The organism is Mesorhizobium sp. 1B3, from assembly GCF_050958605.1.
Classification (GTDB): Bacteria; Pseudomonadota; Alphaproteobacteria; order Rhizobiales; family Rhizobiaceae.
In genome coordinates this window covers 963,026-1,019,649 of record NZ_JBJHDO010000001.1, presented here as the reverse complement: position 1 = coordinate 1,019,649, position 56,624 = coordinate 963,026, and the positions used below count along the sequence as shown (strand labels likewise).

Here is a 56,624-nt window from a genome sequence, read left to right as displayed (position 1 = left end):
GCTGAGCGTGCCCGGAAATTCCATGTGATGTTCGGAGCAGCACACCTTGACTTGCGGCAGGATCAGGACCCTGTCGCCCATGCGCTCATCGAGCCTCTCCAGGAAATGGGCGCCGATCGTGGCGTCTGTATCGATGGTCAGATGCGGGCCGTGCTGCTCAATAGCGGCGACGTTGACGACCACGGGAATCGAGCGGTCGAGCCCGGCGAACTCGTTGGTGGTGAGCTTCTCCCAGCGCATAGGATACCTCAGCCGATCGTGCGCTCGGAAGTGCGGAACCGGGTGACGGCAGCCTCATCTAGCCTGACGCCCAGCCCTGGACCGTCACCAGGGATGCGCACATAGGGCGGTTCGAATGTGAGCGGATTTGCCAGAAGATCGTGCGAGCGGATCATGCGGCCGAAGATGTCGCCGGGCCATACGCAGCTCTTCGCTGCCGCCGATTGATGCACATACATCGCCTCCAGAATGCCGAGGTCGACTTCCGACCCATGCCAGCAATAGACCCCAGCGGTGGAGGCGATGTGATCGAGTGCCTGGAACTTGGCGAAGCCCCCGTTGAAATTGAACCCATCGATGGCGTTGTGGGCGATAGCGTTGATGGCATCATGCGGCCGCTGCCCCTGGTAGACGTACGGCAGGGAGACGTGCAGGACGATGGGGATGGAAGAGAAGCGGCGAAGCTCGGCGAAGTCCAGCAGCATCCAACGCGGCAGCGGATCCTCGAGAAGGAGCACGTTGCCGACGGCTTCCAACTCGCGAATGATGCGTCGGGCGTTGCCGGAATTTTCCCAGCGCTGGTTCGGGTCGAAGATCACCTTCATTCCCGGAGCGTGCCGCTTGATCTCCTCGCACCACCCCGCTACGTCGTCCTCGAGATCGCATTTGAACTTGATCACCTTGTAGCCCTGGTCGTGGTAGCGTTTCACCCAGAGGCCGACTTCGTCCATGGTGCGGTGGCTGGACCAGGCGCTGACGGGGACGCGATCGCGAATAGCGCCGCCGAGAAGCCGATGCAGGGGAATGCCGAGGGACTTTGCGGCAGCATCCCAGATCGCGCATTCGAAACCGTCATATTCACGGCAGAGCGGTAACGGCAGCTCCTGCAGCGGCAGCTCCATGATTGATCGGCCGAGCAGATTGGCGCAGATCGCCTCGATGCGCGGCCATTCATGGTCACGGTAGAACTCGCCCAGTCCCACCGTTCCGTCGGCCAGCGTCATGCGCAGGACGAGTTTCGGGAGCTCGTCGAACTGGGTGCTCCACGCCGCCTTTCCGCCGACCGGAAGCATATGGAGGGGCTTGGCCAGGCTGTCCGAATTGATGACACCCTTATGCGCCGGCACGATCACTTCGTCGAAGCGAAAGGAAACGATGGTCTTGTCGGCTATCGGCATGATCCCCCCGGAGCAAGGCTAATAGGAAGGATGTAGTTTTATTACCTTAATGTCAATTATCGGCGGAGTAAAATTCCGACCGAGGTCGACCACCATCGAGCCGGCGCACCGAACGAGCCAAGGAGCGGCAACAAGCGCTCCGCTCCCGCCGAGAAACGTCCCAAATGTCGGGGTTCAGTCGCCCACTGGCTGGCTGTCGGTGCTGCCATGCAGGGCGACGAGTGTCGAGCGTGCACGCCAGAGCTTCTTCCCGACCGTTTTGCGGCGTCGCGCCCCGATCAGGGTGGAAATGCAATCGAGCACGAAAAGCTGCCCGTAGCGCCCCCGATTGGGCATGTAGAAGAATTTCTCCTCATCGAAGGCGACGAGCGGCACGTTGACGGTCGCCTCCGATGCAAGGGGGCTGCCCGGATGCGTGACCGTAATCACCTTCGCGCCCTGCGCCAGAGCCAGCTTCGCGCTGTCGACGAGCGAGCGAGGCTTGCCGGTCACGGAAAAGATGAACAGCACGTCATCCGTCTCCACCGTGGAGGCGATGATGCGTTGCTTGTAGGGGTCGGCCGTCGCCGAAACGGCAAGGTCCAGGCGGAAGAGACGATTCTCGGCTTCGCGTGCAACGTTGGCCGAACTTCCGCCGACGCCAAAGCAGAAGATGCGTCGCCCCCCGTCAATGAGTTCCGCCGCCGTTTCCATCGCGGCGGGGTCACGTTGGGCAAAAGCGTTGGCGAGCGCCTGGGCGGTCGCCTCGTAGACATGCTCCGCGACATCGGGTCCTGTTTCGGCCGGGGAGCTGCGCTCCGCGGCGATATACATTCGCCCTATCGCGTAATCCTGGGCCAGGCGTATCTTGAAATCGGTGAAGCCGTCGCACCCGATGCGGCGGGTGAAACGGACGATGGTCGGCTCGCTGACCTCAGCCTTTGCAGCGAGTTCCTTGATCGGCAAGCGAGTGGCCGCCTCGATGTCACGCAAAATGACGTCGGCGATCGCCCGATCGGCCCGATTCATCTCGCCGTTCTCGATCCGAAGCCGGTCGATCAGACTGGTTTGATTTCCCATATGGCCTTCGCTGCAAGTCGATCGTTGGCTGATCCTACTGCTTCACTATTCCAACAGGTCAAGAAAATCTCGACCCGTTTCCGATCGGCTTCCGAAATCGGACCCGAAACAGCCCCGCGCTTGCGGGACGAGCAGATGCTTTGCTATGCCCTGCGGGCAATTCTCCCAACAGTGTGCCATGCTCCAGCGCATATTCCTCACCCTGTTCGTCTTTGCAGCCTCCGTTGGCGGGGGCGCGGCGAGCGTATGGTATATCCTCGGCACGCAGGAGGGAATCGGAGCGCTTACCATTGGCGGCTGGACGGCCTTTCCCAAGATCGGGACGCCTGGGGCGGACCCCTATTCGAAGGCGCGAATCGCCCGCGAAGGGGTGCTTTCGCTGGGCCGGGCGGAGGGCCTGACTTTCATCGCGGAACGTGATTCCGACGGACGCCCGCTACGGCGCGATTGCAGCTATAGCGTGAAGGGGTCGACGCCGCCGGCACGGTTCTGGACATTATTCGCGGCAGACAAGTCGCTCGTCGTTCTGGACGACGGCGGCGCCCGCTTTCCCGCCACGCATTCCCAGGAGATCCTGCGCCGGGCCGATAATTCCTTCATCATCGCCTTTGGCCCCCACCCTGTCGCCGGCAATTGGATTCCGATCAAGGGCACGGGACCGATGACGTTCCTGCTCACGCTTTACGACACGCCCATCGAAACCAACACGGGCATCGATGGCATCGAGCTCCCGCAGGTGACGAGGACCGTCTGCGATGGGTAGGATCCTGCATGCCTTGGTTCTAGGGCTCCTCGGCGCCGCCATCGTGCACATTACGGTGCTTCTGCTTTTGCCTGCGATCTCAGAGAAAGACGCGTGGTCGCGCCTCGCCGATGCCGGCGGCCTCTTCACGGTCGTCCCGATCTCGGGCCCAGGCAGCGACCAGCGCCTCCTGCGATTGACCGACCCCTACTTCGAAGCCGCGGCCTGCCGCTTCGATCTCACCGAGGGCCTCGCCCGCGTGCACGCAAGCGGCCGGATCCCCTATTGGTCGATCTCCGTCTACGATCGCAGCGGCCAGAACATCTACAGCTTCAACGACCACAGTACAGCCGTCGGCGATCTCGATCTTCTCGTGCTCTCCCCGGTGCAGATGATGGAGCTGCGCAAGGACTTGCCCCAGCAATTCGCGCAATCTGTCTTCGTCGAGACACCGATCGAGGAAGGCATGGTCGTGGTGCGCGGCTTCGCGCCCGACCCGAGCTGGAAGCCTGCGGTCTCCGCCTACATTAAGGGCGTCACCTGCACCGCGGAATGAATGCGGCACACACAAGGGATGCACCTTGAATGCGCGAAGGTGGAGTAGCCGATCGTTTCAATGACGAGCCGGGCCGGGCCTGGGACGCTCGGGACGCAAGGCGTCTCTTCCGCTGGCCGATCCGCCGTTGGAGATCCGCTCGTAACGCACACCTGGAAATATGATGATCGCAGCCGCTTCACGTCGCGGCCTGATAGACTTGGCCGCTACGCGCGGCACAAAGGGCAATATCGCTGCCATGACTCGCGCTTCCTCTCGGTTGAACCGGAGCAACAACGCAACGCCTCCGTCGCCATTAACACCGGACAGTGTTAACGAGCAGTTACCGGCAGACCATTGATCCGCTGCTCGCATCGTGAACGACAACTCCGATAAGGACCGGTCCAATGTCGTTCGGGTCCGGATATTGCCCCTCGACCCGGATAAGCGCGTGAGATCATCGTGAAAGCGACCCGAATGCCCATCCACGCGGCCGGTCACGAGAGTAAACAGGCTGTTAACGGGTTCCCTCTAATTTGAGCCTGTTCGGCGACCTGCCAAGGGATTTCCTGCAGGCTGGCCGATCGGATCGGTATGTGTCAGGCGTGTCCCTTCGTGTCTTCTTCTGACTTCAGACAGATTGCCAATGGAGCGGAATCCGGGAGGGCCGATCGCCTGTTCCGTGCCGCCGTGTCGGCATTCTGCGCGCTCACCCGTCCATCCCGCCGCGAAATAGCCCAGCTCGAAGATTTGACGCTGCCGCTTTTCGACGCCGTCTCGGTAGAAGCGCGCCGATACGTGGCTGCCATACTTTCGGAAATCGATCATGCCCCGCCGGAGCTCGTTCGGCGCTTGAGCGACGAGCCCGTGGCCATCGCCGCCCCGCTGCTCATACGATCGAAGTTACTCTGTGATATCGATCTTATCAGACTCATCGCCCGTCATGGGCTGCCTCACGCTCGAGCAATCGCTCGCCGGCCGGACCTCAACCCGACCATCGCGGATCTCGTGAAGGCGCTCGAGCGCCCCGCCGTCGTTCGAACGGGCTCGGACGATCCGCCACGCGATCCGGCTGGAGAAGCTGGAAAAACCGACATCGAGGGCATCCGACAGAGGCTGCGAGGCATGATGTTGTCGCCGCAGGAAACGGCAGGCCATGGCCGGCCCGTCCCCCTCGACCGCGCAGCCATGTTCGACAAGCTGCGCTCCACGGCGTTGACCGGCCGTGCCGCCTATTTCCAGACGGCGCTCGCAGACGTGCTCGGCATTGGCTTCGGCAAGGCGCGCTCAATCGTCGAAACGGCGGGTTTCGACGAATTGATCCCGGCCTTCCGTGCTCTCGACCTCGAAGCCGAGCAGGCCTTCCTGCTGACGGCAGCGATCCGGCCAGGGACCTTTGCCGAGATAGGCGACATCAAGCGCTTTCTCGATCAATACCGGCTTTGCCGTTCAGAAATGGCGCGCGAAAGGCTGCGATCCTGGAAGGAGGCGACATCAGCCCCGACCAGGCCGGACCGGCCGCCACAGGCTGGTTCGCAGGCTCTCAAGGCTTCGTAAGCGCAAGCAAGTCGGCAAGCGGCGTCGATCCCGGCTCGATCTCGACCACCCATATGTCGGGGTCGAATCGCATCTCCTTGGCGAGCCGCGCGTCGATTGCTTCACTGTCCGCTCCGCCTGCAAGCTCGGAAAATTGACGCTCGTCCGGACGGCTGCTGTCATAAGCGGTCTGCGGCGCCGGTCCGAACAGCGCCGTCTCGCCGAACCGGTTGCGGGCGACCAGGAATACCGCGCCCGCCTCGGTTGCCCCGCGTCGCACGATCGCTCCGAAACCTCCTTCAGCGAAAACGCGCCGAAGGAGCGCCGATACCCAAATGTCGCTGGTTACGCGCATGCACCCAATACGGCGGACCGTCCTTCCATTGCATTCCCGAACGGGAATGACGCTACAGGCCGTCAGCTCGTCAAGCCAATTTCGCGCATCTTCTTGTACAGCGCTTCGTCGGGTTCTCCGGTAACTGGGAGACCGAACAGCGACTGGAACTCGCGTATCGCCGATTTCGTTCGCGTACCGACAACACCATCGATCTCGATCCCGTCATTGCCGAACGCCTTCAGCCCGGCCTGGATCTTGAGGATGCGCGGATCGCCCGCATCCGACGTTGGACGGGGTTCCGGCACGATGGACTGCGCCGCCGAACGCGGCGTCGGTATGGGCTGGCGCGGAATGCCGGCAGTCGCCGTCGCGGCTCCGAGATGTTCGACCAGCTGCTGGTCGATGTCACCATTGACGGGCAACCCCACCGTCTTGCGGTAGCTTTCGATCGCCTTGCGCGTGTTGGGGCCCGTCAGGCCATCGACGGCACCGTCATAGAAATTGAGGTCGTGCAAAACGGACTGCACCTGCTTCACCACCGGATCACCCACCGGCGGCGGTGTCGCGGTGTGCGCATCGCGCTCGATACGAATAGTCGTCTCGGCCGGCTCGTCGTCGAGCTCCTCGGGAGGAGGCGGCCCGACATAGCCGGTGTCACGCGTCGAGAAGAATGCGCCGGCGTGGAAATGCGGCTGATACCATAGGGCATTGGCCGAAACGTAGGAAAGCGCGACCAGGAACGCCGTCGTCCCGCCCACAAGAACCGGATTGCGAGCGATGGCGGCGCCGAGCATCGACGCGCCTTGCCGAAGCGGGCTGGCCGGCTCTTCCTCCACCACCTTACGCGATCTTGCGGAGCGTCCCATCGATCTCCTCGTTGTTGGACGGCGACTTCATCGAAAGCACCTCGCCCCGCGAGGGCAGAACGGCCTCGGGGCCATCGACCGGCAGGCTGATGGCCACCGTGGTGCCCTCACCCGGCGCGCTCTCGATCGTCATCGTGCCACGGTGCAGGCCGACCAGCCCACGAACGACGGAGAGGCCCAGGCCCGTGCCTTCGAACTGGCGCGTATAGTCGTTCTGGATCTGCGTGAACGGCTCGCCAAGACGCGCCAGATCTGTCGCGGCGATTCCTATTCCGGTGTCGGTGACGGAGAAATGAAGCCGTGAGCCGAGCCGCGTCGCGCTGAGTGACACCTTTCCGCCTTCCGGCGTGAACTTGATGGCATTGGAAAGGAGATTGATCAGCATCTGCTTGACCGAGCGCCGGTCGGCGACGATCTCTCCAACGCCCGCCCCCATGCGCACGGTCAGGAGGATGTTCTTGGTCTCGGCCTGCAGGGCCATCATGGAGCGGCACATCTCCGCCGCCTCGCCGAAACGGAACGGTTCGGGATGGATCTCGTAAGTCCCCGATTCGATCTTCGACACATCGAGAATCGCGTTCACCACGGTAAGCAGATGATTGCCGGACTCGCGGATCAGCCGAACGTACTCCTCCTGCCTGGGGGAACCAAGAGGTCCACACATGCCGTGGGCAAGCATATCCGAAAAGCCGATGATGGCGTTGAGCGGCGTGCGCAGCTCATGGCTGACAGCCGCCAGAAACCGGTTCTTGGCGACATCGCTGGTGTCGGCGGCATCGCGAGCTTCGGCCAATGCGGCACGCAACGCCGCCATCTCGCCATTGTGCCGCAGCAGACCTACGATCTCACGACCTTCCGAGGGCCTCGCCAGCTCGACCATGAAGGAGCGATAGTTGTCGCCCAGCGGCTGGCCCGCCTCGCGCGGCAGCCTCAGACGCACGTCGCAGCGGCGCAAATCCGCGCCCTCACGCAGATCGGCAATTGCGCTGAGATAGGCGATGCGATCCGCGACATGGACGCGGTCGAGCAGTCCGCTCGCCAGCAGCAGTTCCGGCTGCAGGCTGAGCAGATCCCGTGCCTTCCCGGAGGCATCGATCACGTCGCCATTGGCAGCCATGCGCAGCACCACGGCGTCGATGACTTGCTCCAGCGCTGTGCCCGCGTTCTCCTGCCCCTGGGGCGTCCGCGCCCCGAGGAACTCACGCATGCGAGGCGCGAATGACGCCAGATAGGCAACCGGCACAAGCCAATGCCAACCGCTCGAGACAGGCTGCACGTCGATCATCCAGAGCAAGGCCACGGTTTGGATGATGAGCGCCGCAAAGGCAGCAGCCGCTCCGGCCCAGGCCGCGCGCGTCGATCTTCCGACCCAATAAGCTTCCGCGACCAGACAAGGAGCAAGAAGCGTGAGCGGCGAGGCCATCCCGCCCGCGCCAGCGATGATCAACCCGACGAAAGGCGTACAGCCACCCAGCAGCGCACCGGCCGCAAGCCCTCCCCGCCCGGTGGCCGCGACCATCACGATGGAGAGCCAGGCAATGGCCAGCAGGACGCAGACTGCAGCAAGCGTCGCAACCACCCCAAGGGCGGGAACAAGCACTTGAACGGCGGCGGCCGCCAGCACGAAAGGGCCGGCAAGCAGAACGCGGACAAGCCGACCTTGCGCTGCGCGCCGGTCATCATCGGCGACCGACGGATGGACCAGCCGGTCGCAACCGGCGGCCAGCCCGGCCAGCCATTCCGACAATCTGGTTGCCAAAGCACTCAACGCCACGCACTCGCACCCTGCCCGCTTTTGCGGATCGCTCTTCCTTGTGCCCGACCCTCGCACTCACCCTTTAAGGAAAGGATAAGGGCGACGACCTGGGGATGAGATCCCTGTCGTTCGCCGTGTTCGGCCGACGAAAAATGAGCCCGAATTCACGCCATAGTAAACAGCGGGTTATCGGTCCTGGAGAGCCGGAAGTGATGTCGCACGAGAGTTCGGAAGTCTGCCCTTCGCCTGAAAAGACAAGGGATTACAGGCCTCTGCTCGGCTTACAGAAGATAAAGAAAAATGATAAAATGAACTGGAAGTCTGCATCGAGCCGCAATGCCTTCGATTTGATTCAAATTTTCGTCAAAAGCGAGTGGCTTGGACAAGCGCTCTTTCGCGTAAAGATGCCATGGATGACGGAGAAGGGACGAGCCGCGCTATCCGAGGCGGCGCGCAAGGAGATAAGGGAACGATATGATGGGCTTCCTCATCCGCCTGGGTTTCTGGTTCTTGTTGGTGCTGCTGATTCTCCCGTTCGGCACCTTCGGAGATGGCGAGGACGGACAGAGCGTTGGTCCCTTGCAGGCGTTCTTCGCGGCGCGCGACGCCGTCGGTGACGTTGCTGGCATTTGCGAACGCAAGCCGGAGGTTTGCGAGGTCGGAAAGGCCGCGCTCCAAACGATCGGCGCTCGCGCCCGCGTAGCCTATCAATTCATCGATGAGCAATTCGCCGAGCCCGACCACTCCGTCTCCACCGGCAGCATCGCTGATCCGGCAAGTCCGAATGCGGCGGCCGAGGAAAGCGTCGCGCCTGAACAGCAAGCGGGGTCGGCCGTTCCGATCCCGTCCCGACGTCCCGTGAATTAGCCAAAGCTGCGTGCTTAAAAATAAATCCGGCGTTCCGGCAGGAGCCGCTGCGAAAGATTGGAACCGGGCCGCTCGAGAGGGTTGGCGCTTTGTTTGCGGCTAGGCGACATTGCTCGCCGCACAAGACACGCCCGCAGTATACGAACCATGGGTCCGAATGACGCTCGGACGCTTTCGATCTTGCGTCGCCGCGCCATTTTCCGTGACCTGAGCACGGTCAGTCACTATATGAGCGATGAACATGAGCACTGCAATCGAAACCATCAAAGACGATTTCGCCCTCCTCGACGACTGGGAGGACCGCTATCGTTACATCATTGAACTCGGTCAGGGGCTGCCGCCCTTCCCCGAAGAGGCGCGCGACGACGCGCACAAGGTGCAGGGATGCGTCAGCCAGGTCTGGCTCGATACCAAGCGCAGCGCAGGTACCGACCCCATCTTGAGCTTCCAGGGTGATTCCGACGCTCACATCGTCCGCGGCCTCGTCGCCATCATGATCGCGCTTTTCTCGGAGCGCCGCGCGAGCGACATCATCAGGATCGAGGCGGAAGAGACGATGCGCAATCTCGGCCTCGACGAACACTTGACACCACAACGGGCTAACGGCCTGCGATCAATGGTTCGGCGCATCAAGAAGGAAGCCGAACGCTCGCTTGATATTGCGGCCGCGCAGTAAACCTGTCCGTCCTCGCTGGTGGGCGCCCGCTTGCCCAAGAAAAACGGCGCCCCGCGGCGCCGTTTTCTTATCGGTCAATGAGGTCTCAGCGGCCCTTGCGCTTGCGCCCCAGCCCCATCTTCTTGGCGAGCTGCGAGCGTGCCTGCGCGTAGTTCGGGGCGACCATCGGATAGCTGGCGTCAAGGCCCCATTTCTCACGGTACTGGTCCGGCGTCAGACCGTAGTGGGTCATCAGGTGCCGCTTCAGCGACTTGAATTTCTTACCGTCCTCAAGACAGATGATGTAGTCGTCATGAACGGATTTCTTCGGATTCACGGCAGGCTTCTGCTTGTCGACGACCGGCTGGTCGCCGCTGCCCCCGACCCGACCAAGCGCCGCATGAACATCGGCGATGAGATTGGGCAATTCCCCGACGGGAACGGGATTGTTGCTGACATAAGCCGCGACTACATCGGCAGTCAACTCGATCAGCATTTCGCTGTTTTTTGCAGGTGCGTCTACAATTTCCATCGTGCTCCAGGCCCCAATGTTAGCTTCTGGTCTCTCCCCGTTTTTTCTGTTTTTCGGGGCGACACGCGGTCACTCGTGAGGCCTTCAGCCGTCCGATTCGCGCATTGACTTATTTAATTGATGCGCACAGTAAATCAAGTCTAGCGGATGGTTTATTTTGACGAAATCCACACGACATCACGATTGTATTAAGCATTTGTTTTCTACTGGCCGATCTTCAGGAAGAGAAGATACGACGCCATTCCTCTTGGCTGTACTACGCGGCGAAATTCAGGCTGAATGCTGTCGACAGGATGGCAAATCCTTTCAATTCTGCGGAGTCGGGCAGGAACGCAAGAGCAAGCCACAATAACGATGAGCGGCGCTTTTCCCCTTCCTGGTTAGCGCAGCTGCCCCTATCTTTGCACCGGGTCACATGGACGCATGTTTGCTAGCGAAATCGAAGAGCATCGGGAGTGGAACGATTCATGGGCAAGCTGAAGATCGTTAAGACCGAGGCCGAGTGGCGCGCGCAACTGACATCCGAACAATATCGCGTGACCAGAGAGAGAGGAACGGAGCGCGCCTTCTCCAGCCTCGACTGGGATCGGAGGCAACCTGGCCTCTATAGATGCGTCTGCTGCGGCCGGATCCTCTTTTCTTCGGAGGCTAAATTCGATTCGGGCGTCGGCTGGCCGAATTTCACGGGTCCGGTCGACGAAGAGGCGCTAACCGAGCACCCCGATCGTTCGTTCTTCATTCCACGCGTGGAAGTGCGGTGCGCGGATTGCGATGCACATGTCGGGCATGTGTTCAATGACGGACCTTTTCCAACCGGTCGACGTTATTGCGCGAACGGCTTTGCACTCGAGTTCCAAAAGGGCCCGCCCATTCCTGCCACGCCTTCAGGCAACCCGGCCGGCTGACCTCCCCTTCGCCGGCCACCCGATCATGCGATGGCACAAGTGTTGCCGGCAGGCCTTGAATCGATAGCGATCGACGTGTTCATTCGCGATTGAAACTCTCTCAGACGGTAGGCAATGACCAAGACAAGTGCATTCCAGAAAGCCACGCCCCCCGAAAGCGGGAAGCGGCCGGTATCCGACACGCAGCACGGCATCACGCGAATCGATGACTATGCCTGGCTGCGCGCCGAGAACTGGCAGGAAGTCTTCAAGGATCCGAGCCTGCTCGACCCCACGATTCGCAAGCATCTTGAAGAAGAAAACGTCTATCAGGCGGATCTGATGGCGGATACGGAAGAACTCCGCAAGATACTTTTCGCTGAAATGAAGGGGCGAATCAAGGAGGATGATTCCTCCGTGCCGATGAAGGACGGCCCGTTCGCTTACGGATCATCCTTCAAGAAAGGCGGCGAGCAGCCACGTTACTTTCGCACACCGCGGGGCGGCGGGGACCACGACATCATCCTGGACGGCGACAAGGAAGCCGAGGGCAAGATCTATTTCCGGTTGGGAGACGTCGATCATTCCCCTGACCACCGTCGCCTGCTGTGGACCTATGACGATAAGGGGTCGGAGTTCTATACGATCCGCGTTCGGAACCTCGAAACGCGCGCCGATCTTGCAGACATCGTCGGCGACACTGCCGGATCCGGTGCATGGAGCGCGGATTGCGATGGCTTCTTTTACACGCGCCTCGATGCCAATCATCGCCCGTCCAAAGTCTATTTCCATAGGATCGGCACAGACGGCGCTGCGGACCAACTCGTCTATGAGGAGACCGATCCCGGCTTCTTCATGAGTGTCGGCGGCAGCCGCAACGATGAATGGATCTTCATCGCCATCAACGATCACGAAACGTCCGAATATCGCGTGATCCCCGCCAACGACCCTCTGGCCGTCCCGCGTATCGTCGCGCCACGTGAGACCGGGCTGCAATACGACATCGAGGACGGAGGCGACATATTCTTCATCCTGACCAATGCCGATGGCGCCAAGGACTTCAAGATCATGACCGCGCCGGCGAACGATCCCGGCCGGCACAACTGGACCGAACTGGTCCCGCACGAGCCTGGCCGATTGATCCTGTCGATCCTCAGCTTCAAGGATTACCTGGTCCGCCTGGAGCGCAAGGAAGGGCTGCCACGGATCGTCGTGCGCGCCCTGGCGACGGGCGAGGAGCATACGATAGCCTTCGATGAGGAGGCCTTCTCGCTCGGTCTGGGAGGATCCTATGAGTATGACACCGAAGTGATGCGGTTCTCATATTCCTCGATGACGACGCCGTCGCAGCTCTTCGACTACAATATGCAGAGCCGCCAGCGCGTTCTTCTCAAGACGCAGGAAGTCCCATCCGGCCACGATCCGCAGGACTACGTCACCCGCCGGCTTATGGCCCCTTCCCACGATGGCGAGATGGTGCCGATCTCACTCATCCATCGCCGAGAGACGGCGCTCGACGGCACCGCGCCCTGCCTGCTTTACGGCTATGGCTCCTACGGGATCACCGTGCCCGCCGCCTTCAATACCAATTGTCTGTCGCTGGTCGATCGCGGTTTCGTATACGCCATCGCCCATATCCGTGGCGGCAAGGACAAGGGCTACTCCTGGTACGAGGACGGCAAACGGGCCAAGAAGGCCAACACCTTCCACGATTTCATCGCGGCCGCTCGCCATCTCGTAGCACGAGGCTATACCGCTCATGACCGCATTATCGCCCAGGGCGGCTCGGCCGGCGGCATGCTGATGGGAGCGGTGGCGAATATGGCGCCGGAGGCTTTCGGAGGCATTGTCGCCGAGGTCCCCTTCGTGGATGTTCTGACCACCATGCTCGACGAGACGCTCCCGCTCACGCCGCCTGAATGGCCGGAATGGGGGAACCCGATCGCTTCGGAGGAGGATTACAGGACTATCGCCGCCTACTCGCCATACGACAATGTCGGCGCAAAGGACTATCCGCCTATCCTGGCTGTCGCAGGCCTTACGGATCCGCGCGTCACCTACTGGGAACCGGCCAAATGGGTCGCCCGCCTGCGCGAGCGCAAGACCGGATCGAATCCCGTGCTCTTCAAGATCAATATGGACGCCGGTCATGCGGGCGCTTCGGGACGCTTCTCGCGGCTGGAGGAGATCGCCTTCACTTATGCATTCGCCCTGAAAGTGGTCGGGCGAATGAAAAGCTGACCCTCAGCAGGACGTGCGCATGAAAGTCCCCGCTTCCGCTGCAGAGGCTTACCCACGCAGGTGGGCGGCTCTCGGCATTCTGCTGCTGGCCGCTTTCATGAACCTCGTCGATCTTTCGATCGTCAATGTCGCGCTTCCGAGTATGCAGCGCGACATGGGTGCCACGAGCGCCCAGATAGAATGGGTCGCAGCAATCTACGTGCTGGCCTTCGCGCTCGGCCTGCTCCCCTTCGGCAGGCTGGGCGATCGCGTCGGACGCAAGCGCATGTTCTTGCTGGGCGTTACGATGTTCACCCTGTTCTCGCTGGCTTGCGGCTTGGCGCCGACAATAGGCTCGCTGATCGCGGCACGTCTGCTCCAGGGCATAGGCGGGGCGATGATGATCCCGCAGGTGCTGGCGCTCGCCCAGGTCATGTTCCCGCCCAAGGAGAGGGCGGTCGCCTTCTCCCTCTTCGGTCTTTCCGCCGGACTCGCTTCCGTCGCGGGCCCGCTCGCCGGCGGTCTTCTAATCAACGCCGATCTTCTCGGTCTGGACTGGCGACCGATCTTCCTGGTCAACCTGCCCATCGGCTTCGCCGCGATCGTCGCGGCGGGCCTCGTCGTACCGGCGACGGAAGCCAACCCCGAGCTGCGGAACGATTGGGGCGGCATGCTTATTGCCGGCATTTCAATCTTTCTTCTCGTTTTTCCGCTCATCGAGGGGCATGCCTATGGCTGGCCCGGTTGGGCTTTCCTGATGATCGGCTTCGCGACCATCGGCTTCGCGATCTTCTTCTTCTATGAACGCGCGCGAGCTCGCAAGCGCGCGAGCGAACTGCTGCCGATCGCCCTGCTCGCCAACAAGAATTTTCTTCTCGGCTCTGTGATGACCGTCGTCTTTTTCAGCGGGGTGTCGGGCTTCTTCATGGTGCTGGCGCTCTTCCTGCAGAACGGTTTCGACTTCACGCCGCTCCAGTCCGGATTGACGACCACGCCTTTTCCGATCGGCGTGCTCTTCGCCTCCGCCGTGTCCGGCCGTCTCGGCCTTCGGTGGTCACGCCAGCGGATCGCGATCGGAGCGATTTGCCTGATGGCTGGCATGATTTTCCTGCGTTCCGTGATCGGCCGCACAGGCGATGCCGTGGACCACTGGGATCTCGTCCTTCCCCTGCTTATCTGCGGCTTTGGCCTCGGTGTCGGAATCTCGCCCATGTTCCAGACAGTGCTCTCGGGCGTGCCTTCCCGCGACGCTGGCTCCGGAGCCGGAGCGCTTCAATCTTTCCAGCAGATCGGCAGCGCGATCGGAATAGCGATAGTCGGCCAGATCTTCTTCTCCGCACTCGCCCACCGGCTTGCCGGGGAGACGGATAGACACGCGGCCTACGTGGACAGCCTGGAGGCCGCGCTGCTCTACGAGGTGCTTGCATTTCTCATCGTGGCCAGTCTTGTTCTGTTCCTGAAGGCGCCGCCCGCAGGAGCTCTCCCCGGCGGCCCACAGGCTCCTCGCCCGCTGAAAACGGTGGTTGCGGAAATCTGAGGATCGGAATGCTTCTCGTAGACGTCTATCTGGACAAGTCCCCTATCGAAGGCATCGGGGTCTTCTCGAAAGTCCCGATCGCCAGGGGAACGCTCATCTGGAAGCTCGACAAGCGCTTCGATCGTCTCATTCCGGTCGACGTTTATGAGACTCAAACAGGATCGATGAAATCCTATCTCGACCGCTATGCCTATCCGCGCCGCGGCGACCCCGCCTACATCGTGTTCGAGGCCGACGACGCCCGCTACATGAACCATGCCGACGACCCGAACTGCGATTTCTCCGACGGGGATGTCGCCCATGCAATTCGCGATATCGCGGCGGGAGAGGAACTCACTTGCGACTACAATGTCTTTTTCGAAGAAGGGTTCGAGTTCCTCGGCGATCGGTGAACTATTCGTCGGAGGGCCGTCTCGCGGGATAGCCGTTGGGATGGGAAGGCACAGCCTTGAGATAGGCGGCGATCGCCGCACGATCCTCCGGAGTGAGCTTCGCCATGTTTTGCTGTACGGCCACCATTGAGCCGCCGACCGTATCGAAGTCTGGGGTGAAGCCGGTTTCGAGGAAACTCTCTATATCCCCGGCCGACCATGAGCTGATCCCACCTTGTCCCGACGTGATGTTGGGTATCACGCCGGTTCCTTCGGCCGCGACCGCGCCGGCCAGCCACTGCCCCTTGTCGGAACCGCCCGCGAAATCACGGGGCGTGTGGCATTCGCCGCAATGTCCCGGCCCTTCGACAAGATAGCGTCCGCGAAGAACGGGTTCGGGCGCGCTGCCGTCAAGCGCAACCACAGGTGCGCCATCGAGATAAAGCTGTTTCCAGAGCCCGATGCCCCGCCGGATGCCGTAGGGAAAAGCGAGCGAATGGCTCGGTGCCCGCCCCGCAACGGCCGGTAGCGTTTTCATATAGGCATAGAGATCGGCGATGTCGGCCGGGTGCATGCGCGTATAGGAAGCATAGGGGAAGGCGGGGTAATAGTGCCTGCCATCAGGCGAGACGCCGCGCAGCATGGCATTGGCGAAATCCTCCAATGACCAGTTGCCGATGCCGTCATTGGCATCTTGCGAAATATTGGGAGCGACGAAGGTGCCGAACGCCGTGTTGAGCGCGAGCCCTCCGGCCAGTTCGAGCCTGGCATCTCCCTCGGCTTTCGGACGGGCGTGACAGGATGTACACCCGCCTGCCCAGAAGATACGTTCGCCTCGTCCCGCGTCTCCGCTCCCGAGCGCCGTCACCTCCGCCGCGCTAAGGCGGGTCGGAGTCGTCAGGAACCAGAAACCGGCTGCCGCCACGCCGCCGAAAAGAACAGCGGCGAGGCCAAGCTTTCCAAGCAGTCTCGTCAATCCGGGATCAGCCCTTCTTGATGCGGAAGCTCTCGTGGCAGCCGCCGCAACTGGCCCCGATCATCCCGAACTGGGTCTTCAGTTCCGATACGTCCTTGGGAGCGGCGGCGAGTGCGGCCGCAGTGTCGGCCTTGAACTTTTCGACCTTGGCCTGGAAGTCCGCGGTAGCCTCCCAGATCTTGGGCGAAGCGGTCGTATCGCCTCCCTTGTCGCTGCCAGCCGGGAACAGCTTCGCGACGTCAAGCTTATCGGCATTCTCCTCGAGCGTCTTCAGTGCCGCCATGACGGCCTCGGCATCGAAAGGCTTCTCGCCCTTCACGATCGGCGCGAGCACGCCTGCCGCCTTGCCGTTTGCCTTCATCAACGCCTGGCGGTCGGCGATAGGATCGGCCATCGCGGCCGTGCCCGCCAATGCGATTGCTGAGATGGCAATTATAAGCTTTCTCATGAAGTCCTCCGGTTGCGAAAAGCTGCCCTCGACTCGCGAACGCCGAGATTGGACGAAAACTTCCGTCGGGGCGCTTCACGCTTCCGTGAACGTGCTCTCCATCAAAAGAAAACCCCCGGTTGCAGTTGGGGGTTTTCAACGCCTATTCGATGATCTCCAAGCAGGCCTGCGTGGCTTCGCCCACCCTGCACCTGCTTAGCTCTTCACGTGCCGCGGTTTCAAAAAACCGCGGCAAAGGTTCCGAAACCTGTCTAGGCCTTCTCGTACAATTCCAGGACGTAGTCCCAGTTGATGAGATTGTCGACGAACGCTTCGAGATATTTGGGACGGGCGTTGCGATAGTCGATGTAATAGGAGTGCTCCCACACGTCGACCCCAAGGATCGGCGTTGCGCCGTGCACCAGCGGGTTTTCGCCGTTAGGGGTCTTCGAGATGGCGAGCTTGCCGTCCTTCACCGAAAGCCAGGCCCAGCCCGACCCGAACTGCGTCGTGCCGGCGGCAATGAAGTCGGCCTTGAACTTGTCGTATCCGCCGAGATCGCTGTCGATCGCTTTCTGCAGGGCACCAGGAAGCTTGGTGCCGCCGCCGCCCTTCTTCATCCATTTCCAGAAGTGGACATGGTTGTAGTGCTGGCCGGCATTGTTGAAGAGGCCGGGATTCTTGCCGAAGGACTGTTTGACGATCTCCTCGAGCGACAGCTTGTCGAGCCCGGCCTCGGCCGCGAGTTTGTTGCCGTTGTCGACATAGGCCTTGTGGTGCTTGTCGTGATGGTACTCCAACGTTTCCCTCGACATGAAGGGTTGCAGGGCTTCATAATCGTAGGGCAATTCGGGCAGTTCGAAAGCCATGGTCATACTCCTTCTCTGGCAAATGTCAGGGCGGGTTCAGCCCTGGAAAATAGGCGGCTTTCGCCGTTGCACAACGGCCGCCCGGACATGTTCCGCAGGTTTCCGGATCACTTTCCAGGCGTCGAGTGGGCCCACTCCCAATAAAGCTCCCGCGCCTTCTTGGCCACGGGGCCGGGCTGCAGGGTGTGCTCCCCGATGCGTATTACGGGGACCACCTTCGAATGGTTCCCCGTCGAAAAGATTTCGTCGGCCTCCATGAACTCCCGGACGGAGAGCACCTTTTCTATCGTCGGAATACCTGCATCGGCCAGCAAGGAAATCGTGCGGGCTCGGGTGATGCCGGAAAGGAATGTTCCGTTCGCGGCCGGAGTGAAGACCTGGCCGTCCTTGACCATGAAGACATTGGACGATCCCGTCTCGGCGACATTGCCGAGCATGTCGAGCACCAGGGCATTGTCGAAGCCGCGCATCTTTGCCTCCAGGATGGCCCGGCCGTTGTTCGGGTAGAGGCAGCCGGCCTTGGCATCTGTCGGCATGGTCTCCAGCGAGGGCCGCCTGAACGGCGATACCGCCACGGAAAATCCGGTCGGCGGCAACATCGGCGCTTCGTAGAGGCACAGGCAGAACCGGGTGGAGGACGGGTCGGCGGGCACGCCCATGTAGCCGCCGTGCTCAGCCCAATACATGGGCCGGATATAGACAGCCGACTGGCCGTCGAATTTCTTGAGGCCGTCCCAGGTCAAGCCGGTAATCGTTTCGGCCGTTTCAGTGGGCTTGAGTCCGAGCGCTATGGCCGAATTGTTGGTTCGCCGGGCGTGAAGCTCGAGATCCGGCGCCACCCCTTCGAACCACCTGGCGCCGTCGAACACGCTGCTGCCGAGCCACATGGCGTGCGAACGCGGACCAAGAATAGCGACATTGCCTTCATGCCAGTCGCCGTCCACATAAGTCCATGTCTTGGACTGGGCTGGGGTCGCCAGAGTCATCGGCATGCTCCTCGCTGGATTCGCATCCTATGGAAGAATACTTTTGCGAAGCGGCCGTCAACCGGTTTGGAGCAGAAACAATGGGGCCAATGGCGCTCCTCCGCGCTTGACGTCACCGGCTATAGGGAGGACGCTGATGAAAGAGGAAGCGATGCGTCATTCCGCTTATGTTTTCGATGCCTACGGAACGCTTTTCGACGTCCATGCGGCCGTGCGCAAGATGGCCGGGAGAATTGGCCCGGACGGACAATTGCTTTCAGAGATCTGGCGCGCCAAGCAGCTCGAATATTCCTGGACCCGATCCCTCATGGGCGCTTACGCGGATTTCTGGCAATTGACCGAGCAGGCTCTCGACTTCGCCTTCCGCAAGGTGCCGTCCGCAGATCCCGGATACCGCGCCGAGCTTCTCGAAGCCTATTGGCGGCTGGACTGCTATCCGGAGGTTCCATCCGTCCTCAAGGCACTCAAGGCCGATGGCGCGCGGCTCGCCATTCTCTCCAATGGATCACCGGCGATGCTCGATGCCGCGGTGCGATCGGCTGCCCTCGACCAGATCCTGGATGACGTATTCTCGGTCGACGCCCTGCGCCGTTTCAAGTCGGACCCTGCGGTTTACGACATGGTGACGACGGCTTGGCGACTCTACCCGAGTGCAGTCTCGTTCCAGTCCGCGAATCGCTGGGACGTGGCAGGCGCGACGAAGTTCGGCTTCCACACCGTCTGGATCAATCGCACCGACCAGCCGGACGAATATTTCGACCTTCAGCCCAAAGCCATTCTGCCGTCCTTGGAGGGCCTTCTGACGACGGCATGACTAGTCGTGGCAGAAATGCCACAACCACAGGTCTTTCACATATTCGCCTTGCTTTCTTCACCCTCAGGCCGGATTTGCCCCTCCTATCGCCCGAAGTGATCGGGAGGAACGCGCGGTCCGTGAGGCCGCGTTTACTCATTTTTGTGAAGTGCAAGAACAATAGGTCCTCATGTCCTCAAATTCCTCTCCTCCCATCACCCGCCGCAGCCTGCTAACAGCTTCCGCCGTCGGTTTCGCATCCATCGCTCTCTCGGCTTGCACGACCATACGGTCGGGACCGAATCTTGCCGAAACCAAGGAAATCGTACCGCCGGTGAGCGTCGATCCGGCCTTCGGCAGCTATGCGATGATGTACGCCGCCGTGGAGGACGAGGGATATCAGCTCCCGGCCATCCCGATCGAGAAAATGAACAAGAAGTACCTGCGCCAGATCGTCCGGGATCCGACCGGGGAGCGTCCAGGTACCGTCGTCGTCGATACGTCGAGCCATTTCCTTTATCTTGTGCGGGAGGGCGGGGAGGCTATCCGCTACGGCGTTGGGCTTGGCCGCGCCGGTTTCGAATGGTCGGGCCGCGCCGTCATTCAATGGAAAAAGAAGTGGCCGAAATGGACGCCGCCGGACGACATGATCCGCCGCCAGCCGGAACTCGAGAAATACAGCGTCAGGAACGGCGGCATGGCGCCCGGCCTTACCAACCCGCTCGGTGCGCGTGCGCTCTACATTTTCCAGAATAACGAGGATACGCTCTACCGCGTGCACGGCTCGCCCGAGTGGTGGACCATCGGCAAATCGGTCTCTTCGGGTTGCGTGCGCATGCTCAACCAGGACGTGATGGACCTTTACGAGCGCGTCCCCGGTAAGACGCCGATCGTCGTCACAAGCGGAATTGGCGTGGTGTAAAAGAAATGGGCAGCTCCGCGCTCGCGGAGTTGCCCACTTAAGTTGATGCCTGTCTGCTCTCGCTCCAGTGCTGGCTCGATCAGAAGCCTTTCTTCTTCAAGCTTCCCAATATCCCGCGCACCAGCGCTCGTCCGACTTGCGAGCCGACCGAGCGCACCACGGACTTGATCGCTGCTTCTGCGACGGTCTGGCGATTGGATGACCGCGGCTGGCGGTACGTGGTGGTGCGCGGCCGTCCCGACGGCGCGGGTCGGCCTTGGCCATTACCGAAATCCGGCAAGGTCCAGCGCGAACCGTCGCCCTGACCGGGATCGCCCTGCTGCGCTTGCTCTTCAGCCTGGGCGCGCTCCCCGGTCCGTTTCTGCAACATCTCAAACGCCGATTCGCGGTCGATAACCTGGTCGTATTGTCCGGCAACGGGGCTTTGGGTCATGATCTCCTTTCGCTCCTCCGGCGTGATCGGTCCGATCCGCGATGCCGGCGGTCGGATCAACGTGCGCTGGACCATCGACGGGATGCCCTTGGCCTCGAGCGTCGAGACCAACGCTTCGCCGGTACCGAGCTGGGTAATGGCGGCCGCGCAGTCGAAGTCGGGATTGGGCCGGAAGGTCTCAGCCGCCGTACGCACCGCTTTCTGTTCGCGCGGCGTATAGGCGCGCAGGGCATGCTGGATACGATTTCCGAGCTGTGCCAGCACCGTCTCCGGAACGTCGAGCGGATTCTGGGTGACGAAATAGACGCCGACTCCCTTCGAGCGAATGAGCCTGACCACCTGCTCCACCCGATCGACGAGAATCTTTGGCGCACCGTCGAAAAGAAGGTGGGCTTCATCGAAGAAGAAGACCAGCCGCGGCTTGTCGGGGTCGCCGACCTCCGGCAGTTCCTCGAACAGCTCCGACAGCAGCCACAGGAGGAAGGTCGCGTAGAGCCGGGGATTCATCATCAGCTTGTCGGCGGCCAGCACATTGATTGCGCCGCGTCCGTCGCGCGTGGTGCGCATGAGGTCCGATATCTTCAGCGCCGGCTCGCCGAAGAAGTTCGAGGCGCCCTGCTGCTCGAGGATCAGGAGCGAACGCTGAATCGCTCCGACCGACGGCTTCGTCACATTGCCGTATCGGGCGCCGATTTCGTCGGCGCGTTCGGCTATGTTGGCGAGCAGAGCTTGCAGGTCCTTCAGATCCAGGAGCAGCAAACCCTCTTCGTCAGCGATGCGGAAGGCTATGTTGATGATGCCTTCCTGCGCGTCCGTAAGGTTCATCAGCCGCGACAAAAGCAAGGGCCCCATCTCCGAGATTGTGGCCCGGATAGGATGGCCCTGCACGCCGAACAGATCCCAGAAGATGACCGGGAACTCCTGGAACTCATAGGGGTCGAGTTTCACCGCCTCGGCCCGTTTGGCCAGGAAATCCTGGGGCGTGCCCATGGCGGCGATACCGGACAGATCGCCCTTCACATCGGCAGCGAAGACGGGAACGCCGGCATTGGAGAAACCTTCCGCCAGGATTTGCAGCGTGATCGTCTTGCCTGTTCCCGTCGCGCCGGTCACCAACCCATGGCGGTTGCCGTATCTCAGCAGCAATTGCTCGGGTTTCTGATAACTGTCGTCCGGCTTTCGGCTGGCGCCGATGAAAATGCTGCTTTCGTCAGCCATGGCGTCGATCTCCAGGTCAGGACCAAATGCAATATGAACCGGCCCGCGCGCATTGGTATAATAAGGCATGGGTTGTCTCACAATGGCGTTACGTGAAAATGCATCGCCGGGGCCGGCTGAGATGCCGCAGGTCGCGCTGTTGCGTTGCGGCGAGGAGCCGCTATCCCTAAGGTTGGATGTTCCTGCTCGGCGAGGCCGGTCAAACAGGAGGAATGATGAACGGCGCAAAGCTGCTCAAGCAAACAGAATTCGGCGCTTTTGACCGCGCCGCGTGGCAAGCTCTCGCGGAAAAATCCTTGGCCGGCGCGGCCTTCGACAAAGCGCTCGTTTCGCGTACGGACGACGGCATGGCCGTCCAACCGCTCTACGATCGTGCCCGAGACGCGAGTCTGCTCCCCCGCGTGAAGCCCGAGGCACGCTGGATGATCACGCAACGTATCGACGATGTCGATCCGTCCCGGGCCAACGCCCAGGCACTGGAGGATGTCGCGCAGGGCGCGACAGGCCTTTCACTGATTTTCGAAGGCGCCCCAAACGCCTTCGGCTACGGTCTCCCGGCAACCCCCGAAGCGCTCGCCAGGGTACTGGACGGCATCGCTCTCGACAGCACGCACTTGCGGATCGATGCCCATCCGATGAGCCGCGCCTGCGTCGACTGGCTGGTCGCTTTGCTCACCGCTCGCAAGGTCGACCCGGACAAGCTCAGCCTGTCCTTCGGCATCGACCCGGCCGCCGTCTTCGGCGGAACCGGCAGGCTACGCATGTCGGTCGAGGCCCTCCTGGCGTCGCTGCCGCAGTCGCTTGCGCATTTCTTCGGACTTGGCGTGCCCGGCGTCCTGCTCGAGGCGGACGGCCGCGCCTTCCATAATGCAGGGGCAACGGAAGCGCAGGAACTGGGCATCATGCTTGCAGGCGCGGTCTCGCATCTGCGCATGTTCGAAGAGGCACGCCAGCCGCTCATCTATGCGACGCCGCATATTGGCTTCGCGCTTTGCGTCGACCAGGACCAGTTGCTCTCGATGGCCAAGATCCGCGCCATGCGGAAGCTCTGGCAGCGCGCGCAGGAAGCGTGCTCGATCGCGCCCACGCCCGGCCTGATCCATGCAGAGACGTCATGGCGGATGATGACCCGGCTGGATCCGGAGACCAACATCCTGCGAACGACGATCGCCTGTTTCGCGGCCGCTGCGGGGGGCGCGGATTCCATCGCTATCCTGCCGCACAGCATCGCGCATGGGCTGCCCGACAGCTTTGCGCGGCGTGTGGCGCGCAACACTCAGTTGGTCATGGCAGACGAAAGCCATGTCGATTTCGTTGCCGATCCGGCCGCCGGTTCCGGCGGCGTGGAAGCCCTTACGGACGGGCTTTGCGAGCACGCCTGGGCCGAGTTCCAGGCCATCGAAGCCGATGGTGGGCTGCTTAGAAGCCTCGCCGGCAACCGCCTGCAGGCGCGCATCCGCGAAGCGAGAGAGAGCCGAGCCAAAGCCTATCGCGACGGCGAGCGCTCGATCATCGGAACGACGCTATATCCCTTGAAAAGCGAAAGACCGATCTCGACGCTCGATGCCGAGCGTCGTCCACCATCGCAGGAAGGGGTAGCCTTCTGTGAGGCGCTGGGTCCGCTGCGGACCGACGAGACGATCGAGGTCCGTGCATGATACCGGACTTCTCGAAGCTCGACTGGTCCCAACCCAGGGCGGAGACCAGGGAGGCCGGCCGGGGCTTCTGGCAGACGCCCGAAGGCATTGCCATCAAACGCAGCTATGGCGAACGCGATCTCGCCGGAGTTCCCTTCCTCGACACTTATCCAGGCGCCGCTCCCTTCATGCGCGGCCCCTACCCGACCATGTATGTTCGGCAGCCCTGGACCATACGGCAATATGCAGGTTTCTCGACAGCGGAAGAATCGAACGCCTTCTACCGGCGCAACCTCGCCGCCGGCCAGAAGGGCCTTTCCGTCGCCTTCGACCTTGCCACGCACCGTGGTTACGACAGCGATCATCCGCGTGTCGCCGGTGACGTCGGCATGGCCGGCGTGGCGATCGACTCGATCCTCGACATGCGGCAACTCTTCGACAGCATCCCCCTCGGGGAAATGACGGTGTCGATGACGATGAACGGCGCCGTGTTGCCGATCATGGCGCTCTACATCGTGGCAGGCGAAGAACAGGGCGTTGCGCAGAAGGATCTCGCGGGCACGATCCAGAACGACATCCTCAAGGAGTTCATGGTCCGCAACACCTATATCTACCCGCCCAAGCCATCGATGCGGATCATTTCGGATATCTTCTCCTACACGTCGAAGCACATGCCGAAGTTCAACTCGATCTCGATCTCTGGCTACCATATCCAGGAGGCCGGCGCGACGGTTGACCTGGAACTCGCCTACACCATAGCCGACGGTATCGAATATGCTCGTGCGGGCGTCGCCGCGGGTCTCGACATCGACAAGTTCGCGCCAAGGCTTTCCTTTTTCTGGAACGCCGGCATGAACTTTTTCATGGAAGTCGCCAAGCTCAGGGCAGGCAGGCTGCTCTGGGCAGCGCTGATGAAGAAGACCTTCGCGCCGAAAGACCCGCGCTCCCTGTCCCTGAGGGCGCATTGCCAGACTTCCGGCTGGTCGCTCACCGCACAGGATCCCTACAACAACATCATCCGGACCATGATCGAGGCGATGGCCGCCACCCAGGGTCACACGCAGTCGCTGCATACCAATTCCTTCGATGAGGCTCTGGCGCTGCCGACCGACCATTCGGCCCGTATCGCGCGCAATACGCAATTGGTGCTGCAGAAGGAATCCGGAACGACGCGGATCATCGATCCATGGGGTGGCTCCGCCTTCGTCGAGCGCCTCACGCACGATCTCGCTCTTCGCTCTCTCTCTCACATCGAGGAGGTGGAAAGCCTTGGCGGGATGGCGGCGGCCATCGAAAAGGGCATTCCGAAGATGCGCATCGAGGAAGCTGCCGCACGCACGCAAGCGCGCATCGACTCCGGCGACCAGACGATGGTCGGCGTGAACGCCTTCCGTCCCCAGCAGGATATCGAAGTGGACGTACTCAAGGTCGACAATGCCGAAGTGCGGGCCCGGCAATTGTCCAAGCTCCAGCAACTCAAGGGCACGCGTGACGTCGCCGCAGTGGAGAGCGCGCTCACCGCCCTCACCCGCGCCGCCGAAGGGGACGGCAACCTCCTTGAATTCGCGGTTCGCGCAGCCCGTGCCAAGGCGACGGTCGGAGAAATCTCGCTGGCATTGGAGAAGGTGTTCGGCCGCCATGTGGCGGAAATACGCACGATTTCCGGCGTCTATCGCACGGAGATCGGCGACAGCCCGGTCGTGGACCGTATACAGGAAAAAGTTCGTGCGTTCGAGAAGCGGACCGGCGGAAAGCCGCGCATTCTGGTCGCCAAGATGGGGCAGGACGGCCACGACCGCGGCCAGAAGGTGATCGCGACAGCCTTCGCCGATCTCGGATTCGACGTGACCGTAGGCGCGATGTTCCAGACGCCGGAGGAAATCGCCAAGATTGCGGTAGAGCACGACGTGCACATCGTCGGCGCGTCGTCGCTGGCGGCCGGTCATCTGACCCTCATTCCGGAACTCAAGGCGGCACTCACGAGACTGGGGCGCGACGACATCGTCATCGTCGCCGGCGGAGTCATCCCGCACCAGGATTTCGACGCTGTGCTGAAGGCAGGCGCGGCCGAGATCTTCCCCCCGGGAACGGTCATACCGGAGGCGGCAGAACGGCTGGTGGACGGGCTGTTAGAACGCCGGTAATAAGCTGGCGCGGCCGCATTCTTCCGCGACCACACCGAACCGCTCGGATAGGCGCTATTCGCCTATGTCCAGCGCAACGATCTCCCAGTCCTTGCCGCTGACCGTCGCGACGTCACCGATCTCCTTGCCGAACAGAGCCTGCGCCATGGGCGAGACATGCGAGATCTTGCCCTGCCCGGCGTCCGCCTCGTCCTCGCCGACGATCGTCCATGTCTTCTGCTTGCCGTCTTCGTCTTCCACGGTTACGCGCATGCCGAAACGCACCACCTTGCTATCGGCGTCGGGCACGGAAACTTCGGCATTCTCGCGGCGCGCGTTCCAATAGCGCAAGTCCCTTGAAACCAGCGCGATGCGCTCGCGTTCGCCGCTCGCTTCCGCCTTGGCGAATTCCTCGCGAAGCCCAGCCAACTCCTTGTCGATCAGACTAAGCCCGTGCGGCGTCACCAGATTTCGATGCTGGCTGACGGGTCTTTCGCCGATGTCTGATAGACTTGTTTCGTTATCGTCTTGGCGGGTGAAAGCTCTGCTCATAAGCGAAATCTAAGCGTCATTAGCAGACTTAACAAGCTCGAACCGCCATGTTGCTTGTGGCACGGCTTCTGCAACGCATGAGTTGCAAAACCCAGGAGCCTGTCCCGATGTTGAACAGACGCGGCTTGCTTTTCGGCGCGACCGGCTTTTCTGTCCTCGCTCCGACAATTCCCTCGGCAGTGCTTGCGTCGCCTATGTCCCAAAGTGGGACGGCCTCGCGGCGTGGAGCGGTCGATGCCACCACATTCGGCATCCGCCCCGGCGCTTTCGACGACCAAAGCAGGGCCTTTTCCAGGATGCTTCAATCCGCTTCGGACACCGGCACGCCGGTCTTCCTGCCCCCTGGGATCTATGTGGTCTCCGGCCTTAGTCTGCCGCGGCGCGTCTGGTTGAGCGGGGTGCCCGGCGCAACACGTATCATCTATGGCGGCGACAAGCACATGATCCTCGCCGACGATGCCGACCGTATCGAACTCTCCGGCATCGTTTTCGATGGTGCCAGCCGCTGGATCGACGAGCCCTTACAGGGGCTGCTCCATTTCCGCCGGGTGCGCGAACTTGTCATGGAGAGCTGCGACGTGGTCGGTTCGGGCAGGAGCGGTATCGCGCTCGAAAGGGTTGGCGGGCGCATCGAGCACTGCACCGTGTCCCGCGCAGCCGATGCAGGAATCTATTCCATAGACGCCACTCGCCTCAACATATCCGGCAACAGGATCAGCGATTGCGCCAACGGCGGCATCCTAGTCCATCGCTGGCAGACGGGCGACGACGGCACGATGGTGACGGGCAATCGCGTCGAGCGAATTCTTGCCCGCAACGGCGGAACGGGCCAGTTCGGAAACGGCATCAATGCCTTCCGCGCCGACAATGTGATGATCTCCAACAACAGCATTCTCGATTGCGCCTTTTCGGCGGTCCGCGCGAACAGCTCGAGCAACATCCAGATCGTCGGCAATTCGGCGACCCGTTCGGGCGAGACCGCCATCTATGCCGAATTCGCCTTCGAAGGTGCCGTCATCAATGCGAACCTCGTCGATCGGGCGGCGAACGGCATTTCCATCGTCAATTTCAACGAGGGTGGCCGGCTAGCCTCGTGCAGCGGAAACGTCGTTCGAAACCTGTCGGCAAAAGGACCCTACACGCCCGCTCCGCCCGGCTTCGGTATCGGCATTGCGGTCGAAGCGGATTGCGCGGCGACCGGCAATGTCGTCGAGAATGCATCTCTGTATGGCATGATGATCGGCTGGGGCGAATTCATGCGCAACGTCGTGGCGACCGGAAACGTCATCCGGCAGGCACCAACCGGCATCGCCGTGTCCGTCGCGCAAGGCGTCGGCTCGGCGGTGATCACCGACAATCTGATAGAAGGGGCGAGCAACGGCGCGATCGTCGGTTTCGAATGGACCAGGTCGGTGACCGGCGATCTGTCGAAAGACGGCGTCGGCGGCTATACGCAGCTCACGGTCGATCGCAATCGCGCAAGCTGAAAAGAATTACCGGATCCGCAATCCCTCCGCAGGTTGGAGCCTTCCGACCAACATACCGTTCCAATTTTGGAGTTCCGGCCGAGCGAGCTTACCGAGCCTGCCCGAAACAGAGCCGTCCCCGGCGAGCAACTGCGACAGAACCTCGGCGACGACCACCTCCGCCGCCCGGCCTGCGCCATCGTCGCATTTGATGGCGATACCGAGTCCGAGTTCCTCGATCGCGGCGCAGTAGACACCCTCGGCTCCGATTTTTGCGAAGATCCGTCCCGGGGCTGCCTCCATCAACCGGGTGCAGGCACGACCCGTACCGGCAACATAAAACGGCTCGGCCATGCAGGCCGACAGGAGCCGCTTCGCGGCCGCCGCACGTTCCCCACCGAGACGATTGCCGGTCGCCATGCGGGCAAAGCCGATAGCCAAGCTCCGCAAAGGCACGGCGTAGGTCGGAATGGAGCATCCGTCCGTGCCCCTGTTGTCGGCACCGTGATGGGCTCCGGTCACCTCCACCATGGTGCTCCGCACCATCTCCTGAAAAGCGTGTCCAGCGCCGACATAGCCGTGATGCGCGATGCTACAGTGGCGGCAAACGCACAAGAAGCCGGAATGTTTGCCCGAACAATTGTTGTGCAGCGCCGACGGTGAGCCACCGGCGCGCGCCAGGGTCACCGTCGCATCCTGCGACGACGGCCAATGCGCGCCGCATTCTAGTGCGGCTTCATCAAGACCCGCCTTGGCAAGCATCGCACGCGCAAGTTCTACATGCGCAGGCTCGCCGGAATGGGAGGCGCAGGCCAGCGCCAGCTCCTTCGCACCGAAACCGTAGGCATCGGCCGCGCTGCTTTCTACCAGCGGCAGCGCCTGGATGGCCTTGACGGCCGAACGCGGAAATACAGGCCGCTCGACGTCGCCCAGGGCAAAGACCGACTTACCGTCGCCGTCGACGATGGCAATCGCACCGCGGTGAAGGCTTTCAACCGTGTTGCCGCGGACAACTTCGACGAGAACCGGATTGGACACTTTCAGAGATCCGAGGAAGAGTAATCGACCAATGCATCCCCACTATCAGGTCTGACAACCACCCGGAAGAGTGGCGCCACAGCGCACGCAGTGCCTCACCCAAATACGCCTGGATTATGCCAAGACAAAGTTGACTGTGTACATCCACTTATATATCGCAGCGCTCTCATAGTAGGAAGCGGCCGTCCCCCTGATTTTCATCGCCCTCGGGCAGCGCCAGCCTCTGGCGCGCCAGAAAGCCTAGGAGTTCCGCATGGGTGTCGCCCATTCGCTTACCGCCGAAACACTTGTTGCCCTGCGCGCTCCTGCACCGGTCATGTCGCGCCTGCGCGAGCATTTCGGCGAGCATGGCACGGTCTCCGGCGCAGACATCGCTTGGTCCATCGAGTTGGAAATCGGCGTGGCAACCGTCAGGCTCGACGATGGCGGCATAAGCTTCAGGGTCGAGGCCAACGACGACACGTCGCTGTCCTTTCTGCAGTGGAGCGTAGCCGAGCATGTCTACGAGTTCGCGCCCGACGAGAAACCGGACATCATTTGGCAAGGCGGGATCAAGCCGGGCACTCCGGCTCCCTATTTCCGTGAGATGACGGTCGTCCGGGCCGCGCAGGTGACGCCACTGATGCGCCGTGTGACGCTGCAGGGCAAAGATCTCGAGCGCTTTGCCCGGAACGGCTTGCACGTCCGGCTCCTGTTTCCGCCTCGGCCGGGAATAGCAACAGTCTGGCCTGTGATCGGCGAGGATGGCCGTCAGGCCTGGCCTGACGGAGAGCGTCCGATCTCACGCGTTTACACGATCCGCCGCATCGATGTCGCGACAGGTGAGATCGACATCGATTTCGTGCTGCACGAGGGTGATGCGATGCCTGGCGCCGAATTCGCCAGGAATGCGACGCCCGGCGACGTCGTCGGCATGACCGGGCCGGGTGGCGGTACCCTTCCCCATTCCTCACGCTATGTCTTCGCCGGTGACGAAACCGCGCTGCCGGCCATTTCGCGCATGCTGGAGGAATTGCCGTCGACCGCCAATGCCGTAGCGTTCGTCGAGACCGCCGCGCCCTCCGAGCGGCAGACATTGGCTTTTGGCCCCGGCATCGACCTGCGTTTTCTTTCGCGTGATGGTCGTCCCGCAGGAAGCACCGACCTCCTGTTCGACAGCCTGCGCGCACTCGACGAGAAACTGTGGGAAAGCGACCCCTATGTCTGGGTGGGCTGCGAGCAGGCTGCATCCCGCCAGATCCGAAAATTTCTGAAGCAGGAGCGCCGTTTGCCGAGGGATCGCTTCCTCGCCGCCGCTTATTGGCGGCGGGGACAGGCCGGTGAGGTCGATAATTAGTGGCTTTAGGGTCGGCGGGACCTATCGCTCCTCGATTAGTCCCGCCGACAGAAAGCCGCCGTCGACGGCGAGCGTGTGACCGTTGATGTAGCTCGCCTCCGGCGAGAGTAGGAAGGCGATCGCGGCCGCCACCTCCTCCGGCTCGCCGTATCGGCCCTGCGGCACCCGGCCCAGCCAGCGCTTGCGGTCTTCGGGCGAATGCATGCGCGCGATTGCCGGCGATTCGATCGGCCCCGGCGCGACGCAATTCACCCGCACGGCCCGATGGCCGAACTCCAACGCCAAGACCTCCGACATCAGCTTCACGCCCGCCTTGGATGCTCCATAAGCCACGCGGCCTCGATTTGCGCGGAGACCCGAAACGGATGCGAGATTGACGATCGATAGGGTCGCCCCCATCCGCTCCAGAGCCGCCTTGGCCGAGATGAAGGAGCCAACCAGATTGACATCGAGAATCTCGCGAAACAGTTCCGCACTGGTCTCTTCCGCCGGCACGTCGCGAGCGATGCCGGCGGAGTTCACCAACCCGCCGATCAGGCCGAGCCGGTCGACCACTTCGTCGAAGGCCTCGGCAACTTCGTCTTCGTCGGTGACATCAGCAGTCAGAAAGATGGCGTTCTCTCCGGAGAGAGCGTCTTCGGCCCGCGTCAGCGCCTCAGCGTCAGCGTCGAGGATCGCGACGGGCCAGCCGTCATCCAGGAGACGCTCCGCAACGGCAAGGCCGATACCAGATGCGCCTCCGGTGACGACGGCCGATTGCTTCATCTGATGCGATCCAGGATCGACACGTAATTGGCGACCGCGGCGCCGCCCATGTTGAAGATGCCGCCGAGCTTGGCGTTCGGCACCTGGATGCCACCAGCCTCGCCGGTGAGTTGCATCGAGGTCAGCACATGCATCGAAACGCCGGTCGCGCCGATCGGATGCCCCTTGGCCTTCAGACCGCCCGAGGGATTGACCGGCAGCTTGCCGTCCTTGGCAGTCAGTCCTTCCAGAGCAACCTTGCCGCCCTCCCCGCGCTTCGCCAAGCCCATGGCTTCGTATTCGATAAGCTCGGCGATGGTGAAGCAGTCATGCGTCTCGACGAAAGACAGATCATCGAGCGTCACGCCGGCTTTCTTCAGCGCCCGCGCCCAAGCCTGCTCGCATCCCTCGAACAGCAGGATATCGCGCTTCGACATCGGCAGGAAATCCTGAACATGCTCGTTAGCCCGGAACGCAACAGCGCGACGCATCGACAGGGCTGTGGTCGCGTCCGTCAGCACGAGTGCGGCCGCGCCGTCCGAGACCAGCGAGCAATCCGTGCGCTTCAGCGGACCGGCCACGAATGGATTCTTTTCGCTCTCATGGCGGCAGAAATCGAAACCGAAATCCTTGCGCATCTGGGCATAGGGATTTTCGACGCCGTTCTTGTGATTCTTGGCGGCGATGGTCGCCAGCGCGTCGGACTGGTCGCCGTGGCGTTGGAAATAGGCCTGCGCGATCTTGCCGAAGACGCCGGCAAAACCGGCCGGCGTGTCGCCGTCCTCCGGAAGATAGGAGGCGCGCAAAAGGTTCTTGCCGATCTCAGGCCCGGGCGTTGTCGTCATCTGCTCCGCGCCAACCACGAGCACGATTCTCGCGGCACCGGAATCGACCGCGCGGATACCCTGGCGGACCGCCGCGGAGCCTGTTGCGCAAGCATTCTCGACACGTGTCGCCGGCTTGAATCGTAATCTGTCATCGGCCTGCAGCACGAGGCTTGCGGTGAAATCCTGAGGCGAAAAGCCCGCATTGAAATGGCCGAGCACGATCTCGTCGACTTCGTCCGGACCGATGCCCGCGTGATCCAGCGCCTCCCTCGCGACCTGGACGATCATGTTCTCGAGCGTCTCGCCTTCGAGCTTACCGAACCGGGAATGAGCCCAGCCCACGATACATGCAGTCATCGGAATCTCCATCCTCGCGCAAACCTAGCACGGAGCGGCTTGCTCCGGCACAGGATTTATATTGTTCAATCATGAACGTTTTACCAGCTTCCGTAAACAACTGAATCGATTTGAGCAGCACTGGATTTTTATTGATTGACGCATCAATTAAAAATAACCTGTCCGTCGGAGGAAGCAGATGCCGAAGGTCGGAATGGAGCCCCTGCGCCGGCGGGCGCTGATCGACGCGACGATCTCCGCGATCGGCGAGCGCGGGTCGCTCGACGTCACCATGTCGGACATCGCCGGCCGCGCCGGCGTCTCTTCGGCCCTCGCCCATCACTATTTCGGTGCCAAGGAAGGCCTGCTGCAGGCTACGATGCGCCATCTTCTCACCGAGCTTGGCAGAGATGTCCGTGCGGCACTCTCCGACGCGCGCGACCCACGTTCCCGTGTGGCCGCCATTGTCCGCGTGAATTTTTCCGAGACGCAGTTCCAGGCGGAAACCATCGCGGCCTGGCTCACCTTCTATGTCGCCGCCCAGCATTCGGCGGAGCTTCGCCGGCTGTTGCGCATCTATGCTCGCCGGCTCCATTCCAATCTGATGAGCGGGCTCGCGCCGCTGATGACGCGAGCCGAAGCCGAGCGCACCGCCGAGGCGATAGCGGCGCTCATCGACGGGCTCTACATTCGCCGGGCACTGAAGGACGGCCCGCCCAACGCAGGAAGCGCAATCGCGCTCGTGGAGGATTTTCTCACCATGAAGATCGGGCAGTTCAGCCGATGACGAAACGTCCGAACATCCTCATCGTCATGGTGGACCAGTTGACTGGAACCCTGTTCCCGGATGGTCCGGCCGACTTCCTGTACGCCCCCCATCTCAGGACGCTGGCCTCCAAAGCGGCGCGCTTCGCCAATTGCTACACGGCCTCGCCGCTCTGCGCGCCGGCCAGGGCTTCCTTCATGACCGGGCAGCTTCCCTCGCGGACCCGCGTCTACGACAACGCTGCCGAGTTCGCCTCCGACATCCCGACTTTCGCGCACCACCTGCGCAATGCGGGCTACTACACCTGCCTTTCCGGCAAGATGCATTTTATCGGGCCCGACCAGTTGCACGGCTTCGAGGAGCGGTTAACGACCGACATTTATCCCGCCGATTTCGGCTGGACGCCGGATTATCGCAGGCCGGGCGAACGCATCGACTGGTGGTATCACAATCTCGGCTCGGTCACGGGCGCGGGGATCGCCGAGACGACCAATCAGCTGGAGTATGACGACGAGGTCGCCTTCCATGCAATTCAGAAACTACATCAACTGGCACGTGTCTCGGCCGATCACGATCGGCGGCCATGGTGCCTGACCGTCTCCTTCACCCATCCACACGATCCCTATGTGGCGCGGCGCAAATATTGGGACCTCTACGAAGACTGCCCAGCGCTGGATCCCGAGATCGGCTTCATTCCCTTCGAAGAGCAGGATGCGCATTCGCAACGCCTCTATCTTGCCAGCGACTACACTAGCTTCGACGTCACTCCCAACCATGTCAGGCGCGCCCGCCGCGGCTATTTCGCGAGCATCTCCTACGTCGACGACAAGCTCGGCGAATTGCTCGCGGCGCTCGAAGCCACGAGGATGCTCGAGGACACAGTCGTGCTGTTCTGTTCCGATCATGGCGACATGCTCGGGGAGCGCGGCATGTGGTTCAAGATGTGTTTCTACGAAGGGGCAGCGCGGGTGCCTCTGCTGATGGCTGGGCCGGGCATCGAGCCAGGCCTCGTCACCGCGCCGGTTTCGACCCTCGACGTCGCGGCGACCCTCTGCGAGTTCGCCGGAATCGATGCCTCGGCCACGGCGCCCTGGATCGACGGCCAGTCGCTTCTGGCCGTAATGCGCAGCGGAGAGCGTGCTTCGCCGGTTCCGATGGAATACGCGGCCGAAGGCAGCTACGCGCCCCTGGTGGCGCTACGCGACGGCAGGTACAAATTCGTCCATTGCGAGATCGATCCGCCGCAACTCTTTGATCTGGAATCGGATCCGCATGAGCTCGACAATCTCGCAGCGAAACCGGAGCACGCGGCGCGAGTCGCCACTTTCATGGAAAAGATCCGGGCCCGTTGGGATATGGCGATCTTCGACGCAGCGGTGCGCAATAGCCAGGCCCGCCGATGGACGGTGTATTCGGCCCTGCGCAAGGGCGACCATTTCCCTTGGGAATTCCAGCCCCAGCTAAAAGCGTCCGAACGCTACATGCGCAACCACATGGACCTGAACGTGCTCGAAGAGAGCAAACGTTTCCCGCGGGGAGAGTGATGACCGGCATTCCCGCTCTGGATCATCTCCGATGCGCCTATGCAGCGACACCGCAGGCGGCGGTGGTTGTCATCGCAACCGGCCGCAATGTTTCCCCGGCCGATTTCAGCGAACATGTCGCCGATGCTTGAGGCCGATTTCGTCGTCGTCGGCTCCGGCTCTGCCGGTGCCGCCCTTGCCTACCGCCTGTCGGAGGACGGCAAGAATCGCGTCGTCGTCATCGAGTATGGCGGCACGGATATGGGTCCGCTCATCCAGATGCCTGCGGCGTTGTCTTTCCCGATGAATATGAGCCGCTACGACTGGGGATTTCAAACCGAGCCCGAGCCGCATCTTGGCGGGCGGATTCTTGCCACTCCCCGTGGCAAGGTGCTCGGCGGCTCATCCTCCATCAATGGAATGGTCTATGTCCGCGGCCATGCCCATGACTACGACCATTGGGCCGAGCAGGGCGCCACGGGCTGGTCCTTCTCCGACGTCCTTCCGTATTTCAAACGGATGGAACACGCGCATGGCGGCGAGGAGGGATGGCGCGGCACGGAGGGCCCGCTCCATGTCCGGCCTGGTCCCCAATGGAATCCCCTCTACAGGGTCTTTGTGGAGGCCGGACGGCAGGCGGGTTTCGAAATCACGGAGGATTACAACGGATCGAAGCAGGAAGGCTTCGGCGCTATGGAGCAGACGATCCACCTCGGCCGGCGTTGGTCAGCCGCCAACGCCTATTTGCGGCCGGCGCTCAAGCGGCAGAATGTGAGTCTCGTCAACGGCTTGGCATCGCGGGTGATCATCGAGAATCAACGCGCCACCGGCGTCGAGATCCGCGTTCGAAACCAGATTCAAGTTGTTAAGGCGCGACGTGAGGTGATCGTCGCGGCCTCCTCGATCAATTCGCCGAAACTCCTGATGCTGTCCGGTATCGGGCCGGCAGCCCATCTTCGCGAGCACGGCATCGCGGTCGTCGCCGACAGGCCGGGTGTCGGGCAGAACCTGCAGGATCATCTCGAACTCTATATCCAGCAGGAGTCGATCCAGCCGATCACGCTTTATTCGAAGCTCAATCTTTTCTCCAAGGCGATGATCGGAGCCGAATGGCTGTTGTTCAAGACTGGCCTCGGCGCGACCAACCATTTCGAATCCGCCGCCTTCCTGCGCTCCAAGCCGGGAGTCGACTACCCCGACATCCAGTATCATTTCCTGCCCGCCGCGATCCGCTATGATGGCAAGGCGGCGGCCGGCTCGCATGGCTTCCAGGCACATGTCGGACCGATGCGCTCGAAGTCGCGCGGCTCGGTGAGGCTGCGTTCGGGCGACCCTCTGGCCAAACCAGTGATCCTCTTCAACTATATGTCGCATGAGGACGATTGGGCCGACTTTCGCCATTGCATCCGCCTGACCCGCGAAATCTTTGGGCAACCGGCCTTCGATCCCTACCGGGGAGAAGAGATCTCGCCCGGCAGTCACGTCCAGTCGAACGGAGAGCTCGACGACTTCATCCGCGCTCATGTCGAAAGCGCCTATCATCCTTGCGGCACCTGCCGGATGGGGCGCGCTGATGACAGGACAAGCGTGGTCGATCCGGAATGCCGGGTGATCGGGGTGGAGGGCCTGAGGGTCGCCGATTCCTCGATTTTTCCGCGTGTCACCAACGGAAATCTCAACGGCCCCTCGATCATGGCGGGCGAGAAAGCCGCCGACCATATTCTGGGGAAGACGCCGCTTGCGCCATCCAACCAGGAGCCGTGGATCAACCCGCGTTGGGCGGTTTCCGATCGATAGAGCTTCGTGCGAGAAGGCACGATGAAAGCAGAAGACACCCGGAGGCGAGCATGAAAGCCCAGCCCACTGCATCGCACTATATCAATGGTCGCTATGTCGACGATGATCAGGGGGCGGCCCTCCCGGTCATCTATCCTGCCACGGGCGAAACGATCGCCAGGCTTCATGCCGCCACCACCAACGTCATCGAACTCGCCGTCGAGGCCGCGCGTGCCGCCCAGCCCGCCTGGGCCCAGATGAAACCGGCCGAACGCGGCCGCGTCCTGCGCCGCGCGGCCGATCTGCTTCGCGCACGCAATGCCGAGCTCGCACGGCTGGAGACGCTCGACACCGGCAAGGCGATACAGGAAACGCTCGTCGCCGACCCGGCTTCGGCGGCGGACGCTCTGGAATTCTTCGGCGGCGCGGTGGCCACCTTCAATGGCGACTATGTCGATCTTGGCGGATCCTTCGCCTATACGCGCCGCGAAGCGCTGGGCGTTTGCGTTGGGATCGGGGCGTGGAACTATCCCATCCAGGGCGCTGCGTGGAAATCGGCGCCGGCGCTGGCCATGGGCAACGCCATGGTGTTCAAGCCATCGGAGAACACGCCGCTTTCGGCGTTGGCACTCGCCGAGATCTATACGGAAGCCGGCTTGCCCGACGGCCTCTTCAACGTGGTGCAGGGCTATGGCGACGTCGGCGCTGCCCTCGCTTCGCATCCCCTGGTGGCGAAGGTGTCGTTGACCGGCTCGGTGCCGACCGGCAAGAAGGTCCTGGCGCTCGCCGGCTCCCACATGAAACACGCCACGATGGAACTCGGCGGCAAGTCGCCCCTCATCATCTTCGATGACGCCGACATAGAGAATGCCGTGGGTGGCGCCATGATGGGCAATTTCTATTCGACAGGTCAGGTCTGCTCCAACGGCACCCGGGTCTTTGTCCAGAACGGCATCTACGAGCGTTTTCTCGACCGGCTGACGGCACGCACCAAGGCGATCCGCATTGGCGACCCGCTCGATCCCGAAACGCAGATGGGTCCGCTGATCAACAAGGCACAGCAGGAGAAGGTGACCGGCTACATCGAAATCGGCAAGCAGGAAGGCGCCACGCTGCATTGCGGCGGAGGCATCCCCTCCCTCCAGGGATTCGAGAACGGCTTCTTCATCGAACCGACGATCTTCACCGGCGTAACCGACACCATGCGCATCGCACGCGAGGAGATCTTCGGACCGGTGATGAGCGTATTGACTTTCTCGGAAGAGGACGAGGTGATCGCCCGCGCCAATAACAGCGAGTTCGGGCTGTCCGCGGGCGTGTTCAGTCGCGACCTGCCGCGCGCGCATCGCGTCGCAGGGGAGCTTCAGGCCGGAAGCTGCTGGATCAACAACTACAATCTGACGCCGGTGGAAATCCCATTCGGTGGGGTCAAGCAGTCCGGCATCGGGCGAGAGAACTCTCTCGCCGCCCTGCACCATTACTCGCAGCTCAAGACCGTCTATGTCGAGACGGGTGACGTGGCGAGCCCCTATTGAGGGCTCGCATGCCGGATTGGACAATGATCTAGCGAGCTTCTTTTGCCGTCGCGTCGAGATACTGGGTCAAGGCGCAGACGAGATGATAAAAGATGCTCGCCGGAACCTCGGCCGCCACGGAGCGTCCTTTCTCGTCGATACGGTCGATCCAGAGACCAAGGGGGGCCGGATCGATATGCCAGCGGAAGAGCCGAGCGACTCGCGCCTCTATTTCCGGCTTGAGGTCCGGACCGCCGGTTCCGTCCAGCGCAATTGCCGCCTTGATCGCTTCGCTCTGCGGCCAGCTTCGCGACACACGGTCAAGAGGGATGCCCTGGCGCGAGACCGCCATATAGGCAAGCCCGGTAGCGCGGTTGAGACCGTTGGCGATGGCTGAAGCGTAAAGCTTGCGTGCGAACCGGACGATGTCGGTCTGACCACTCGCGTCTGCGAAATCGACGAGCAACGACGCCCATTCGAAATGGTGGCCTGGCTCGGTCCAATCACCCTTTTCGCCGGCGGCCGGCCGCCAGGAGTCATCGAAATACTCGCCCAGCGTCCAGCTTTCCGAGTCGAAAAAATACGATCTGAAGAGGTCCACGATGCGCGCTGCACGGCGCAGGTGGGCCCGCTCACCAGTCACCTCGTGCCAGGCCAGGAACGCCTCGAGCAGATGCATATGCGGGTTGGTACGCCTCAGGCTCTCGCCTTCGCGCGTTTCCCGGAAGCCCGCCAGCCGGACGTCCTCCATATGGTCGTCGAGGAAGCAGAAGGTTTCCTGTCCCAGACGCAACGCGTCGGGATGCCCGGCACGGTGTGCGTGAGCCAGCGCAAGCAACACGCAGGCATGGTCGTATGCGTCCTCGACAGGGTCGGCGACCGAGCCATCGATGTTGAGCGTCCGCACCCAACCGCCCTGGTCGGTTCTTCCCTTCGACGCAATGAAGTCGATGCCATGCGCGATCAGGCGATCCGCCGGCCCTGTCCATCCCCTCTCCTTGGCGACGGCGAAAGCGTAGATCTGGCGCGCCATGGTGCGCATACGCTTCGGCTTGTGCAGGGGCGTGGCGTCAAAGCCGAGTGCTTCATGAAAGCCGCCATATTGTTCATCGACGCCGGCTGAAGACCACAGAGGCAAGGTCTCGTCGAACAGCCAATGTCCGACTCGCTTACGCCAGGCCCCTCCTTCCAGGACGCGGTCAGGCGCCGGAGTGAACTTCGTTTCCAGCCGGCCGCTCCGTTCCAGCTGCTCCACGATCTTCTTGACGTTCTGGCTGTGGCTGACCGGCGCGACGAAAGTCGCGTCGGCTGTCGAAACCACGGCCACGTCCTGGAGACCGATGACCGAGAGCAGTCTGCCGTCGCTGCGAAAATACGAATTCTCGCAGTCGATGGCGATGACGTCGCCCATGACGACATTGCCGTCCTTGTCCGACGGGCTCACATCCAGGAGCGACTGCCAGGATCCCAGATCGTTCCAGCGGAAGCAGGCCGGCACCATGGCGATGTCGGAGAGACGCTCCGCAATCGCGTAGTCGATCGATGTCGACGGAATCCGCTCATAGGCGTCGAGCGGCAAATATGTGCCGGAGAGATCCTTCGCCGCCGCGCGGTACGCCGCCTCCGAGCTTTGCCAGATATCCGGCTGGAATTCCTCGAAGGCCGCGCGCATTGCGCTTGCACGGAACAGGAAGATACCCGCGTTCCAAAAGAAATTCCCGGCCTCGAGATAGGCCTGCGCACGCTCAAAGTCCGGCTTCTCGACGAAACGCAGGACATCGGCGACGTCGTTCTCCGGCCGTACGGAAGCCTCGATATAGCCGTATCCTGTTTCGGGCTGGGTCGGCTTGATCCCGAAAACGACCAGGCGACCGGCCTTCGCTGCCGGAACGCCCTGTTCGATCGTCCGCCAGAACTGGTCGTCGGTCGTGATCTCATGGTCGGACGGCACGACCAGCACCAGCGAGTCACCGAAACTCCCCAGCGCGTGGAGCGTCGCAATTGCCACGGCGGCGGCGGTGTTCCGCCCAATCGGCTCGAAGATCGCTCCGCCTGTCGCGAGATCGACGGCCGCAAGATCGCCGTTCACGCGCTCGGCATGACGCTCGGATGCGATAACGAAGATCGGTGCTTCACCGTCGGTGCGAGCCTTCAGCCTCCGCAGCGTCTTCATCAGCATCGAGCCATTGCCCGAAAAATCGTGGAACTGCTTTGGATTGTCCTCGCGTGAAAGGGGCCAAAGGCGAGAGCCAACCCCGCCGCTCATTACGAAACTAGCGATCCGTTCCGTCATGTCCCCTGCCAGTCCCTCCTTAGTCTTCATATGCGAGGCAAGCCTACTTAACTTTATTGAATAAGCGGGCACGCCAGATCTCAACTACGAGGCACGCCATATCTTGGGGACCGCATCTGACACAAGGGCTTTGCGGTGACAGTATGGCGCAAAGAGCGGGAATCCACGATCAACGTTGTCATTCCGTGGCGAGTAAGGGGATAAGCGGAAGTGAAAAATGTCCACGAACAAAAGATAGCGTTGGCGCTTGCAGGAATGATCGACGGCAGTTATAAGCGCGCCCGTCTGGTCACGGAGTGTAGCGCAGTCTGGTAGCGCACATCGTTCGGGACGATGGGGTCGCAGGTTCAAATCCTGCCACTCCGACCAGAGAAATCAAATAGATAGCTTCCCGACCTACACCCTTCCGCCTGAACCCGGAATACCTGGGCTGGCTTGTCATCCAATTGTCGCGCAGCCTCTGACACAGGAGGCTGAACCTAGTGGCGGCGCTCGCCGCGACGTAGGTTTCTCATCTCATTCCAGAATTTTCCAGTACGAGTCCTTCCGGATCACCTTTCCGTCGCGAAACGTGTAGAAATCGCAACCTCGGACCTCCACCCTAGTGCCGTCGCGATTAGTGCCTGTGAGGGTCCACTTTGAGATTCCCGTTTCGGAAGCCAAATCCACGAAGTGCTCGTCGTTACCGTAGTGGACGTCGGGAAGGCCTTCAAACCGTGTTGACAGCGCTGCTCGGACATTCCGTCGGCCCTCGAAACGTGAGCCCCATGGCTTGCTCCCTCTCGGCATCTCCAAGACACAGTCTTCGGCGAAGAGCGCCATGATACGATCCAGATCGTGCGCGTTGAAGGCCGCGCATAGCTCTGTCAGCGTCGATCGAATATCCATCGCTCCCCTCCGTCCAGTCATAACTCATGTTTTGTTGATGCGCGCTTGAGGTCAAGGCTTCGGACCTTGCCTTCGTGTTCGGCGATGCTTTTGACGATCGAAATTCCTTAGAGCACATCCGAATAGCTCGTCTCGACAACTGGAGTTGTGCTCGACCATTGCCACAGACGTTATGTTGTTATAACCATTCCCATGGGCGCCTATGGAGGTGGCTGCTCTTGGGAGGACAATCATGCGAATATGGAACCTGAAATACGCGCTCGCGGCTATGGTCATGCTGCCTGGCACGGCGCTCGCCGATGCGGTCAGCCTGTCATATTTGACGCATTGGGCGCCGGAAACCGTGGCCAAGCTCGAGGAAGCGGCACGCAACTATTCGTCGAGCCAGCCTGACGTCACCATCACCATCCAGGCAGTGCCTTTCGGCGATCTGCTCACGACGATTCGCTCGCAGGGCGGCGCAGGTGGACCGACGATTGCCAGCATCTACGACCTGTGGCTTCCGGAGCTCGTCCGCGACAAGCTTGTCGCTCCCGCGCCCGACGCGGTCTCCTCGGAAGTAAAGTCCGGCTGGCCAAGCGGCGTCGCTTCCGCGGCGACGGTCGACGGCAAGGTCTATGGCATCCCCAACGAGATCAACGTCTATGCGCTGAACTACAACAAAGCCCTTTTCGCGGAGGCCGGCATTTCGTCGCCGCCCAAGACATGGGACGAACTCAAGAATGCCGCGGCCAAGCTCACGAAGAAGGACGGAGACAAGGTCACACAGCAAGGCTTCGGACTGATCAATTCGTGGGCCGCGGGCGTGGTGCACCCCTTCGCGTCGCTATTGGTCTCCAATGGCGGCCAACTCGTCGCCGAGGGCAAACCCGCCCTCGACAGCAAGGCAGCCGGCGAAACCTTCGCGCTCTATGAGGAGATGGTGAAGCAAGGCTACACCGACCCGGCCATGGGAACCGCCGACGCCAACACGACTGGGCCATTCCTCGACAATTTCGTGTCGGGCAAGACCGGCATGATCATCATGGCCAACTGGTGGGAAAGTGCTCTCAAGGCCGGCATGGGCGACAAGTTCAAGGATATCGCCACAGCGCCGATCCCGATCGGACCGAGCGGCGACACCGCACGTTCGATCTCCTACTCCTGGATGACCGTCGTCAACGCCGGCGCAAGTGAGGAAGAGCAGAAGGCGGCCTGGGATTTCCTCGCCTGGCTGAACGGCAAGGATTCCGGCCAGAATGGCGCGTCGGCCATGTCGGACATACTGATGTCGATGGGCATCCTGCCGTCGCGGACGTCCGACGTCGAGGTGCACCAGGCAAAGCTCGGTGGTGAATTCCTGAAAGGTTACGTCGATACGCTCGGCAACGCTCAGGCGTTCCCGGTGGTGCTCGGCGGACAGGAGTTTTCCGAGGCGCTGCAGCAGGTGATCGAGTCGCTGGAATACGGCAAGGTCACTGCCGCCGAGGCCCAGGCCAACGCCCAGGCCGACGCCGCTTCGATCCTCGAGCGCGCCGCGCAATAACAAGACCTGATGCGAGCAGCGGAGGCGGCCTCTGCCGCATCCGCTGGCGCTGGACGACTTCATGGCCAAGGTAGACAAGAAATCCGTTTGGGTGATGCTCACGCCGGCGGTCGGACTGATCGGCGTGTTCATTCTCGTTCCGATGGCGCTCACGGTTTGGCTGTCGTTCCACACCTGGTCGGCCCAAACGGGATTCGAGACGGCCCGCTTCGTCGGCCTCAGGAATTATCAAGACATATTCGGACCGATCTCGGTCGGTCGCGACTTCAAGCAGGCGCTTCTGAACACGGCGATCTATACCGCGCTTTCCGTGGCGATGATCCTGCCGCTTTCGGTCGTGCTTGGTCTGCTCGTCTATCAGAAGCGCGTCGCCGGCGGCGAAACCCTGCGGGCGATCCTTTTCTCGACCTATATGGTTCCGATGATCGCGGTGGCGTTGGTCTGGTCGAAGCTCTACTCGCCGACCGAGGGTCCGATCAACCAGATCCTCGGCTGGCTGAGCCTGCCTCCGCAGCCTTGGCTCTCCTCCCCCGATACCGCTCTGGTCTCTGTCGTCCTGCTCAATGTCTGGCAGCAGGTCGGCTATTTCACGGTGCTCGTGGTGGCGGGGCTCACACAGATATCGCCATCGATCTACGAGGCGGCCAAGATCGACGGCGCCAATCCGCTGCAGGAATTCTTCAGGATCACGCTGCCGCTGCTCAGGCGCACGCTGCTGTTCAGCGCGGTCATCGCCATCATCAACGCCGTCCAGGTCTTCGAACCGGTCGCCTTGATCACCCAAGGCGGTCCGGCCGGATCGACCAATGTGCTCACCTTTCACATCCGCCGCGTCGGCATCGAGCGGGCGCAGGGCGGGCTAGGTTCGGCGATGGCCGTGACGCTGATGCTGGCCTTGATCGTCATCATCGTGGCGCTGTTCGCGTTCGCCCGCCGGGCCAAGGGAGACGAGGAATGAGGCCCTATGCCGGACGGAAACGGCGGGCGGACGGATTGCTGTTCCTGCTGATCATCTTGGTGGCGGTGGTCGCGGCTTTTCCGCTGCTGTGGATGGTGCTGTCCAGCTTCAAGACACCGGCCGAGACCATGCAAACGCCTCCGGTGTGGCTTCCGCGCACGCCAAGCTTCGACGCCTATCGCGACGTAGCCGGCGTCATCAGCGCCGGCCGATCCTTCATGAACTCCGCCATCATCGCGACCACGACAACGCTCGGCATCGTCGTGACCAGCCTGATGGCCGGTTATGCCTTCGCCAAATACCGGTTTGCCGGCCGCAATCTTCTCTTCGCGGTCATGATCGCCACCATGTTCCTCCCGCCGATCGTGACGCTTATTCCGCTCTACCGGATTGTCACCTCCATGGGCATGAACGGCAGCCTGATCGGCGTCATAGTTCCGAACCTCGCCAATGCCTTCGGCATCTTTCTGATGCGCCAGTTCATCGCCGGCGTGCCGGACGACCTGATCGACGCGGCGCGGATCGACGGCGCTTCGGAGCTGCGCATCGTCTTCTGGATCGTGGCACCGGCAATCATACCGGCAATCGCGGCGTTGATCTTGTTCGCCTTCGTCTACCATTGGAATACTTACTTGTGGCCGCTGACAATCCTGCAGGGCGCCAGCGACGACTATCCGATCGTCATCAGCCTGAGCCGCCTGCTGAGCTACAATCGCGGGGCGCTCAACACCAACCTGGTGATGGCCGGCGCCACTCTCGCCGTGTTGCCGCCACTCGTCATGTTCGTGTTCCTGCAGCGTTTCTTCGTCGACAGCATCGTCGGCTCGGGGGTGAAGGGATGAGCCGAGCGCTGGCAATAGATCTCGGCGGTACAAATCTGCGTGCCGGACTTTCCGATCTCGCGGCGCCGCACAATATCGAGAAGATCGGACATTGGCCGGCGCCGGCCGATCGGGCCCACTTCGAAGAGTTCATCAAAAAACTGATGGACGCCCATGCAATATCCCGGATCGGCATCGCGGTTCCGGGACTTGCGATCGGCACGACATGCGTATGGATACCCAATCTCCCCTATCTCGACGGGCTGGATCTCGCCACGGTGTTTCCAGGCAGTTCCATCGCACTCGGCAATGACGCACAATTCGCGCTCCTTGCCGAGGCGAGCGCGGGCGCTGCCAAGGGGCTGAGCGATGTCATCCTGCTCGCGATCGGCACGGGCATCGGCTCGGCGGTTCTCTCGTCTTCGCGCATCGTCCCGGGCGCCCATGGCGGGGCGGTGTCCTTCGGTTGGGCTTCTGGCGATCCCGCCGACATTGGCGATGACCGGGACGGGTGGCTGGAGCGGAACGCATCGGGCAGAGCTCTCGACAGGCTGGCGATTAAGGCCGGCCTCGAGAGCGGAGCGGCCCTCATCGCGGAGGCGCGAATGGGCGACCGCAAGTCCCGCCAGTTACTCGACCAGGCAGCAGCCGCACTGGGAACCGCGCTTGCCGGCGCCGTCGCCCTGCTCGATCCGCAGCGTGTTCTCATCAGCGGCGGGGTAGCCGAGGCGTTCGACGTGCTGGAAGCTGCCGTGCTTTCGGCGCTTCGCCGTCAATTGCCGCCGCATCTGCGAGGCATCACGCTCGCTCCGGCTGCCTTCGGCACCGGAGCGAGCCTTGCCGGCGCGAGCATTGCCGCGTTCAAAGGGAAGGACTGGGAGAAGGTTCGATGACGGAAATCGGCGTTTTCCCGAAACCGGACCGCAAACGCCCGGAGCCGCTGTGGCACCAGGCGGAGCAGGCGCTCCGGTCGCTCATCGCCGACGGCACCTGGACGGATGGCACCCAGATCCCGAATGAAGAGCTTCTCAGCAGGATGCTGGGCGTCAGCCGTATCACGACCCGGCATGCGCTACGCAATCTCGAGGAATCCGGACTGCTCCGGCGAGAGCATGGACGGGGAACTTTCGTCAGAAGCTCCACAATGATCGCCGGGGTGCGAGGATTGACGAGCTTCACCCAGGAAATGGCAAATCTGGGTCTTGTCGTCGGCTCACGGGTGCTGGAATTGGGCGAGGTTTCCGCCATTCCCGAGGTTGCCGACGCGCTCGAAATTCCGATCGGAACGCCGACGGTCAGGCTCCGCCGGGTCCGGCTTGGCAACAAGGCACCGATCGGCATCCAGACCGTTTACATGCCGCTCGCCCGGGTTCCAGGCTTCGTCGAGCTCGCTGAGCCTGCCGCCTCGCTTTACGACACGCTGCGCGACCGCTTTGGCATTACGCCGAGGGAAGCGCGTGAGGTCTTCCGGGTCGGCGCCATCGGGACGGCGGAAGCCGACCTCCTCGAGATCGCCGCGGGAAGTCCGGTCTTCATGGTCGAGCGCATCACCTCGGACGCGATAGGTCCCTTCGAGTACACCGTTTCGACGATGCGGGGCGACCGCTACGAAATCCGCTCCAAGCTTCATCTCTGATTGCAACCAGGAAAGTGAGAAACAGCATGTCCTCCCTCTATATCACTCGGCTCCTCAAGCTCGCCGAGGAAGCGGCGGAAAAGAACGAAGCGGCGCTGGAGGCCACGGCCGGCAAGCTTGCCGATACGCTGCAGAATGAAGGGCTCGTCCATCTCTACGGGTCAGGGCATTCGGTGCTGCCTTGCCAGGAGACGTTTCCCCGCTATGGCAGTTATGTCGGTTTCAACCCTCTGACCGATCCGCGTGTCATGTGGCACAATGTGCTCGGCGCCGGCGGCGTGCGGGAGCTGCTTTGGCTGGAGCGCACGGAGAAATACGCCGAGAAGTTCCTCGACCACCAGCCGCTCAACCCCGGCGACAGCATCGTCATCTTCGGTCACAGCGGCCGCAACGCCTCGGGCATCGATGCGGCCCTCTATGCCAAGAAGCGCGGCCTTTTCGTCGTGGCGATCACCAGCACCCACAACCTCGACAAGCCGGCGACGCACTCATCCGGCAAGCGCTTGGCAGATGCCGCCGACGTCGTCATAGACACACGCTCACCGATCGAGGATGCGATCGTGCCGGTCGCTGGCTGGTCGCGACCGGTCGCTGGCTCCTCGACCGTGCTTGCCATGATGCTGATGCATGAGCTGGTCGCCCGCACCGCCACCAAACTCGGCGAACGCGGCGTCGAACTGCCGACCTTCGCCTCGCCGACGATAGCCGGGGTGACGCTGCACGATACCGACGTGATCTACGGCAAATATCGTGAGCGCATGCTCAAGGCCCAGGAGAAGCACCTCGACTTTTTCAAGGATCGCATGCAAGGCGAGGCTTGACCGCGGGTTGCCGCACGCCATTCTGCCGGTGTGCGGCATCCTTTTTACGCCCGTTGAGCCTCGTCAGCGGGTTAGCCGCAACATGCTGTAGCGTCTGTGCCCGGAACCATCGCCGTTCCCCAGTGTTGGGCTGAACCAGCATGGAGAAGCCCGATGTTCCGCCTATTGCTTATGCTTGCCCTCGGATACGCTACCTGGCGCTTGCTGCAAGCACACGAGCGGGCGGAGCCCCAAGCCCTGCTTCCGCGGCCGCGAAGGCCCCGTCGCCAACTTGTCGATCCTGATGTTCCGAGCGAAGCCGGCTGAACGAGAATTCCGCCCAAGGCTACCCGCAAACTATTGACCTGCATCAAAGGCGATCGCGCCGGCATAGGACATGATCGCTCCATCACCAATGGAGCAGACCGATGCCGACCGATACTTTGTGGATCATTGTCGCCATTCTGGCGACGTTCGGATTCTTTGCATTCGCTGTCGTCTGGGCCGATGCGACGTCGAAGCCGCGCCAGCCGTCTCCCTTGCCGCTGCCTGCGCCGCGCGGCCGTGCCATTGAGCGGAACTAGAGTATTTCGCAGCCGACCGGATTCAGTCGGCGTCGCGAGAATGCGGCAAAAATAAAGACCTAAAGCGTGTCACCCGAATCCGATTGCCCGCGACACGCTTCAGGACAAGCCGACCATTCAGCTGACTGCCACCCCCTCTTGCCGTAGCGCATCCAGGAAGTCGCGGCACCATTTCGAAATGTCGTTTTCCAGGAGATGGGGCATCATGCTTTCCCAACGTTCCCGGCGCGCTTCCAGCGGCATGGAGAGCGCCTTGGCAATGGCATTGGCGACGGCTTCGACGTCGTAAGGATTCACGATGATCGCGCCGTCGAGCTGGCGTGCCGATCCCGCAAAGCGCGACAGCACGAGGACGCCGGGATTTTCGGGGGCCTGCGCGGCTACATATTCCTTGGCGACGAGATTCATTCCGTCGCGCAGCGGCGTCACCAGCCCGACTTGCGCCATGCGGTAGATGCCTGCAAGCACCGCCTGGTTGACCGAGCGGTTGACGTAGCGGATCGGCACCCAGTCGAGCGTGCCGTGCCGGCCGTTCACCTGACCGGCAAGCTCGGCGACCTGACGCTGCATGGCCGAATATTGCTGGACTTCCGAACGTGACTTCGGGGTGATCTGAAGCAGCGTGGCTCGGCCTTGGTAGGCGGGATTGGCGGCGATGAACTTGTCGAAGGCTTCGATCCTATGGGTCAGCCCCTTCGAATAATCGAGCCGGTCCACGCCGACGATCAAATCCCGCTCGCGGAAGCTCTTCTCTATCCTGCGGAAGGACACTTTATGGATGGCCTCTTCCGCAAGTTTGGCAAATTGGGCCGTATCGATACCGATCGGGAACACGCCGACGCGGAAGCTGTGGCCATAGGCTTCGAACCTGCCGTCCCCCAAAGCCCGACCGATACCCTCCCGCTCCAGGCAACTTGCGAAGTTCTCGGCATCGAAGCGGGTCTGGAAGCCAAGCAGATCGAAAGCAGTCAGCCCGCGCAGGATGGTATCGTAGACCGGCAGGGCGAAGAACACGTCGGGCGGCGGCCAGGGAATGTGCAGGAAGAAACCGAGGCGGTTTTTTACGCCCATCTGGCGGAGCTCGGCCGCCATCGGGATCAGGTGATAGTCCTGGACCCATATGAGATCGTCATCCTGAAGCAACGGCTGGAGTTGGCGGGCGAAAAATCGGTTGACGCGGAAATAGCCGGCCATGTCCTTGCGGGCATAGTCCGTCAGATCCATCCGGTAATGGCAGAGCGGCCAAAGCACGCTGTTGGCAAAACCCGCATAGTATTCGTCGAGATCGGTCTGACTGAGGTCCGTGAGTGCATAAGTGATGCGACCGGCCTCGTGGAAAACCGGCTTGCCCGGCTCGTGGTCGCCGGTCGACTTGCCAGACCATCCCATCCAGATGCCCCCGCGCTCCGAGAGCGCCGCCTGTATGGCCACGGCCAGTCCGCCTGCCTGTGCCGCTCCCGTGGTAGGGGTTGCCACGCGGTTCGATATCACGACGAGACGGCTCAAAGTACTTCCTCCCAGCGTCGCGATAGCCGCATCGCCGCATTGACCAGACCGACCATGGAATAGCTCTGCGGGAAATTCCCCCAAAGCTCGCCGCTTTCTATGTGAAGACCTTCCGAGAGGAGACCAAGGTGGTTCCGGCGGGCGAGCACGTCGGCGAAGATTTCGCGGGCGTCGTCATCACGCCCGACGCGCGCCAGCGCATCGATCAGCCAGAATGTACAAGCGGTGAAGGCCGTTTCGGGCTCGCCGAAGTCGTCGGGTGCGCGATAGCGATAAAGATGATTGCCGAAGCGGAGCTGCTTTTCGATCGCCTCCAACGTCGCGAGGAAGCGCGGATCGCTTGCCTGGACCAGCCCGATCTCCGGAATGAGAAGCAGGCTGGCGTCGAGATCGCCACCGCCGAAAGTGGACGTGAAATGGCCGAGCCTCTCGTCCCAGGCTCGCTCGAGAATGCCTTCCCGGATCGTTTCGGCTTGGCTGCGCCAATAGGCGGCGCGCTCGGCGATCGAGAGTTTTCCCGCGATCTTGGCCAAGCGATCGCACGCAGCCCAGCACATGAGGCTGGAGTGAGTGTGGACCCCGCTGCGTGTCCGATATTCCCAGAGGCCGGCGTCCGGCTGGTCCCAGCGCTTGACTGCCTGCTCGCCGAGAGGCTCCAGACGGTGCAGAAGCGCTTCCCCTCCCATGTTGGGCAGACGCTCGTCGAAAAAGCTCTGCGTGATGGCGAGGATCACCGAGCCGTAGCCGTCGTTCTGCACTTGCGTATATGCGGCATTGCCCGCCCTGACGGGACCGAAGCAGCGATAACCCGCAAGCGAGTCGAGCGTGCGTTCGTCCACATGGCGCTCGAGGCCGATGCCGAAGAGCGGCTGGAGATACCCATCCGGAGATCCGGCGGCGATATTGGTCACATAGGTCAGATAATCTTCCATCGTTTTTGTCGCGCCGAGCGCATTGAGCGCCTTTACCGTGAAGAAGGCGTCGCGCAGCCAGCAGAAGCGATAATCCCACGTCCGGCCACTCTCCCCATATTCCGGGATCGACGTGGTCAGCGCCGCCATGATTCCTCCGGTCTCCTCGTTGGAGCAAAGCTTCAACGTGATGGCGGAACGGATGACGACATCCTGCCAATCTACCGGAAGCGACAGGTAGCGCACCCATTCGATCCAGTAGTCGCGTGTGGCCTCGAGCGAGCGCTGGGCGAGCGTACCCGGCGCCTCGGCGAGAGTCTCGTCCGGGCCGAGAACGAAGGCATAAGGCCGATCGACCACGAAAGATGTTCGTCGTAGCACGAAATCCACTGGAGCATCCGTTGTCAGGCGCAAAACCTGATCCCCGAGCAGGAAACGGACATGGCTGGAACCGCGCGTCACCGTGGGGATCTGCGCGCCGTAGTCGTAGAGTGGATCGATGGCCACCGATATGCGCGGAGAACCGGCGATCGGCTCAACGATGCGCACAACGGAAACAGGCCGGAAAATTCGGCCGGCGCGTTTGAAACGAGGTGCGAAATCACGGATGCGGAGTCGATTGCCATGCCTGTCGGAAAGGATCGTCTCGAGGATCGCCGTGTTGCGGAGATAGGTCTGCTCCGACGACAGGAAATCGTCGATAGTGATCGACCACTCCCCGCCGGGCACCATGTCTTCACCGTCTCCCCGCAGAAGCCGACAAAAGACCGGATCGCCATCCATTCGGGGCGCGCACATCCAAAGCAGACGCGCGCTGCGGTCAATCAGCGCCGCAACGGCGGCGTTCCCGATCACGCCTAGATCGAGTGACGATTGCAATCTCATCCTGCCCCTCAGCTAACGAGTTTCTCGATCCAGCGACGCAATTCGTCCGGCGTTCCAATGTGCCCCTGCGCAGCCGTCGTTGCCGACGGCGGACCGACCCGCAACGAGGCGCCGCCCATGGCATTGACTGTGTCGAACATTTTCTCGTCGGTTATGTCGTCACCGATCGCGAGAGGAGAACGGCTGGAAAAGGGCAAACGTTCCATGAAGAGCCGGACGGCATCCCCCTTGTCGCGGCCGGCAGGCCGTAACTCCACGACAAACTTGCCACACTGCAACGTCCAGCCCGGCACAGACGACGCGATCTCCCTCATCAAGGCATGAACGGGGATCTCCATTTCGGGAGCTTGACGGTAATGCGCGGCTACTGCGAGACCCTTGTCTTCCACCAGGACTCCCGCCCATTTTGCCGCGACATGCCTTAGCCGCTCCTTCGCAGATTCGAGCCGCCGATCCGTTGCGGCAAGCAACGCTGGCCCGCCATGCGAGCTACGGATCTCGGCGCCATGCAGGCCGGCCAGGGAAAAACTGTTTCCGGGAAACAAGCGGTCGACGAAGGCCAACGGACGACCGGTGACCAGCGCCAGAGCCCCACCGAGCAAGATGGACAGCTTGCTCAGATGCGCTTGCAGGCCGGGCGGCACGACGACAGCATCCGGCGCCTCCGCGAGATCGAGCAAGGTCCCGTCGAGATCGAGGAAAAGGCAGTGCCCGTCGAGACGGTCGGGAAGCGAGGAAACGAAAGGGTGAGGGGCGATCGCCGAGAACTGGCGATCCGATACGGTTGATCCGTCTTGCATGCCCCCAACGTAGGATGATTGTCCGGGAGGACAACCCCTCACGTTGGGGCAACAGGTGGAAGCATCAGGTTATGACGCTGGGTTTGGAACGGCCCGTGTGGGCGCGGATGCCTGCTATGGCATCGGCGGCAGCGATCAGATCGCCGAGAGCCTCCTGTGTCTCCAGACGGTGCTGCGCGCGCTCCGGCTCATAGCGTTCGATATAGACACGCAGCGTCGCGCCTGACGTGCCGGTTCCTGAAAGCCTGAACACCACGCGTGAACCGCCGCCGAACAGGATACGAATCCCTTGATTGCGGCTCACCGACTCGTCGACGGGGTCATGGTAGGCAAAGTCGTCGGCGGCCACGATCTTCCTGCCGGAGACCTCGGTTCCTGCCAGATTCGGCAGCTTTGCGCGCAATCCTTCCATCAACCGATTGGCAACCTCGGAATCGATTTCCTCATAATCGTGACGGGAATAATAGTTACGGCCGAACTCTGCCCAATGGCCGGCGACGATCTCCTCGACGCTCTTTCCGCGAGAAGCCAGCACGTTCAACCAGAGCAGCACCGCCCAGAGCCCGTCTTTCTCCCGCACATGGTCGGACCCCGTTCCGGCGCTCTCTTCTCCGCAGATCGTGGCAAGGCCCGCATCCAGAAGATTGCCGAAGAACTTCCAGCCTGTCGGCGTTTCGTACATTCCTATGCCAAGCTTTTCGGCGACACGATCGGCCGCGCAACTCGTCGGCATCGATCTGGCGATCCCTTTGAGCCCTTGCTTGTAGCCGGGTGCGAGATGCGCGTTGGCGGCAAGGATGGCTAGGGAATCCGAGGGAGTGACGAAGATGCCCCTGCCGATGATCAGGTTGCGATCGCCGTCGCCATCGGAAGCGGCGCCGAAGTCAGGCGCGTCCGGCCCCATCATCTCGTCGTAGAGATCCTTGGCGTGTACCAGATTCGGATCGGGATGGTGTCCGCCGAAATCCGGCAAGGGCACGAAATTGCGAGCCGTGCCGTCCGGCGCGCCGAGCCGGTTTTCCAGGATTTCCTTGGCATAGGGCCCGGTCACGGCGTGCATGGCGTCGAAAGCCATGCGGAAGCCGGACCGGAAAAGCGCCCGGATCGCATCGAAATCGAACAGCGTCTCCATGAGAGCGGCGTAGTCGGTCACCGGATCGATCACCTGGACGATCATGTCACCCGCGCGGGTTTCGCCGAGCGTATCGATGTCGATCGCGCCGAGATCGGCTATTCTGAACCGGTCGATCACCTTGCTGCGGGCGAAGATGGCATCGGTGATCTTCTCCGGTGCCGGACCACCATTCCCGATATTGTATTTGATGCCGAAATCCTCGTGCGGACCGCCCGGATTGTGGCTCGCCGAGAGGATGAGGCCGCCGAACGCCTTGTATTTGCGGATGATGTTGGAAGCCGCGGGTGTCGACAGGATGCCACCTCGGCCGACGATCACCCGTCCGAAGCCGTTGCCAGCGGCGAGCGCAATGACTTTCTGAATGACTTCCCGGTTGAAGAAGCGTCCGTCCCCTCCCACGACAAGCGTTTTGCCCTCGAATCCCTCCAGCGAATCGAAGACCGACTGGATGAAGTTCTCGGCATAGTGTTCCTGTTGAAACACCGGCACTTTCTTGCGGAGCCCGGAGGTCCCCGGCTTCTGGTCGTCGTAGGGTGTCGTCGCGACTTCTTTGATCATACGCTCTCTACCTCTGTGAAGCGGTCAGCCATCCGGAAAGGTTGACCATAGCGCGTTCTTGGCAACCCTTTGTGTCAACCTTTTGGGGGATTCGGATCCCGCGCGTTCTGAACTCTGCCTGCCGGTGGCAGCGTTCACGCAGCTTCCATCTCGTGCGGCGGCTCCTTGGCGCCGGTCATGAAAGCCACCGCGTCGGACATTGTGTATCGCTTGGGGTCGATGACGCAGAGGCGTCGGCCGAGGCGGTGAACATGGATACGATCTGCCACCTCGAAGACATGCGGCATGTTGTGAGAGATGAGCACGATGGGCAGACCGCGTTTCTTCACGTCCAGGATCAGTTCGAGGACGCGGCGCGATTCCTTGACGCCCAGCGCCGCCGTGGGCTCGTCCATGATCACCACCTTGGAGCCGAAAGCAGCGGCCCGAGCGACGGCGACGCCCTGGCGCTGGCCGCCCGACAGCGTCTCGACCGCCTGGCCGATGTTCTGGATGGTCATCAGACCCAGTTCGTTCAGCTTCTGGCGAGCGATCTTCTGCATCGCGGTGCGATCGAGGCGCCGGAACAGCGAACCCATCAGGCCGGGCTTGCGCATTTCCCGACCCAGGAACATGTTGTCCGCGATCGACAGCGCAGGCGAAAGTGCAAGGTTCTGATAGACCGTCTCGATGCCGGCAAGGCGCGCCTCCAGCGGCGAACGAAAATTCACCGGCTGGCCGTTGAGTTCGATCGTGCCGGAATCGGGCATTACCGCTCCACATAACGCTTTGATCAGGGTCGACTTGCCTGCGCCGTTGTCGCCGATGACAGCCAGGATCTCGTTCGGCATCAGCTCGAAATCGGCATTGTCGAGCGCCACCACCCGACCGTAGCGCTTGCTGAGTCCTTTCGCGGCGAGAGTGGGAACGCTGCTCATGCCGATATCTTCCTGATCCATTGATCGATGGTGACGGCAAGGATGATCAACAGTCCGACAGTGAATTCCTGCCAGAGAACGTCGACACCGACGAGGGCGAGCCCGTTGCGGAAAACGCCCACGATCAGCGCGCCGACCAGAGTGCCGACCAGCGAGCCTCTGCCCCCGAACAAGGATGTGCCGCCGATGACCACCGCTGTTATCGCATCGAGGTTGGCGTTCTGGCCCGCCAGCGGACTCACCGCGCCAATGCGGCCGATCGTGACCCAGCCTGCGACCGCACAGATGAGGCCGGCCAGCGCATATACGGCGATCAGGGTGCGTTTCGTGTTTATTCCCGCCAGCCGCGCAGCTTCGGGATCGTCTCCCGTGGCATAGACATGCCGACCGAACGGGGTTCGGTTGAGGAGATACCAGACCCCAACAGCGATCAGGATCATCAGGATGGAACCGTAGGTCAGGACCGCGCCGCCACCGATCCGGAGCTTACTGCCCAGCCATTGCAGCCATGGGGCAACGGCAGCGATATCCTGGGACCTGATCGTTTCGGAGCGCGAGACGAAGATGACGAGCGCGCCGTAAATGCTCCAGGTTCCAAGCGTGACGATGAAAGGCGGCAGCCTGACCACGGCCACCAGCAGACCGTTGACCAACCCGCACAGGAAACCGGTGACAAGCCCCAGCAGAAAAGCGATCTCGACCGGAACACCGGCGACGACGGCAAGCCGTCCCATGACGATCGAGGAGAGGATCATGATCGCCCCGACGGACAGGTCGATGCCGGCGGTCAGGATGACGAGGGTCTGGGCAATGCCCAGAACGCCGATGATGGTGACCTGCTGCAAAACGAGCGACAGGTTGAACGGGGCAAAGAAGCGACCACCCGCCGCCACCGAAAAGATCAGGATGCCCACACCGAGCACGATGAAGGGAATTGCTGTCGGATAAGCATGCAGGAATCCCTGGATGCGACGCAGAAGCGACGGAGCGTGCTCCTCGAAGCTGGCGACGGTCTGGCTGCTCCCGACAAGCCCCCTCTCCGCCGTAGCCGATGCGACACCATCATCACTCATACCGATCCTCTCCCAAGGCATGCAGTCGATGGAGGAGCGACGACTTCACGTCGCCCCTCCAAATGAGTCGTCCACTGAGCGGACGCGCCCGAAAAAGGCATCAGCCCCAGCAGAGTTCCTTGCCCTTCGCGCTGTCGATCGACTCCACGCCCGCCACGGGCTTGTCGGTGATCAGGGTCGCGCCTGTGTCGAGGAAGTCGAGCCCCTCGGTCTTGGCGGGTTTTTCGCCGGTCTTGGCGAATTTCTGGATCGCTTCCATCGCCATGGCCGCCATCTTGAGCGGATATTGCTGCGAAGTGGCACCGATGACGCCTGCCTTCACGTTGGCCACGCCCGGGCAACCGCCATCGATCGAGGTAACCAGAACCGAGCCGTCATCCTTGCCGACCGCCTTCAGCGCCTCCCAGGCGCCAGCAGCCGCCGGCTCGTTGATGGTGTAGACGACATTCACGTCTGGGCATTTTTGCAGCAACGTTTCCATCGCGGTGCGTCCGCCATCCTCGGCACCGCCCGTCATTTCGTGGCCGCAGATGCGCGCGTCATCCTCATCGCCGTAGCGTTTGGGATCCTTGATCTCGATGCCGAAACCCTTCATGAAGCCCTGATCGCGCAGGTAATCGACCGTCGGCTGATTGGTGGCGAGATCGAGAAACGCGATCTTGGCATCCGCCGCCTTGTCGCCCAGCGTTGCCTTGGCCCAGGAGCCAATCAATTCGCCGGCCTTGAAATTATCGGTGGCGAAAGTCGCGTCGGCGGCATCGATGGGGTCGAGCGGGGTATCCAGCACGATGACGAGCAGGCCGGCGTCGCGCGCCGCCTTGATCGTCGGGACGATCGCGCTGGAATCGGACGGCACGATCGCGAAACCTTTGGCGCCAGCCGAGATAAGGTTCTCGATCGCGGCTACCTGACTGTCGTTGTCGCCGTCGAATTTCCCGGCGAAGGTACGCAATTCAATTCCAAGCTCCGCCGCCTTTGCCTGCGCGCCCTCCCGCATCTTCACGAAAAAGGGATTTCCTTCAGTCTTGGTGATCAGGCCGACGATGTCGGCCGCCGAACCCGGCGATGCGATCGCCACAAGCGCGGCCGCGGCCGCGCCGAATACGGACAGTCTCAATGAAGACTTGGTCATGACACTCCTCCCAGTGACCCATACGATCGACCCGGAACGCCTCCGCCTCGCACCGATGTCACCCTGACAAAATACCAAGGAAACCTGCGAGTCAATAAATAAATCATTCTTAATTATTATTATTGACACGCCTCCCCCTGCACAGCATTGTTTGCCGAGCCTGGGAGCGCGAGGCATCCATCCCGCGTCTCATCCGAGGCTCATCGCCCTGGATGGACGCGTCGCGCCTTTTCGGCAAAAGCGATCACGGTGATCACGCCGATTCGGCGGGGCTGGGAGGAGGTGCAATGGAAACGGAGAGCCCGAGAAGTGGCTCGGCGCAGCAGCCCGAGAGCCGGTTCCATCGCGGCACCAACCAGAGCGGCATGCGGGACCTCAACGAGCGGCTCGTTCTGTCGCTGGTGCGCCGCAACGGAAGCATGTCCAAGACGGACATTGCCCGCCTCACAGGCCTCTCCGCGCAGACGGTTTCGGTCATCATGCGCGAACTCGAGGAGGAAGGGCTGCTCGTCCGGGGCGAGCCCATCCGCGGCAAGATTGGCCAGCCGTCTGTCCCAATGTCGCTCAATCCGGAAGGAGCATATTTCCTTGGCCTGAAGATCGGCCGCCGCAGTGCAGAGCTTGTGCTGATCGACTTTCTTGGCGC

At 62.0% G+C, this 56,624-nt stretch carries 53 protein-coding genes and 1 tRNA gene (2 of these 54 running past the window's edge); 29 read left to right on the top strand and 25 right to left on the bottom strand.

The window, feature by feature from the left end; translation table 11 throughout:
• The 3 genes from ACCO56_RS04810 to ACCO56_RS04800 all read right to left on the bottom strand — a co-directional run.
• Positions 1–240: the beginning of a creatininase family protein gene (locus ACCO56_RS04810; RefSeq protein WP_433638152.1), read on the bottom strand. 522 nt of this gene lie to the left of the window's left edge; the window shows 240 of its 762 coding nt (coding positions 1–240); the start codon lies at positions 238–240; the stop codon falls past the left edge of the window.
• A gap of 8 nt (positions 241–248) precedes the next feature.
• Entirely contained in the window at positions 249–1,397 is a 1,149-nt protein-coding gene (locus tag ACCO56_RS04805; RefSeq protein WP_433638150.1) for a mandelate racemase/muconate lactonizing enzyme family protein, read from the bottom strand.
• A 174-nt stretch (positions 1,398–1,571) separates the two neighbouring features.
• Positions 1,572–2,456: a MurR/RpiR family transcriptional regulator gene (locus ACCO56_RS04800; RefSeq protein ID WP_433638148.1), complete on the bottom strand. Its 885-nt coding sequence runs from the start codon at positions 2,454–2,456 to the stop codon at positions 1,572–1,574.
• A 178-nt stretch (positions 2,457–2,634) separates the two neighbouring features.
• Between ACCO56_RS04800 and ACCO56_RS04795 the strand changes: the two genes are divergently transcribed.
• The 3 genes from ACCO56_RS04795 (at position 2,635) to ACCO56_RS04785 (ending at position 5,290) form a co-directional block, all read left to right on the top strand.
• Positions 2,635–3,219, top strand: coding sequence for a DUF1214 domain-containing protein (locus ACCO56_RS04795; RefSeq protein ID WP_433638146.1), 585 nt, complete (start codon positions 2,635–2,637; stop codon positions 3,217–3,219).
• Entirely contained in the window at positions 3,212–3,754 is a 543-nt protein-coding gene (locus ACCO56_RS04790) for a DUF1254 domain-containing protein (RefSeq protein ID WP_433638144.1), read from the top strand. Before ACCO56_RS04795 ends, ACCO56_RS04790 begins: the two co-directional genes overlap by 8 nt.
• Before the next feature lie 594 nt (positions 3,755–4,348).
• Positions 4,349–5,290, top strand: coding sequence for a hypothetical protein (locus ACCO56_RS04785; protein WP_433638141.1), 942 nt, complete (start codon positions 4,349–4,351; stop codon positions 5,288–5,290).
• Here the strand turns inward: ACCO56_RS04785 and ACCO56_RS04780 are convergent.
• From ACCO56_RS04780 to ACCO56_RS04770, 3 genes are all read right to left on the bottom strand, one after another.
• A complete protein-coding gene (locus tag ACCO56_RS04780; RefSeq protein WP_433638139.1) occupies positions 5,277–5,624 on the bottom strand; it encodes a DUF1491 family protein in 348 nt (115 codons plus the stop codon). The genes ACCO56_RS04785 and ACCO56_RS04780 overlap by 14 nt on opposite strands.
• Positions 5,625–5,686: 62 nt before the next feature.
• Entirely contained in the window at positions 5,687–6,472 is a 786-nt protein-coding gene (locus tag ACCO56_RS04775) for a peptidoglycan-binding domain-containing protein (protein ID WP_433638136.1), read from the bottom strand.
• Complete coding sequence (locus ACCO56_RS04770; protein WP_433638135.1) at positions 6,447–8,219, bottom strand: sensor histidine kinase; 1,773 nt, start codon at positions 8,217–8,219, stop codon at positions 6,447–6,449. Before ACCO56_RS04770 ends, ACCO56_RS04775 begins: the two co-directional genes overlap by 26 nt.
• Before the next feature lie 483 nt (positions 8,220–8,702).
• Here ACCO56_RS04770 and ACCO56_RS04765 point away from each other — a divergent pair, with 483 nt between their 5' ends.
• A complete protein-coding gene (locus ACCO56_RS04765; RefSeq protein WP_433638133.1) occupies positions 8,703–9,095 on the top strand; it encodes a DUF5330 domain-containing protein in 393 nt (130 codons plus the stop codon).
• 241 nt (positions 9,096–9,336) lie between these two features.
• Positions 9,337–9,771 carry a SufE family protein gene (locus ACCO56_RS04760; protein ID WP_433638131.1) on the top strand — a complete coding sequence of 145 codons (435 nt, stop codon included), beginning with the start codon at positions 9,337–9,339 and terminating at the stop codon, positions 9,769–9,771.
• A gap of 85 nt (positions 9,772–9,856) precedes the next feature.
• Here the strand turns inward: ACCO56_RS04760 and ACCO56_RS04755 are convergent, their stop codons facing one another.
• Positions 9,857–10,282, bottom strand: coding sequence for a MucR family transcriptional regulator (locus ACCO56_RS04755; protein WP_433638128.1), 426 nt, complete (start codon positions 10,280–10,282; stop codon positions 9,857–9,859).
• 467 nt (positions 10,283–10,749) lie between these two features.
• Here ACCO56_RS04755 and msrB point away from each other — a divergent pair, with 467 nt between their 5' ends.
• The 4 genes from msrB (at position 10,750) to ACCO56_RS04735 (ending at position 15,315) form a co-directional block, all read left to right on the top strand.
• Positions 10,750–11,187: a peptide-methionine (R)-S-oxide reductase MsrB gene (gene msrB, locus ACCO56_RS04750; protein WP_433638126.1), complete on the top strand. Its 438-nt coding sequence runs from the start codon at positions 10,750–10,752 to the stop codon at positions 11,185–11,187.
• 114 nt (positions 11,188–11,301) lie between these two features.
• Positions 11,302–13,407: a S9 family peptidase gene (locus ACCO56_RS04745; protein ID WP_433638123.1), complete on the top strand. Its 2,106-nt coding sequence runs from the start codon at positions 11,302–11,304 to the stop codon at positions 13,405–13,407.
• Positions 13,408–13,426: 19 nt separating this feature from the next.
• The gene (locus ACCO56_RS04740) at positions 13,427–14,923 is read left to right on the top strand and encodes an MFS transporter (protein ID WP_433638121.1); all 1,497 of its coding nucleotides are present in this window, start codon (positions 13,427–13,429) and stop codon (positions 14,921–14,923) included.
• Positions 14,924–14,931: 8 nt separating this feature from the next.
• A complete protein-coding gene (locus ACCO56_RS04735; RefSeq protein ID WP_433638118.1) occupies positions 14,932–15,315 on the top strand; it encodes an SET domain-containing protein in 384 nt (127 codons plus the stop codon).
• Between the two features lies 1 nt (position 15,316).
• On the opposite strand, the gene ACCO56_RS04730 is transcribed toward ACCO56_RS04735, so the two are convergent.
• The 4 genes from ACCO56_RS04730 to ACCO56_RS04715 all read right to left on the bottom strand — a co-directional run bounded on the left by ACCO56_RS04730 (position 15,317) and on the right by ACCO56_RS04715 (position 18,552).
• Positions 15,317–16,270 carry a c-type cytochrome gene (locus ACCO56_RS04730; protein ID WP_433638115.1) on the bottom strand — a complete coding sequence of 318 codons (954 nt, stop codon included), beginning with the start codon at positions 16,268–16,270 and terminating at the stop codon, positions 15,317–15,319.
• A 7-nt stretch (positions 16,271–16,277) separates the two neighbouring features.
• A complete protein-coding gene (locus tag ACCO56_RS04725) occupies positions 16,278–16,718 on the bottom strand; it encodes a c-type cytochrome (protein WP_433638112.1) in 441 nt (146 codons plus the stop codon).
• A 251-nt stretch (positions 16,719–16,969) separates the two neighbouring features.
• The gene (locus tag ACCO56_RS04720) at positions 16,970–17,566 is read right to left on the bottom strand and encodes a superoxide dismutase (protein ID WP_433638109.1); all 597 of its coding nucleotides are present in this window, start codon (positions 17,564–17,566) and stop codon (positions 16,970–16,972) included.
• 107 nt (positions 17,567–17,673) lie between these two features.
• Positions 17,674–18,552 carry a branched-chain amino acid aminotransferase gene (locus ACCO56_RS04715; protein WP_433638106.1) on the bottom strand — a complete coding sequence of 293 codons (879 nt, stop codon included), beginning with the start codon at positions 18,550–18,552 and terminating at the stop codon, positions 17,674–17,676.
• Between the two features lie 151 nt (positions 18,553–18,703).
• Here ACCO56_RS04715 and ACCO56_RS04710 point away from each other — a divergent pair, with 151 nt between their 5' ends.
• Together ACCO56_RS04710 and ACCO56_RS04705 are read left to right on the top strand one after the other, a co-directional pair.
• The gene (locus ACCO56_RS04710; RefSeq protein WP_433638346.1) at positions 18,704–19,366 is read left to right on the top strand and encodes a haloacid dehalogenase type II; all 663 of its coding nucleotides are present in this window, start codon (positions 18,704–18,706) and stop codon (positions 19,364–19,366) included.
• 169 nt (positions 19,367–19,535) lie between these two features.
• Positions 19,536–20,267 carry a L,D-transpeptidase gene (locus ACCO56_RS04705; protein WP_433638104.1) on the top strand — a complete coding sequence of 244 codons (732 nt, stop codon included), beginning with the start codon at positions 19,536–19,538 and terminating at the stop codon, positions 20,265–20,267.
• A 79-nt stretch (positions 20,268–20,346) separates the two neighbouring features.
• Here the strand turns inward: ACCO56_RS04705 and ACCO56_RS04700 are convergent, their stop codons facing one another.
• Positions 20,347–21,918 carry a helicase HerA-like C-terminal domain-containing protein gene (locus tag ACCO56_RS04700; protein ID WP_433638101.1) on the bottom strand — a complete coding sequence of 524 codons (1,572 nt, stop codon included), beginning with the start codon at positions 21,916–21,918 and terminating at the stop codon, positions 20,347–20,349.
• Positions 21,919–22,133: 215 nt separating this feature from the next.
• On the opposite strand from ACCO56_RS04700, the gene ACCO56_RS04695 reads away from it, so the two are divergent.
• Together ACCO56_RS04695 and scpA are read left to right on the top strand one after the other, a co-directional pair.
• Positions 22,134–23,576, top strand: coding sequence for a methylmalonyl-CoA mutase family protein (locus ACCO56_RS04695; RefSeq protein ID WP_433638344.1), 1,443 nt, complete (start codon positions 22,134–22,136; stop codon positions 23,574–23,576).
• Positions 23,573–25,699, top strand: coding sequence for a methylmalonyl-CoA mutase (gene scpA / locus ACCO56_RS04690; protein ID WP_433638098.1), 2,127 nt, complete (start codon positions 23,573–23,575; stop codon positions 25,697–25,699). Before ACCO56_RS04695 ends, scpA begins: the two co-directional genes overlap by 4 nt.
• A gap of 54 nt (positions 25,700–25,753) precedes the next feature.
• Here the strand turns inward: scpA and ACCO56_RS04685 are convergent, their stop codons facing one another.
• A complete protein-coding gene (locus tag ACCO56_RS04685) occupies positions 25,754–26,230 on the bottom strand; it encodes a GreA/GreB family elongation factor (protein WP_433638095.1) in 477 nt (158 codons plus the stop codon).
• Between the two features lie 107 nt (positions 26,231–26,337).
• On the opposite strand from ACCO56_RS04685, the gene ACCO56_RS04680 reads away from it, so the two are divergent.
• Positions 26,338–27,717 (top strand): TIGR03808 family TAT-translocated repetitive protein, encoded by a 1,380-nt coding sequence (locus tag ACCO56_RS04680; RefSeq protein WP_433638093.1) that lies wholly within the window; start codon positions 26,338–26,340, stop codon positions 27,715–27,717.
• Positions 27,718–27,723: 6 nt separating this feature from the next.
• Here the strand turns inward: ACCO56_RS04680 and ACCO56_RS04675 are convergent, their stop codons facing one another.
• The gene (locus ACCO56_RS04675) at positions 27,724–28,734 is read right to left on the bottom strand and encodes an asparaginase (RefSeq protein ID WP_433638090.1); all 1,011 of its coding nucleotides are present in this window, start codon (positions 28,732–28,734) and stop codon (positions 27,724–27,726) included.
• Positions 28,735–28,987: 253 nt separating this feature from the next.
• On the opposite strand from ACCO56_RS04675, the gene ACCO56_RS04670 reads away from it, so the two are divergent.
• Positions 28,988–30,070: a DUF2218 domain-containing protein gene (locus ACCO56_RS04670; protein ID WP_433638087.1), complete on the top strand. Its 1,083-nt coding sequence runs from the start codon at positions 28,988–28,990 to the stop codon at positions 30,068–30,070.
• 21 nt (positions 30,071–30,091) lie between these two features.
• Here the strand turns inward: ACCO56_RS04670 and ACCO56_RS04665 are convergent, their stop codons facing one another.
• Positions 30,092–30,835, bottom strand: a complete 744-nt coding sequence (locus ACCO56_RS04665) for an SDR family NAD(P)-dependent oxidoreductase (protein WP_433638084.1) — start codon at positions 30,833–30,835, stop codon at positions 30,092–30,094.
• Entirely contained in the window at positions 30,832–31,998 is a 1,167-nt protein-coding gene (locus ACCO56_RS04660) for an acetyl-CoA acetyltransferase (RefSeq protein WP_433638081.1), read from the bottom strand. The genes ACCO56_RS04665 and ACCO56_RS04660 overlap by 4 nt, the downstream gene beginning before the upstream one ends.
• Positions 31,999–32,176: 178 nt before the next feature.
• On the opposite strand from ACCO56_RS04660, the gene betI reads away from it, so the two are divergent.
• From betI to betB, 5 genes are read left to right on the top strand one after another with little or no spacing between them, the layout of a single operon-like run.
• Positions 32,177–32,764, top strand: coding sequence for a transcriptional regulator BetI (gene betI / locus ACCO56_RS04655; protein ID WP_433638079.1), 588 nt, complete (start codon positions 32,177–32,179; stop codon positions 32,762–32,764).
• Positions 32,761–34,287: a choline-sulfatase gene (gene betC, locus ACCO56_RS04650; protein ID WP_433638076.1), complete on the top strand. Its 1,527-nt coding sequence runs from the start codon at positions 32,761–32,763 to the stop codon at positions 34,285–34,287. Before betI ends, betC begins: the two co-directional genes overlap by 4 nt.
• Complete coding sequence (locus tag ACCO56_RS04645; protein WP_433638073.1) at positions 34,287–34,418, top strand: hypothetical protein; 132 nt, start codon at positions 34,287–34,289, stop codon at positions 34,416–34,418. Before betC ends, ACCO56_RS04645 begins: the two co-directional genes overlap by 1 nt.
• Positions 34,411–36,063 carry a choline dehydrogenase gene (gene betA, locus ACCO56_RS04640; RefSeq protein ID WP_433638342.1) on the top strand — a complete coding sequence of 551 codons (1,653 nt, stop codon included), beginning with the start codon at positions 34,411–34,413 and terminating at the stop codon, positions 36,061–36,063. Before ACCO56_RS04645 ends, betA begins: the two co-directional genes overlap by 8 nt.
• A 50-nt stretch (positions 36,064–36,113) precedes the next feature.
• The gene (gene betB, locus ACCO56_RS04635) at positions 36,114–37,577 is read left to right on the top strand and encodes a betaine-aldehyde dehydrogenase (protein WP_433638070.1); all 1,464 of its coding nucleotides are present in this window, start codon (positions 36,114–36,116) and stop codon (positions 37,575–37,577) included.
• A 28-nt stretch (positions 37,578–37,605) separates the two neighbouring features.
• On the opposite strand, the gene ACCO56_RS04630 is transcribed toward betB, so the two are convergent.
• The gene (locus ACCO56_RS04630) at positions 37,606–39,849 is read right to left on the bottom strand and encodes a mannose-1-phosphate guanylyltransferase/mannose-6-phosphate isomerase (protein WP_433638067.1); all 2,244 of its coding nucleotides are present in this window, start codon (positions 39,847–39,849) and stop codon (positions 37,606–37,608) included.
• Between the two features lie 292 nt (positions 39,850–40,141).
• Between ACCO56_RS04630 and ACCO56_RS04625 the strand changes: the two genes are divergently transcribed.
• Positions 40,142–40,218 (top strand) — tRNA-Pro (locus ACCO56_RS04625).
• A gap of 147 nt (positions 40,219–40,365) precedes the next feature.
• Here ACCO56_RS04625 and ACCO56_RS04620 read toward each other — a convergent pair.
• Positions 40,366–40,737, bottom strand: a complete 372-nt coding sequence (locus ACCO56_RS04620) for a nuclear transport factor 2 family protein (RefSeq protein WP_433638064.1) — start codon at positions 40,735–40,737, stop codon at positions 40,366–40,368.
• A gap of 232 nt (positions 40,738–40,969) precedes the next feature.
• Here ACCO56_RS04620 and ACCO56_RS04615 point away from each other — a divergent pair, with 232 nt between their 5' ends.
• The 7 genes from ACCO56_RS04615 to ACCO56_RS04585 all read left to right on the top strand — a co-directional run bounded on the left by ACCO56_RS04615 (position 40,970) and on the right by ACCO56_RS04585 (position 47,061).
• A complete protein-coding gene (locus ACCO56_RS04615; RefSeq protein WP_433638061.1) occupies positions 40,970–42,262 on the top strand; it encodes an ABC transporter substrate-binding protein in 1,293 nt (430 codons plus the stop codon).
• Positions 42,263–42,323: 61 nt separating this feature from the next.
• Complete coding sequence (locus ACCO56_RS04610; protein WP_433638059.1) at positions 42,324–43,220, top strand: carbohydrate ABC transporter permease; 897 nt, start codon at positions 42,324–42,326, stop codon at positions 43,218–43,220.
• Entirely contained in the window at positions 43,217–44,062 is an 846-nt protein-coding gene (locus tag ACCO56_RS04605; protein WP_433638056.1) for a carbohydrate ABC transporter permease, read from the top strand. The genes ACCO56_RS04610 and ACCO56_RS04605 overlap by 4 nt, the downstream gene beginning before the upstream one ends.
• Positions 44,059–44,934 (top strand): ROK family protein, encoded by an 876-nt coding sequence (locus tag ACCO56_RS04600; protein ID WP_433638053.1) that lies wholly within the window; start codon positions 44,059–44,061, stop codon positions 44,932–44,934. The genes ACCO56_RS04605 and ACCO56_RS04600 overlap by 4 nt, the downstream gene beginning before the upstream one ends.
• The gene (locus tag ACCO56_RS04595; RefSeq protein WP_433638051.1) at positions 44,931–45,677 is read left to right on the top strand and encodes a GntR family transcriptional regulator; all 747 of its coding nucleotides are present in this window, start codon (positions 44,931–44,933) and stop codon (positions 45,675–45,677) included. The genes ACCO56_RS04600 and ACCO56_RS04595 overlap by 4 nt, the downstream gene beginning before the upstream one ends.
• 26 nt (positions 45,678–45,703) lie before the next feature.
• On the top strand, positions 45,704–46,498 hold the full coding sequence (locus ACCO56_RS04590) for a sugar isomerase domain-containing protein (protein ID WP_433638048.1): 795 nt from the start codon (positions 45,704–45,706) through the stop codon (positions 46,496–46,498).
• A 407-nt stretch (positions 46,499–46,905) separates the two neighbouring features.
• Complete coding sequence (locus ACCO56_RS04585) at positions 46,906–47,061, top strand: hypothetical protein (RefSeq protein WP_433638046.1); 156 nt, start codon at positions 46,906–46,908, stop codon at positions 47,059–47,061.
• 117 nt (positions 47,062–47,178) lie between these two features.
• On the opposite strand, the gene otsA is transcribed toward ACCO56_RS04585, so the two are convergent.
• From otsA to ACCO56_RS04550, 7 genes are all read right to left on the bottom strand, one after another.
• Positions 47,179–48,567 carry an alpha,alpha-trehalose-phosphate synthase (UDP-forming) gene (otsA, locus tag ACCO56_RS04580; protein WP_433638044.1) on the bottom strand — a complete coding sequence of 463 codons (1,389 nt, stop codon included), beginning with the start codon at positions 48,565–48,567 and terminating at the stop codon, positions 47,179–47,181.
• Complete coding sequence (locus tag ACCO56_RS04575) at positions 48,564–50,363, bottom strand: glycoside hydrolase family 15 protein (protein ID WP_433638041.1); 1,800 nt, start codon at positions 50,361–50,363, stop codon at positions 48,564–48,566. The genes otsA and ACCO56_RS04575 overlap by 4 nt, the downstream gene beginning before the upstream one ends.
• An 8-nt stretch (positions 50,364–50,371) precedes the next feature.
• Positions 50,372–51,163, bottom strand: a complete 792-nt coding sequence (otsB, locus tag ACCO56_RS04570; protein WP_433638039.1) for a trehalose-phosphatase — start codon at positions 51,161–51,163, stop codon at positions 50,372–50,374.
• Positions 51,164–51,227: 64 nt separating this feature from the next.
• The gene (locus ACCO56_RS04565; protein WP_433638038.1) at positions 51,228–52,856 is read right to left on the bottom strand and encodes an alpha-D-glucose phosphate-specific phosphoglucomutase; all 1,629 of its coding nucleotides are present in this window, start codon (positions 52,854–52,856) and stop codon (positions 51,228–51,230) included.
• A 134-nt stretch (positions 52,857–52,990) separates the two neighbouring features.
• Positions 52,991–53,773 (bottom strand): ATP-binding cassette domain-containing protein, encoded by a 783-nt coding sequence (locus ACCO56_RS04560; RefSeq protein WP_433638035.1) that lies wholly within the window; start codon positions 53,771–53,773, stop codon positions 52,991–52,993.
• Positions 53,770–54,846, bottom strand: a complete 1,077-nt coding sequence (locus tag ACCO56_RS04555; protein WP_433638032.1) for an ABC transporter permease — start codon at positions 54,844–54,846, stop codon at positions 53,770–53,772. Before ACCO56_RS04555 ends, ACCO56_RS04560 begins: the two co-directional genes overlap by 4 nt.
• A gap of 100 nt (positions 54,847–54,946) precedes the next feature.
• Positions 54,947–55,978 (bottom strand): sugar ABC transporter substrate-binding protein, encoded by a 1,032-nt coding sequence (locus tag ACCO56_RS04550; protein WP_433638031.1) that lies wholly within the window; start codon positions 55,976–55,978, stop codon positions 54,947–54,949.
• A 287-nt stretch (positions 55,979–56,265) separates the two neighbouring features.
• On the opposite strand from ACCO56_RS04550, the gene ACCO56_RS04545 reads away from it, so the two are divergent.
• Positions 56,266–56,624, top strand: partial view of an ROK family transcriptional regulator gene (locus tag ACCO56_RS04545; RefSeq protein ID WP_433638029.1) — the 5' end (the start) only. The gene runs 868 nt beyond the window's last position; 359 of the gene's 1,227 nt are visible here — the first part of the coding sequence; its start codon is at positions 56,266–56,268; its stop codon lies off the right edge, out of view.

Bases quoted from the DNA above. Each gene is read 5' to 3' on its own strand.
- ACCO56_RS04805 (WP_433638150.1), bottom strand. From the start codon at position 1,397: ATGCCGATAGCCGACAAGACCATCGTTTCCTTTCGCTTCGACGAAGTG.
- ACCO56_RS04800 (WP_433638148.1), bottom strand. From the start codon at position 2,456: ATGGGAAATCAAACCAGTCTGATCGACCGGCTTCGGATCGAGAACGGC.
- ACCO56_RS04795 (WP_433638146.1), top strand. From the start codon at position 2,635: ATGCTCCAGCGCATATTCCTCACCCTGTTCGTCTTTGCAGCCTCCGTT.
- ACCO56_RS04790 (WP_433638144.1), top strand. From the start codon at position 3,212: ATGGGTAGGATCCTGCATGCCTTGGTTCTAGGGCTCCTCGGCGCCGCC.
- ACCO56_RS04780 (WP_433638139.1), bottom strand. From the start codon at position 5,624: ATGCGCGTAACCAGCGACATTTGGGTATCGGCGCTCCTTCGGCGCGTT.
- ACCO56_RS04775 (WP_433638136.1), bottom strand. From the start codon at position 6,472: ATGGGACGCTCCGCAAGATCGCGTAAGGTGGTGGAGGAAGAGCCGGCC.
- ACCO56_RS04765 (WP_433638133.1), top strand. From the start codon at position 8,703: ATGATGGGCTTCCTCATCCGCCTGGGTTTCTGGTTCTTGTTGGTGCTG.
- ACCO56_RS04760 (WP_433638131.1), top strand. From the start codon at position 9,337: ATGAGCACTGCAATCGAAACCATCAAAGACGATTTCGCCCTCCTCGAC.
- ACCO56_RS04755 (WP_433638128.1), bottom strand. From the start codon at position 10,282: ATGGAAATTGTAGACGCACCTGCAAAAAACAGCGAAATGCTGATCGAG.
- msrB (WP_433638126.1), top strand. From the start codon at position 10,750: ATGGGCAAGCTGAAGATCGTTAAGACCGAGGCCGAGTGGCGCGCGCAA.
- ACCO56_RS04745 (WP_433638123.1), top strand. From the start codon at position 11,302: ATGACCAAGACAAGTGCATTCCAGAAAGCCACGCCCCCCGAAAGCGGG.
- ACCO56_RS04740 (WP_433638121.1), top strand. From the start codon at position 13,427: ATGAAAGTCCCCGCTTCCGCTGCAGAGGCTTACCCACGCAGGTGGGCG.
- ACCO56_RS04735 (WP_433638118.1), top strand. From the start codon at position 14,932: ATGCTTCTCGTAGACGTCTATCTGGACAAGTCCCCTATCGAAGGCATC.
- ACCO56_RS04725 (WP_433638112.1), bottom strand. From the start codon at position 16,718: ATGAGAAAGCTTATAATTGCCATCTCAGCAATCGCATTGGCGGGCACG.
- ACCO56_RS04720 (WP_433638109.1), bottom strand. From the start codon at position 17,566: ATGGCTTTCGAACTGCCCGAATTGCCCTACGATTATGAAGCCCTGCAA.
- ACCO56_RS04715 (WP_433638106.1), bottom strand. From the start codon at position 18,552: ATGACTCTGGCGACCCCAGCCCAGTCCAAGACATGGACTTATGTGGAC.
- ACCO56_RS04710 (WP_433638346.1), top strand. From the start codon at position 18,704: ATGCGTCATTCCGCTTATGTTTTCGATGCCTACGGAACGCTTTTCGAC.
- ACCO56_RS04705 (WP_433638104.1), top strand. From the start codon at position 19,536: ATGTCCTCAAATTCCTCTCCTCCCATCACCCGCCGCAGCCTGCTAACA.
- ACCO56_RS04700 (WP_433638101.1), bottom strand. From the start codon at position 21,918: ATGGCTGACGAAAGCAGCATTTTCATCGGCGCCAGCCGAAAGCCGGAC.
- ACCO56_RS04695 (WP_433638344.1), top strand. From the start codon at position 22,134: ATGAACGGCGCAAAGCTGCTCAAGCAAACAGAATTCGGCGCTTTTGAC.
- scpA (WP_433638098.1), top strand. From the start codon at position 23,573: ATGATACCGGACTTCTCGAAGCTCGACTGGTCCCAACCCAGGGCGGAG.
- ACCO56_RS04685 (WP_433638095.1), bottom strand. From the start codon at position 26,230: ATGAGCAGAGCTTTCACCCGCCAAGACGATAACGAAACAAGTCTATCA.
- ACCO56_RS04680 (WP_433638093.1), top strand. From the start codon at position 26,338: ATGTTGAACAGACGCGGCTTGCTTTTCGGCGCGACCGGCTTTTCTGTC.
- ACCO56_RS04670 (WP_433638087.1), top strand. From the start codon at position 28,988: ATGGGTGTCGCCCATTCGCTTACCGCCGAAACACTTGTTGCCCTGCGC.
- ACCO56_RS04665 (WP_433638084.1), bottom strand. From the start codon at position 30,835: ATGAAGCAATCGGCCGTCGTCACCGGAGGCGCATCTGGTATCGGCCTT.
- ACCO56_RS04660 (WP_433638081.1), bottom strand. From the start codon at position 31,998: ATGACTGCATGTATCGTGGGCTGGGCTCATTCCCGGTTCGGTAAGCTC.
- betI (WP_433638079.1), top strand. From the start codon at position 32,177: ATGCCGAAGGTCGGAATGGAGCCCCTGCGCCGGCGGGCGCTGATCGAC.
- betC (WP_433638076.1), top strand. From the start codon at position 32,761: ATGACGAAACGTCCGAACATCCTCATCGTCATGGTGGACCAGTTGACT.
- ACCO56_RS04645 (WP_433638073.1), top strand. From the start codon at position 34,287: ATGACCGGCATTCCCGCTCTGGATCATCTCCGATGCGCCTATGCAGCG.
- betA (WP_433638342.1), top strand. From the start codon at position 34,411: ATGCTTGAGGCCGATTTCGTCGTCGTCGGCTCCGGCTCTGCCGGTGCC.
- betB (WP_433638070.1), top strand. From the start codon at position 36,114: ATGAAAGCCCAGCCCACTGCATCGCACTATATCAATGGTCGCTATGTC.
- ACCO56_RS04630 (WP_433638067.1), bottom strand. From the start codon at position 39,849: ATGACGGAACGGATCGCTAGTTTCGTAATGAGCGGCGGGGTTGGCTCT.
- ACCO56_RS04620 (WP_433638064.1), bottom strand. From the start codon at position 40,737: ATGGATATTCGATCGACGCTGACAGAGCTATGCGCGGCCTTCAACGCG.
- ACCO56_RS04615 (WP_433638061.1), top strand. From the start codon at position 40,970: ATGCGAATATGGAACCTGAAATACGCGCTCGCGGCTATGGTCATGCTG.
- ACCO56_RS04610 (WP_433638059.1), top strand. From the start codon at position 42,324: ATGGCCAAGGTAGACAAGAAATCCGTTTGGGTGATGCTCACGCCGGCG.
- ACCO56_RS04605 (WP_433638056.1), top strand. From the start codon at position 43,217: ATGAGGCCCTATGCCGGACGGAAACGGCGGGCGGACGGATTGCTGTTC.
- ACCO56_RS04600 (WP_433638053.1), top strand. From the start codon at position 44,059: ATGAGCCGAGCGCTGGCAATAGATCTCGGCGGTACAAATCTGCGTGCC.
- ACCO56_RS04595 (WP_433638051.1), top strand. From the start codon at position 44,931: ATGACGGAAATCGGCGTTTTCCCGAAACCGGACCGCAAACGCCCGGAG.
- ACCO56_RS04590 (WP_433638048.1), top strand. From the start codon at position 45,704: ATGTCCTCCCTCTATATCACTCGGCTCCTCAAGCTCGCCGAGGAAGCG.
- ACCO56_RS04585 (WP_433638046.1), top strand. From the start codon at position 46,906: ATGCCGACCGATACTTTGTGGATCATTGTCGCCATTCTGGCGACGTTC.
- ACCO56_RS04575 (WP_433638041.1), bottom strand. From the start codon at position 50,363: ATGAGATTGCAATCGTCACTCGATCTAGGCGTGATCGGGAACGCCGCC.
- otsB (WP_433638039.1), bottom strand. From the start codon at position 51,163: ATGCAAGACGGATCAACCGTATCGGATCGCCAGTTCTCGGCGATCGCC.
- ACCO56_RS04565 (WP_433638038.1), bottom strand. From the start codon at position 52,856: ATGATCAAAGAAGTCGCGACGACACCCTACGACGACCAGAAGCCGGGG.
- ACCO56_RS04560 (WP_433638035.1), bottom strand. From the start codon at position 53,773: ATGAGCAGCGTTCCCACTCTCGCCGCGAAAGGACTCAGCAAGCGCTAC.
- ACCO56_RS04555 (WP_433638032.1), bottom strand. From the start codon at position 54,846: ATGAGTGATGATGGTGTCGCATCGGCTACGGCGGAGAGGGGGCTTGTC.
- ACCO56_RS04550 (WP_433638031.1), bottom strand. From the start codon at position 55,978: ATGACCAAGTCTTCATTGAGACTGTCCGTATTCGGCGCGGCCGCGGCC.